This window comes from Novosphingobium sp. BL-S-21 (assembly GCF_055521655.1).
This window is the reverse complement of record NZ_CM145496.1, coordinates 1737435-1790066: the sequence shown is the minus strand read 5'-3', so window position 1 is coordinate 1790066 and position 52632 is coordinate 1737435. Positions and strand designations below refer to the sequence as shown.

Here is a 52632-nt window from a genome sequence, read left to right as displayed (position 1 = left end):
AGCCCCCCGAGATCGCCCTTGCGCAGGAACGCTGCGTCGAGGCGCAGCGAATCGGGGCCTGTCGATATGAGGGAGGCCATCATCGGTCGCGGAAAGTTGACGGTCCAGAAACGCGGGTCGAAGCGCTTGATCCAGTCGCTCGCCTGTCCGTTGCGCTTGCTTGCAAGCCAGAATGCCATGTCGGTTGCTCCGGTGGTGTCAGCGGGCGGTGATCGCGCGGCGGACGGCGCTGGCGACCTGGCGCGAGGAGCGCTGAAGCGATTGGGGTGCGCTGGATCCGCGCGGGGCGTTGAGGTGGATGGCGACTTTCACGTCGCGCGCGGGGGTGCCCGGGGATGCCTCGATCCGTCCCGCCGAGGTGGGGACGAACATTTCCGGCCCCCGCTCGCCGACGACATAGCCCCGCCCGGGCGAGACATTGCCCCCGGTGGCGCGGCCCGGCAGGCCCAGCACGCTGGAGAACAGGCCGGAGAGGTCGAGCATTCCCGCCATAACCCCGGATGCGCCCGTGGAGCGGGCCGTTCCCGCACCGAGCAGGCCCTGCACCGACTGCGCGGCGATCTCTCCCAGCGTGCCGAGGGCGGCGCGCTTGAGGTCGTCGAACCCCAGGCTGCCGCGGCGGATGGCGCTGGTCAGGCCTTTTTCCAGCGCCTGTCCGGCCTGGGTGAAGCCGGAGACGAGATCGTTGTCGATGCTGCCGCGCATCCGGGCGATGTCGCGGGAAAAGCCATCGGTACTGGCCCGGACTTCCACCAGAAGGCTGTCGATTTCATCGCTCATCATCGTGCTCCATCAGCTTTTCGAGCAGGGACCGGTCGCAAGGGGATGCGGTGGGGGCAGTGAGCAGGCCGAGCGCGGCGGCGAGTTCGGCGGGGGTGGCGGCCCAGAATTCTCCGGGCCTCCATCCGAGCTGGCGCGCGGCAAGGCCGCAGAGCGCCAGTGCCGCCGCGGCGAAACGATCCTCGCTCACCCGCCGCCCTTGAGGATCTGGCCAAGCAGGCTGCGCAAGGGCGCCGAGGAAGCGGCAAGCCCCTGCGCCACGACGGCTTCGCCCACCGCCGCGCGGGGCACCGCGCGCAGCGGATCGAGGCAATGCCAGAACAGCGCCGTGATCTCCGCAAGGCGCAGCTGTCCGGCCCCGGCCCTCTCCACCAGGGCGAAGAGCGGGCCGAGTTCCTCCTCGGCAGCGATCAGCGCGGTGAAGCTGGGGCGCAGGACATGCGCTGTTCCGCCGATCTCCAGCAGCGCTTCGCCTCGCAGCGGATTGGCGGGCCGGGGCTCATGTCCACCCGTCATGCCGCGGCCACCGGACCGGAGCTTTCGAGCTGGAGCGTGTAATTGCGCTCTCCGTTGAAATCCCCGGCGTAGTCGAGGCGCTGGACGAGGAAGCGGCCGCGCAGCCGTTCTCCGTCTTCGAAGCTCAGTTCGTAGTCGTCCAGGGTGCCGGCCATGGCATTGGCGCGGATCTTCGCCTCGGCCGCACTGCCGAGGAAGATGCCGGCTGCGCTCACCGAAACCGCGCGAACGCCCGCGCCGGACAGCAGGTCCCGCCAGCCGCCGCTGTCCTTGCTGGTGACGACGACGGCATCGCCCGTCACTGACATCTGCGTAGTGCGCAGGCCGGCCACGGTCTGGTAGGCGGCGGGAATGTTGCCGTCGGAGATCTTGAGAAGGAAGGCGCTGCCTTTCTGGGCGGGCATGGATGGCTCCTTTGTCTTGCAGGGCTGGTTTCAGGGATCAGGCGGCGAGCAGCCGGAAGCGATATTCAAGCAGGATCGCGCGGCGGCTCTCGCCGCGCTGTTCGGCGCGGGCGCGCAGGAACTGGACGGCGACGACCTGGAAGGTCGGCTGGTCGCGGGGAAGGTCTTCGATCCGCGCCTCGATCGCAGTGATGAGGAAGGCCGCGGCGTCGGGCGTTTCGCCCCGGCAGTGAAGTTCGAGGGCGACGCGCACCTCGCGGCCCGGCGCGGTCTTGCAGCTCCAGTCCGTGCTGGCGCTGGAGGCGATGGCGAGCCACGGCAGGCTGGTGCGCGAGGGGGCTTCCTCGACGATGGCGTTGAGCTGGGCCGCAAGCACCGGATCGGCGCCGAGCCAGTCCATGAGAACGGCGCGCAGGGCGATTTCCATTCCTTATCCTTTCGCGAAGAGCGGCCAGACCAGGTCGGCCCGGCGCCAGCGGCTTTCGTCACGCCGGGCCGCAAGGTGGCGGGCCTGGGCGTGGGCGGCGGCAAGCGCGGCGGCGCGGGCGGCCAGACGGCGCGCGAGATCGTCGAAAGCGGTGTCCGCATCGGCGGCGATGGTCCTGCTCATCGCAGGCGTATCCGCCGCCACGGGCGCCAGAGCGCCGCTACCGAGGCGGGGGGAAGAGCCGCGGCGCCCTCGCTCTCGCGTTCGCGGTGCTGGTGCGCGGCAAGGCGGATCATCCCGTGGCGCAGCCCGTCCGGCAGGTGGTCCCAGTCTTCGGCCAGCCCCGCCGTGAAACGTACCGCGATGCGAACGATGGAGCGCGTGGGATCTGGCGGCAGGGACAGCCTCACCCGGCCGCCGCCATCGGCGCCGAGGTCGATCTCGGCAGTGCCTGCCGGAAGCGGGAAGCGCTCGCTGGCGCTGCCGCTGCTGCCAGTGCCAGTGCCAGCGCCGATAGGGTCAGGGCCGAGTCCGTCGATGGCGGTAATCGCCTGTACCGGGCGGGTCGACAGCGCGTGCCAGCCTGCTTCTGCCGGCAGCACTTCCTCGCACTGCGCGGCCAACGGCATGCTTCCGGTGAACGCCTCGCAGGTTTCGAGCGCACTGGCGAGCAGGGCCGAAAGCGGTCCGTCGTCGCGCGTGGTGGTCACGCCGAGCCACTGCTTGAGCTCGGCAAGCGCCGAGGGTGGCAGCACGGCCGGCGTGAGAATGACCCGGTTCATGGGTGTCTCCGATGAGAAGGGAGGGGGCGGGTAGCCCGCGCCGCCCGAAGGTGGCGCGGGCTGCTGCTCAGGATCCGCGCGGAGGAAGCAGAAGGCGTCCTCCCCCGCGCGGGCCGGGGGCGTCAGGCCGAGATCTTGAGCAGCTTGATCGCGTCGGAATCGAGCACCTGGCCGCCGATGCGCTTGGTCGCGTAGAAGTGGACGAAAGGCTTGTTGGTGAACGGATCGCGCAGGATCGAGGTGGCGCTGCGTTCCGCGATCAGATAGCCGGCGCGGAAGTTGCCGAAGGCGATCGGGAAGGCGCCCGCCGCCACGTCGGGCATGTCCTCGGCCTCGATGACGGGGTAGCCGAGCAGACGGTTGGGCTGGCCTTCCATCAGGCCGGGCTGCCAGAGGAAGGAGCCGTCCGACGCCTTGAGCTTGCGCACTACGGCCAGGGTCTTCGCATTCATCACCCAGCTTGCGCCCTGGCGGTGGCCGCCCTTCAGCGCATGGACCAGGTCGATCAGCTTGAGTTCGGGCGCGGTGTCGAAGCCGGTGGCATTGCCCGTGGCAAGGAACTGCAACGAGCCGAAGGGGCGCGCCGCGTCGCCTGTGGCGGCATTGGGCGCGGTGAGGAAGCCCATCGGCTGGTTGATGCCGGTGCCGCTGACGAATGCACGCCCTTCCGCGCGCGCGAATTCAGAGGCGATTTCGTCCGCCAGCCAGGACTGGATATCGAAGGCGGCATCGTCGAGCATGGCCTGGCTGGCGGCCGGGTTGGCATAGAGTTCGCCGGCGGGCGGCGCGATTTCGGCAAAGCTGGGCGTGGCGGTTTCGGTGCGGGCGCCGGTTTCGCTCACCCAGCCCGAGGCGGTGCCGCCGGTGGTGATGAGCTTGCGGTAGCCCGCCGTGCCGGTCTGCACCACTTGCGCGATCGCGCGGATCGGGCTGATGTCCCGCAGTCTGGCGGAAATCAGCGCGTCCACTTCGCGCGGCACGGCATAGCCGCCGTCCGAGGCGGCGATGCCGGAGAGCGATTTCACCTCCGTTTCGCGGCCCAGGCGCAAGTAGCCATCGACGAAGCCCTTCACTTCGAGGCTGGCGGAACTGGCGGCGCCGCCTTCGATCACCGGGCGCGAGGCCGCGCGGCTGACGCGGTCGAGACGGGCCTTCACGTCCTCGACATCGCCGCGCAGGGTTTCGACGGCGGCTTCGGTGGCGTCCTGACGGGCGACGAGGTCGAACGAAGCGTCGAGCGCTTCGACCGGGGCAATGGATTCCATCGGGCACTTACCTTTCGGTTGGAGCCGCCGGATTGGCGGCGGGAAATCAATCGGGGGAAGGGATCAGGCGATCAGGTGGACCCGGGCGCCGTGCTGCATCGGGTGAGTGACGAGGCTCACCTCGAACAAGTCCAGGTCGAGCAGATCGCGGCCCTCGGCGCCGGCGCGGCTGGAGCGGGCGCGATAGCCGAAGGAGAGCCCGGTCACGGCCCCGCGCCGCAGCGCGAGTCCGGCTGCGCCGTCCGGGTTGTCGACCGCGGCGATCACGCGCAGGCCGCGTGCGTCTTCGGTGGCCGTCTGCACCCAGCCGATCCGCAGGTCCGGCCGGTGCTGCCAGAACAGCGGCAGGGGATCGCGCCGCTCGGCCAGGGTCCGGGCGAAGGCGCCGGGCCGGATCGCGTCGCGTCCGGCATCGCGGTGGCCGAACAGGGCGGCGTAGCCGGCGAAGCGCAGCGCGCGTGCATGCGGGGCCTGCGCCATCATCGCAGCAGCTCCCCGGTACCGAAGCGAACCGCGAGGCCGAGCAGGAGCAGGGCGAGCACGCCGCGCACCAGCCAGCCGATTGCCGCGGCCTGGGCGCTGGCCTTGGCGTCGCGCCAGGCCTGGAGCAGTTCGCGCAGTTCCGAGAGATCGCCGGGCGCGGTCGCATCGTCGAGGCCGATCCGTGACAGCATCCGCCGCGCGCCCACTTCGCTGGCTTCCTCGACGATGGCGCGCAGCGTCACGAGTTCGCTGCCTTCGGTGGTCGCCTGGGCGAGCAGGCCGGCCAGCATGTCCTTCTGGTTCATGATTTGTTCTCCACGTCTTCCAGGGTCGACGCCGGTTTGGGCGCGAGTCCCAGCAAGGATCGTTTCTCGTCATCCCCCAGGAAGTCCGCCGCGCTGACTTGCGCCCAGAGGCGTTCGCGGTCTTCGGACAGGGCCGGTACGCGGTCGAGGTCGATGGCCAGGGCGGCCTCCGGGAACCAGGGCGAAACCCCCTCGCAGAGACCGGCGAGAATCTTGGTCGCCAGCGGCAGCAGGGTGAGGCGCCAGAGCGCGCGGTTCGCCTCCCGGTAATTGGCGTAAGTGGCATCGCCGGGCAGGCCCAGCAGCATCGGCGGCACACCGAAGGCCAGCGCCACGTCGCGGGCGGCGGCGGCCTTGAGCGTGGCGAAGTCCATGTCCGCGGGCGTCATGGCCATCGCCTGCCATTTCAGGCCGCCCTCCAGCAGCATCGGCCGCCCGGCATTGCCCGATCCGGCATAGGCCTGGGTCAGCTCGGTCTTGAGCCGGTCGAACTGGTCACCCGTGAGCGTATTGCCCTCGCCCGCCTCGTAGACGAGCGCGCCGGACGGACGGGCCGCATTTTCCAGAAGCTGGCGGTTCCACTGCGAGGCGGCGTTGTGCGTGGCGATCGCTTCGTCGGCGGCGGTCAGGCACCCCGCGCCGTAATGGTCGTCCGCCGGGTGGAAATGGCGGATGTGGATGACGTTGGGCGCGGCGTCCTCGTCAAGCAGCGGGATCGTCAGGCGCCGCCCGGCCACGTCGTAGGCGAAAGCAGCGGGCCAGCCGTCCTCGCCCGCGACGATGGAGACGCGCTCGGGCCGCAAGGCGAAGAGTTCCACCGGACGGCCGCGCGCGTCCTTGAGCACTTGCACATAGGCATTGCCGTGGAGCAGGAGGTGGCAGGCGAGCGTCTCCAGCAGCGACTGTCCCGCGCTCGTTTCGGTCACGAGAGAGACAAGCCGCGGATCGGCAGGGCGCAGCGGCGCGCCGCCGATGCCTTCCGCAACCAGACGCACCGCGCGCTGGGCCACGGGATTCTCAAGATAGGCGCGGCGCACGGCCGAGCCATATTCGAAGGGAGCACGCCCGCCGCCGCTCTCGGCGAAAAACCATGGCGAGGCCGGTCCGCGCGCCAGCGGCACGCGGGCACTCTCACCCTTGAAGGCGGCGACGAGCGTTTCGAGGAAGGACACTGCAGGGTTTCCTTTCAATGGGGTTTTCACGAGCGGATCGCTCCGCAGGCCGCTGAGGCCCGAAATGACGCAGGGAGGGTGCTGCCTGGCGTCCAGGGTGTCCGCGCAAGGGCGCGCAGATCCCCGGTCCGGTGCGGGAAACTCAGGCCAGCCGCACGCGAGGCTCGCCGTTCCGGCCGAGCATCAGTTCGCTCAGGGCCCAGACCAGGGCGTCGGCACGATCCGGCGAGCGTCCCGGGCCCTGGTAGGCACCTCCGGCGATGAGGCCGCACATCTCGTCTTCCAGCGCGGGAAACAGCCCGGCATGACGGACCCGCCCGGCCTCGTATAACGCGGCGACCGGCTCGGCGCGGGCGACTTTGCCGCGGCTGGCGTGGACCAGCCGCAAGGGCAGAGAGAGCTGGGCCGCGCGCAGTACCGAGGCGACCATGGCGCCGCCCTGGTTGGCCTCCGCAATCACCCGGTCGGCATGCCAGGCCTCGGCGGTGCCGGCGACGGCGCGGGCCCAGCGTTCGGGACCCGCCTTCTCCACCGAGGCATCGGCCATGACATGCGCGGTGCCGTCCTGCCCCATGCCCACGACCACGATCCCGCAGGCATCGCCCCCGGCCGAGGCCGGCGGATCGACGCCGACGACCACGCGGTCGCATGCGGGCGCGGCGTCCTCCCGGCAGCCTTCCAGCAGGGCACGGCTCCACAGCGCGCCTTCGACATCGGCGATCACTTCGCCGTCGATCTCCTGCCGCCCCAGCAGGCTTTGCGAAAACGTCCGGCGCATGGCCCTGAGGAAACGGGCGGGCAGGTTGGCCGCATTGTCGAAGGTGCTGCCGCGCGTCACGGCGACTTCGCCGTCCTGGCTTTCGGCCAGCAATCGCGTGACCAGGGGTACGCTTCGGGGCGTCGTCGTGGCCACGACGCGGGGGTCATGGCCCAGCCGGAGACCCATGAGCAGGTTGTCCCAGCTTGCGACGGCCCTGCCCGAGGCATTGTCCCATTTGGCCACTTCGTCGCACCAGGCGTGGCTGTGCTGGGGGCCGCGCAGGGCTTCCGGCTCGGCCGCGGAATAGAGCGTGGCCTGCGCGCCGTTCGGCCATGTCAGACGGCGCAGCGAGGGTTCGAAAAGGGGCCTTCTCCAGGGCGCGCCTGTCGACAGCAATCCGCTTTCGCCTTCGACCATGACCGAGCGCGCCTCGCCGAGATGGGCGGCGACGAGCGCGATGCGGGCATCGGGATGATGCTCCGCAACCTCGTTCACCCATTCGGCGCCGCAGCGCGTCTTGCCGAAGCCGCGCCCGGCCATGACCAGCCATACGCGCCAGTCCCCGGCGGGGGCGATCTGCGAGGGCCGGGCCCAGAGACGCCAGTCCCAGCGCCATTCGCGCTGTCCGGAGGCGCCAAGACCCGTCATGAAGGATTCCAGTTCGCCGTCTTCGGCTTCGGCCAGCCAGTGCAGGGGATCGGCTTCAGCCATGATCGGCCTCCTTGCCGGTTTCGAGCGCGCGGCGCGCCGTGATCTGCTGGCGCAGCTGCGCCAGCTTGGCGTGAATAGAGGCGCGCACGGCGGCCAGATCCTCATTCTCCCGCGCCGCCCGCTCGCGCGCCACGGTTTCGCGGTGGAGGCCGAGGAGGCGAAGGGCGGTGGCGTTGTCGAACTTGACCTCGCCGTCCCGGGGATCGCCGAAGCGCAGCCGATAGAGCACTTCCATCTCGAGGTTCTCGTAGCCTTCGAGCAGGGCGACGTGCCAATCCCGGGCGAATTCCGGGTCTGTCCGGCGCAGTCTATAGGCCTTGCCCGGCGGCACTCCGGCGGCGGTGCTGGCGGCACTGACGTTCGAGGTCTCGGCCAGCGCGGCGAGGAAATCCGCACGCCAACGCCGGTTGTGGATGGGGCGCTCGTCCCCGGGCTCATGCGCCGTGGAGACAGGGCTGATCGTCTTGCCACGCCGGCACCGTGCAGCGCCGGACGTAGCCCGTTTCGGCTCGACCATAGGGGATCATCCCGGAGTTGATGTGGTGCGGATCGAAAGGAGAACCGGACGAATCGGCTGCTCCCTTTGTTCCTGTTTTGTACCAATCCAGCGTCGTAATGTCAAGCAGATATAACCAAATGGGTTATAGCTTGCCGCCTCCGCGCCGGCCTACTAAGCACGGCACGCGTGCCGCCTTCTTGCGGTGCCCGATCTCATGACAGCCGGAGAACTCGATGCTGCGCCGCCTCTACGACTGGACCATGGCCAAGGCGGCGCACCGCCATGCCGAATGGTGGCTGGCCCTGTTCGCCTTCATGGAAGCCAGCTTCTTCCCCGTGCCGCCGCATCCGCTGCTGGGGCTGATGTGCCTGGCCGAGCCGAAGAAGGCGATTCGCTTCGCGATGATCGCCACGCTGGCATCGGTCGTGGGCGGCCTGCTGGGCTATGCCATCGGCCACTTCGCCTATGCCGCTTTCGGTGAGGCGCTGCTTCACGCGCTGGGGCTGGCGGACAGCTTCCCCAAGGCGGCCTGCTACTTGCGGGAATACGGCGCCGAGATCATCGTGGTGAAGGGCGCGACGCCGATCCCGTTCAAGCTGCTGACGATCACGGCCGGCTTCATCGGGATGAACCTGGGCGTGTTCATCGCCGCCTCGGTCGTCTCGCGCTCGATCAGCTTCATGATCGTGGGCGTGCTGTTCCGCTTGTTCGGCGCACCGATCAAGGCCGTGATCGACAAGCATCTCGGCAAAGTCACGGCGGCCTTCGCCATCGCCGTGGTCGCCGGCTTCCTGGCGGTCGCTTTCCTGGGCGGCGGCACCAAGGAAGCCAACCAGAAGTGCGACTTAGCCGCCGCTGCCAAGGCCTGACCCGGCAGCCGCGCGAGGGGGAAATGACGGCGCCGTCCGCGACGGCGCCCTTATCGGCCTAGCCCTCGATCACCCGCGCATGGGGGTGATGCTTGGCGATATGCTTGCGGACGATCTTCAGGTTTCGGCTGTTGGAGCGGAACACGAAATCGAACAGATCGCCGGCCACCGGAACCGCGCCCAGCAGCGTATCGACGCCGACATTGACGGTCATCCGGGCGAGCTGCCACTTCGGCATGCCCAGCCGCCGGGCCTCCCACACGATATACATGCCGAGCGCCGCCGAAACGAGATCGCCGGCCACGGGAACCAGGCCCATCACCGCGTCCAGCCCCACCTTGCGGCGGATGCCGGGAAGCGAGATGGCGCGCTCCAGCACATGCTCGAGCATTTCGATGCGACGGGAGATGGAAACCGGATCGGACCCGAGCGGAAATTCCAGGTCCATGCGCCGTGCGGAAGTCTGTCCAGTCGCCAAAGTCGTACCTCTCCTCGAAAGGGATAGGCGAATTATCTGGGGACCCAGGCCAATGGCATCAAGGGGTGCCAGCCCCAGGTATTGGGCGCGAAGCCCGCGACGCTGCCGCGTACCAGCGACCAGCGGATCGGAGTTCCGAAGGGAATGAACACGTTGGCGGCCGTGAGTTCGGCCTCGGCCTCGGTCAGAAGCGCGGACCTTTCCTCGGGCGTGGTGGCCGTGGTGGCTTCCTTCACCCGCGCATCGGCCTCGGTGGAACAGAGGCCCTGTCCGTCGCTGCAGGCCAGGCGGTTGAGAAACCACGCAGCGCGGGGATAGCGGGCGACATCGTCCACCAGCCGCAGGTCCGCAGCTTCGATGTCGCTGCTGCGCAGGAGATGGACGCCGATGGCCGCGAAGTCTGCGGCGAGCTTGCCGAACAGGGTATCCGATCCGTCGCCGGCTGGGAGCCAGATCGACAGGTGCGGGCCGTTGGCGGCGGGCGGAACCGGCGCGGGGGCTGCGCCGCGCGTTGCCTTGGTCGCTTGCTTCGGCGCGGCACCGGGTGGCTGGGGGGCGGCCGGAGCGGCCGGAGCGGCGGCCCGCTCGCCGGTCGATCCGCTAGCGCCCGATGCCCAGCGGCGCACGCGCGCCGCGGCCACCGCGCGCCGGTCGTCGAGCGACTGTTCGCTCCACCGTTCGCCGATCGTGCCAAGGTCGCCATCGAGGCTGGGCGAAACGAGCCGGGTCGTGGGCGACCATCCACCGAGGCTGAACGGCGCGATCAGGCCCTCCCGGTCGATCGCCATGGCCAGAGCCTCGCGATTGGCGGGGTCGGCCAGGAAACCCTTGTCGCGCATCACCTTGAGGCCGAACAGGCCGACCACGGGATCGAGCTGGATCGTCCCGCGCAGGATGCCGACCGAGCGGGTGAGGGGGAAGTCCTGGATCTCGCCGCCCATCACGATATCGACTTCGCCCGCGTTGAACGCCTCGACCGCGGCTGGACCATCGAGCACTCGCAAGTCGATGCGGCGGCTGCGCTGCGGCCAGTTTTCCACCGCAGGCAGCCCCAGGCTGGCGGGATCGATGGGCACGAGGCGGGCCGCGCTACCGGCGCGTTCCAGGCGCATCGGCCCGGCACCGCGGTTCTTGAAGGCCAGGCCGAGTTCCGGTTGGGCCAGCAGTTGCAGCAGATAGGGCATCGGCCGGCCGAGCCGGATCTCGACGACCCGCCCCGCCATCGTGCGGATTTCGTCGATACCGGCCAGATCGCGCGCGAGCGGCGTGCCGTCCAGCGCATCGAGCGCGGTCTGCAGCGCCTTCTTGGCCGATTCCGCCGTCAGCGGCTCGCCCGATGGCCAATCGCCGTCGCGCAGCCGGAAGATGTAGCTTTGCCCGTCGTCAGTGACGATCCAGCGATCCGCGAGCGCGGGAATGACGCGGCCCTTCTCGTCGAAGGCCACCAGGCCCTCGGTGGTGGAGGCGCGCAGGAGCTGCCCGGCCAGGGTGGTGCTTTCGCCAATGTCGAAGGGCGCGCCCGAAGTGCCGCCGGACCTGCCGAGGACGGCGACGCTCAAGGCCGAATTGTCCGGAGAACCGCAGGCGGCAAGCGCCAGCGCAGTGGCCAGAGGGATCAGGCGGAAGGGAACCGGAGTTCGAAAGGCATGGCGCTTGGCGAACATGGCCTTGGGACTAGTCGATTTGCGGCAGAGCGCAAATGGCTGGCGCGCCGCGGGGTCGATTTTTCGCCGGGCGCGCAGAAATCAGAGCTTGCGCAGGTTTTTCGCGGGCGTCGTGGGGGGCGAATATTGCGCTTCGTACGTGCGCACGAAATTCGGCTTGTCGTCCGGGACCGGGGTCACGGCCGCACGGGCCAGCTTGGGGTCGATTTCCTCGGTGAAGGCCACGCCGAAGCGGTTTTCCTGCACCCAGGCGACCGAGCCGGCGACCCAACCGATGTTACGGATGTTCACCGCGACCAGCGTGCCGCGCATGACCTGGATTCCGCCTTCGCCCATCATGCCGCCGGCGGAGAGGTTGCGGACCTTGATCCGGTATTCGCCGTCCAGCCCGTCGATGCGCAGATCGGCCATGAGGAACAGGCTGTCGCGCGCAATCTGGCGATTTTCGATCTCGGTCATGCGTTCTCGTCCGGCATTCGGTCAGGCAGATGATATCACGAACCTTGGCCCGCGATAGCCATAGCCTCACGCGCGAAGCGTGCTTACCGTCGATACCTAGAGGCGAGTGGCAAAGAAAGCCTTAACGCCCCGTCCGCTGTGGAAGGCCCGGCTTTCCAACAACCGGGCATCCCGTTCGGGCGGGGCGAAAAAGCTGTATTTGCGAGGGGATCACTCCTCGCGGGAGACCTTTTCGCGGCGCTCGTGCGCTTCCTGTGCCTCCACGGTCATGGTGGCGATCGGACGCGCCTCGAGACGGCCGAGGCCGATCGGTTCGCCGGTCACTTCGCAATAGCCGTATTCGCCTTCCTCGATCCGCCGCAGGGCGGAATCGATCTTGGCGATCAGTTTGCGCTGGCGGTCGCGGGTACGCAGTTCGATACCCCAATCGGTCTCGCTGGAAGCGCGATCGTTGAGGTCCGGCTCGCGGATCGGACCGTCCTGAAGCTGTGCCAGGGTGCCGGCAGAGGCGTCGAGAATCGATTTCTTCCAGGCCAGCAGAAGCCGCCGGAAGTAGTCTTGCTGAGCCTCGCACATGTAGGCTTCGTTCTCTACGGGAACATAAGAACCACCAAGCATGCGCTTGGCTTTGGCGAGGACATCAATTTCGTCAGCTAGGGCCGTTGCCATCCAGAGAATCTCCGCACGAATCCCCCCGGTCTGCCTACGCCCTGCGACCCCGGATTTTTCCAGTGGCCTCCCGGCAAACCGCGGTGCGGCGGCCTATAGGGCCGCCCCTCACCCTGCACAAGGCTATAACCATGGCAGTCCACAAAAAACCTGAATGCCGTTTCGGACAGGCACAAGTTTCTCCCGCGAGCTTGTAGCGTAAACTTACAGGGAATGTTTCAGATCTATCCTTAACGCTTTGTTGACCATGTCGGTGCCAGCCTTGCAGCACTGGACCGAAAGGACCGTAAACCGGGGGTTAGCTGACTATGGACCATGTCTGGATATCTGAAGAGCACTTCACCGAAGTAACGGAAGGTCTTTCGGGGGCCGCCGAGGACCTGTTCCTGGCAGAGCGCCTGGCCGCTGCCGCGATCGGTGATTTTTCCGCCTGCTTCGATCTGGGCGTGGCCTTTTCCACCGGCAGCCACGGCGCGGCTTGCGATCTCATCGAAGCGCACAAGTGGTTCAATCTCGCCGCGGCCCGGGGCGACGAGGAAGCGGCGACCTGCCGCACCGAAGTGGCCGAGGACATGACCGCGCGCGAAATCGCCGAAGCCCAGCGCCGCGCGCGCCAGTGGCTTTGCGCGGCAGGACGAAAGGCGGCCTGAGGCCCTTTCCGGCCTAACTCTTGCGGAAGGGCGTCCGTCCGTCCAGCAGCAGCTGGTCTCCCGCGATGCCGGAGCGCTCCTGCGTGAGATAGTCCGCGATGGCGGCGCGCAGCCCCGGATGGACGATGTAATGGGCCGAGATCGTGCGCACCGGCTCATAGCCGCGCGCAAGCTTGTGCCCGCCTTGGGCCCCCGCTTCCACGCGCGAGAGGCCGAGCGCGATGGCCGCGTCGATCGCCTGGTAGTAGCAAAGCTCGAAATGCAGGAAGGGCTTTTCCACCACGGCACCCCAATAGCGGCCGTAGAGCGCCTCGCTGCCGATGAAGTTCAGCGCCCCGGCCACGGGCGTCCCATCCATATAGGCCAGGACCAGCAGGATGCGGTCGGCCATGGTCCGGCCCATGAGCGAGAACGCCTCGCGCGTCAGGTAAGGCTGGCCCCATTTGCGGGCGCCGGTGTCCTGGTAGAATTCCCAGAACGCGTCCCAGTGTTCCTCGCGCAGATCGTCGCCGGTGAGCCTGCGGATATCGACGTCTTCCTGCGCCTTTTCGCGTTCCTTGCGAATGTCCTTGCGCTTGCGCGAGGAGAGGGCGCCGAGAAATTCGTCGAAGCTGGCATAGCCTCGATTTTCCCAGTGGAACTGGATGTCCTCGCGCAGCAGCCAGTCGGCCGCCTCGAACAGCGGCACTTGCGCGGGTTCGATGAACGTCGCGTGGGCAGAGGACAGGCCATTGTCGCGGCAGACGGTTTCGGCGGCGGCGATCAGCGCCGGGGCCAGTTCCGGGTGCGGCGTGAGCAGGCGCGGGCCGGTGGCCGGCGTGAAGGGCGCGGCGATCTGGAGCTTGGGATAGTACGATCCGCCGGCCCGGTGCCAGGCATCGGCCCAGGCATGGTCGAACACATATTCGCCCTGGCTGTGTTCCTTGAGATAGGCCGGAAGCGCCGCGGCGAGTTGTCCGTCGGGCCCGGCGATGGTGATCGGCACGGGTGTCCAGCCGCTATCGCCGCCGACGCTTCCCGATTGCTCCATGGCTGCCAGGAAGGCGTGGGAAACGAAGGGGTTGCCGCCGCCGGTCAGGGCATCCCATTCCGCTGCCGGAAGTCCGTCGACGCCGCCGTGGATCCGGGCGACGAATTCGCCGCCGGGCTTGCGCTTGCCTTCCTCCTCGCCGGGCCCGGCGCTCATGCCGGTTCTTCCGAAGGACGCTCGAAAATCACGGCGTCCGCATGGATGCCGGCGCGCTCGCGGTGGTCCGGCCTGCGCACGGTCCAGGTCGCGACCGGCAGGCCGCGTCGGCGCTGGGCAGCGGCAAAGCGGCTGGGCAGGTCGCGGATGTCGTAGGCCAGGAAGTCCGGCCGGGCCTGCCAGAGCGTGAGTCGGCGGCGGATTTTTCCGGCCAGGGCGCGGTCCTCGCCCTCGGACACGATCAGCCCGCGCACGGTGTGAGGCGAATGGCGCCGGTACCAGCGCGAGACGCGCGGGTCGAAGCTCATCACGGCGTGGGGGCCGGTATAGCCCTCCAGCACCCGCCGCACCGCCAGGCAGAGCGCGGCGACCCGGGTCCCGCGCGAGGATTTCAGCTCGATCAGCACCGGCTTGCGGCCGCCGATCAGGGTGAGCGCCTGGCGCAGGCTGGGAATGCTCTCGGCCGTGCCGCCCAGGGTGAACGCGGCCAGCTGCGCCGCGCTATGCCGGGAAACTGCGCCGGCCTCGTCGGTCAGGCGCTCCAGCGTGGAATCGTGGAACACGACGGGTGTGCCATCCCCCGCGCGCTGCACGTCGAGTTCGATGCCATAGCCTTCCTCGATCGCCAGCCGGAAAGCCGCGAGCGAGTTTTCGGGAATCACCGCGCCGTGCAGCCCGCGATGGGCATAGTCATGCCCGCCGATCCACCCGACCTTGCGCGGATCGGGCGGCGGCGAGCACCAGCGGTCAAGCAGGGCGAACGGCAACGATGGCGTCCACTTCGACAGCGGCGCCCAGCGGCAGGACCGGCACGCCGACCGCGCTGCGGGCATGCTTGCCCGCCTCGCCGAACACCGCGACCATCAGTTCCGAAGCGCCGTTGGCGACTTTCGGCTGGTCGGTGAAGTCGCCGGCCGAATTGACGAAGGCGCCCAGCTTGACCACGCGCTCCACGCGGTCGAGCGAGCCGAGCGCGGCCTTGAGCTGCGCCAGGATCATCACCGCGCAGGCCTGCGCCGCCTCGACACCGGATTCCAGGTCCACGTCTTCACCCAGGCGGCCGGTTACCAGCTTGCCTTCCACGAAAGGCAGCTGGCCCGAGACATGGGCGAGGCCGCCCGCGACCACCACCGGCACATAGGCCGCGACCGGGGCGGCGGGTTCGGGAAGGGTCAGGCCCAGTTCGGCCAGGCGGGATTCGATAGCACTCATCGTCAGCGTCTTCCTTGTGAGAGGAACGGGATCAGGATTCGGTCTTGGTAGCGTCGCTGCGTGTCAGCCAGTCGATCAGCCAGGGCGCGGCGTCCTGCCAGCGGTCGATTCGCGCATGGGCATGGCCGGCGACATGGGCGCAGGCGATATGCGGGGCGAGCAGCGGCTCGGCGCAGAGGTGCAGGCGCCCGATCTCCGGCGCCACGCCTGCCACGGAGCCGTGGTGCTGGGCCAGATCGTCCACGAAGACCGCCCGCGAAGGCGCGTACTCGTCGAGAATCGCCTTGAGAGCAGGGCCTTTCGGTCCCTGGTTGGTGAAGACGCGCACGTCGATCCCGTGCTCCAGCAATTGCTGACGGCGGGCTTCCTGGCGGAAATCCATGAGGTTGGTGAGCACCACCACGTCGGCATGATGCGCGATCTCGCGAATCGCCGCGACGGCGCCGTCCACCGGGGTCTGCCGATGCATCTGGCCGTCGAAGAACTTGTTCAGGAGCGACCACATTTCCGCCTGTTCGAGCAGGTCGCCGCCTTGCGTGCGCCGCATCGCGCCGGAAAATTCGCCGCGCTCCATGGCGAAGGTGACGCCTTCGTCCTCGGCCAGCCAGTCCCGGAAATGCGAGATCATGTAGAGGAGCACTTCGTCGCAATCGGTGATGAGCAGCGGCCTGCCGGTGCGATTCGTCATGTGCCGAGCCTTTCCCTTGCGCGGACCAGCATTTCCGGCGCGACGTCCAGCGCTTCGGCCGCGGCGACGAGGTCCGGTTCGTGCGAGCAGAGAAACTCCAGGACCGCCGCCATCGTGGCCTGCTGTCCCAGCGAGGCGCGCAGGACATCGGGCGTCAGGCCGGTCAGCGCCAGGAAACGCTCGGCGCGGTCCTGGTCTGCCAGCACCCAACCGAGGGCATTGAGCGCAAGGGCCTGCGGGTCCTGCGATGGGGATGGCGACTCTCGAAGAATTGTCAGTCTCGCTTGCCTGTCATAGAGCGGGTTTCCCCGCCCTTAGATGGTGATCACGCGTCGAATGGCAAAGCGTATCCTAGTTGTCGAGGACAACGACCTCAATCGGAAGCTCTTTTGCGATGTGCTCAGGAGCCAGGGCTTCGCCGTGGAGCCGGTGGCCGATGGCCTCGACGCGCTGGAGCGCGCCCGGGAATTCGTGCCCAATCTCGTTATCATGGATATCCAGTTGCCCAATGTATCGGGCCTGGACCTGATCGAGGCGGCCAAGAAGGATCCGGTGCTGCGCACGATCCCGGTGCTGGCCGTCACCGCTTATGCCGGCAAGGGCGACGAGGAGCGCATCCGCGAGGCCGGCGCCGAAGGCTATCTGGCCAAGCCGGTGTCGATCGGCCCGTTCATGCGCGCGGTCCGCGACTTGCTGTGATATGGCGGCGATGTCGCAACCGTCTTCGCGGCGGAAGCGACAAGTGTCGCGCCTGTGCTTGACTTTACCCCCCGTCGCCGCTTTTGCGCCGCAATTATCGGCCAGAGCGCCGCCCGAAATTACCGGAGTTGAAATGACCATGGACCGCGCAGAGACCTCGGCCCGCATCGCCGCGCTGATCGAGCCCTTCAACAAGAAGGGCATCGAAGTCGCCGACGCGACCCGCTTCACTGACGACCTCGAGTTCGACAGCCTGACCGTCATGGACTTCGTGGCCGCGATCGAGGACGAATTCGACATCATCATCTCGATGAACCAGCAGGCCGAGATCGAGAACTACGGCCAGCTCGTCGACGCCGTGGTCAAGCTCCAGGGCTGAGGGATCCATCGCGATGACCGATATGCTCAGCGAAAACGAAACCCAGGGCCACGCGGACCTGTTCAGCAAGTTCGATCCCCTGATCGAGATGCGCCGCGATCTGCTGTCCACCGGCGTCACCGATCCGTTCGGCCTCGTCATGGAAAAGGTGATCTCACCCACCGTCGCCCTGTGCAACGGGCGCGAGACGATCCTGCTCGGCACTTACAACTACATGGGCATGACCTTCGATCCTGACGTGATCGCGGCCGGCAAGCAGGCGCTGGACGATTTCGGCGCCGGCACCACCGGCAGCCGCGTGCTCAACGGAACTTACGCCGGGCACAAGGCGGTCGAGGAAGCGCTATGCGACTTCTACGACATGAAGCACGCCATGGTGTTCTCCACCGGCTACCAGGCCAACCTGGGCATCATCTCGACGATCGCCGGCAAGGGTGACTACATCGTCCTCGACATCGACAGCCACGCTTCCATCTGGGACGGCTGCAAGATGGGCGACGCCGAAGTCGTGCCGTTCAAGCACAATGACATCGAGGCGATGGAAAAGCGCCTGCGCCGCATTCCCGAGGGCGCGGGCAAGCTGGTCGTGCTGGAAGGAGTCTACTCGATGCTGGGCGATATCGCCCCGCTCAAGGAGATGATCGCCGTCGCCAAGAAGTACGGCGCCATGGTGCTGGTGGACGAAGCGCACTCGATGGGCTTCATCGGTCCCAACGGGCGCGGCGTGGCCGAGGACCAGGGCTGCCTCGAAGACGTGGACTTCGTGATCGGCACGTTCTCCAAGTCGGTCGGCACCGTCGGCGGGTTCTGCGTTTCGAACCACCCGAAGTTCGAGATCATGCGCTTGGTCTGCCGCCCTTACGTCTTCACCGCCAGCCTGCCGCCCAGCGTCGTCGCTACCGCCACGACCTCGATCCGCAAGCTGATGACGGCCGCCGAAAAGCGCGCCCACCTCTGGGAAAGCTCGCGCACGCTGCACAAGGGCCTGACCGATGCTGGCTTCCAGCTCGGCACCGACGAACCGCAGAGCGCGATCATCGCCGTCATCATGCCCGATCTCGAACGCGGCGCCATGATGTGGGAAGCGCTGCTGCACGAAGGTCTCTATGTGAACCTCGCAAGGCCGCCGGCAACGCCTGCGAACATGACGCTGCTGCGCTGCTCGCTCTGCGCCGAACATTCGGCCGAACAGGTCCAGCAGATCATCGGCATGTTCACCCGCGCGGGCAAGACGGCCGGCATCCTCTGACAAGAACGTCGTCCCGGATCGAAGTCCGGGACGACGATCTGCCTCAATCCCGGTGGCGGTCCACCAGCGCGAGGAACGCTTCAAGCCAGCCGCCGACGAACCCGGCCGACTGCTCGCCCACGGTGCCGTCCGGGGTGAGCAGGCCGTCCTTCCACTGGATGAAGGCTTCCGGCGCGCCCAGGGTGGGCATGTCGAGGTAGGCCAGCACGTTGCGCAAGTGCTGCTGGGAAAGCGCGGTCCCGATCGCACCGATCGACACGCCGATCACGCCTGCCGGCTTGCCCGCCCAGGCGCTGTCGCCATAGGGACGCGAGGCGTTGTCGATGGCGTTCTTGAGCACGCCGGGGATCGAGCGGTTGTATTCCGGCGTCACGAAGATCACGCCGTCGCTGTTGCGCACCAGCGCCTTCAGATCCTTCACCGGCTGCGCCTGGTTGCCATCGTGGTCCTGGTTGTAGAGCGGCAGGGACCCGATATCCGCGAACACGAAATCGTGGCCTGAGGCCGCCGGCAGCCGGGTCAGGGCTTTCGCGAATTGGTGGTTGTACGATTCGGCGCGAAGGCTTCCGACGACGACGACGATCTTCGACATGACGACTCCTCATGGCTGGTTGCTGCCGACGACAGGTATCGGGGCAAACGGTGTCAGTGGGAAGTCCGGGGAAGCCTCAGGGTTGCGAGGGTCTTGGTGCGATGCTTGATTTCAGGCGTTTGAGATGGCGGCCGCGCTGGGTTAAGCAGCCTTTATGAGAACGCTCTGCTTCCTGATCGCAACCCTGTCCCTGGCGGCTTGCGGACAGTCCGATCCGCCGGGGCCGGACGGCGTCACGGTCGGCGAGGCGCGGGCGCTGGACGAGGCGGCGGAAATGTTCGATGCCCGGCCCGAACCTGCCTCGACCTCGGCGCCCACGGGCGCTGCCGCCACGCAGGCCGAGTGAGCGTCAGTCGAAGCTGACTTTGCCCCGCCCGGCCTTCACCGAGCCGCGCAACTTCTTGCCCTTGAGCCGCTGCTCCTTGCCGACCCGGTTGAGGCGGCTCTTCGCGCGCTTTTCCGGCAGCTTGTGAGCATCGCGCAGCATGTCCGCCAGGCGTTCGCGGGCATCGGCGCGGTTGGCTTCCTGGGTGCGGAAGCGGCGGGCGGTGAACATCAGTTCGCCCGCCGCGGTCATGCGGCTGCCCGCCAGTTCCTTCAGCCGCGCGAAGACCGGCGGCGTCAGGCGCAACGCATAGACGTTGAGCCGCAATTGAACGGCGGTCGCGACTTTGTTGACGTTCTGCCCGCCCGGCCCGGTCGAAGCGATGAAACTCTCGCTCGCCAGGGCCTGGGCGCGGCCGACGGTCTCCTCAACCTCGCTCATTCATCGCTGAAGCCGAAAGCGGCGAAATCGGCCGGGAGCGGCGCGACGGCCACGATCGGCTCCTTGTCGCCGCGCGGCACGGTGAGGCCGGCCGCATGAAGCATGGTGCGCGGCGCGCCCTTGCTGCTGCCGTAGACCGGATCGCCGAGCAGCGGCAGGCCCAGGCCGGAAGCGGCGTGGACGCGGATCTGGTGGGTACGGCCGGTCTCGGGGCGGAATTCCACCAGGGTCAAGCCGTTCTTCTCGTCCAGCTTGCGCCAGTGGGTGACGGCGGGCTTGCCCTTCTTCGCCGGGATCATGCGCCAGCCGTCCTTGACCGTGCTGACCTTGGAGAGGTTGAGCGCGATCGTGCCTTCCTCTTCCGACAGGGTGCCGGCGACGATGCCGAGGTAGCGCTTCTTGACCAGCTTTTCCTCGAAAGCGGCGGAAAAGCGCTTCAGCGCCTTGGGATTGCGCGCCAGCAACAGGCATCCCGACGTGTCGCGGTCAAGCCGGTGCACCGGCATGGGCAGCCGCTGGAAGCCCAGCGTCAATTCCTCGAGCCGGTCTTCGAGGCTGCGACCGCCCGCGCGGGGCGTGTCGAGCGGAAGGCCGCCGGGCTTGTCGATGACCAGCGCTTCGCCGTCCTCGAAGAGGATTTCCAGTTCCATGTTACGTCAATGCTTTCTCTATGCGCCGAAGCGCTTCTTCGAGCCGCGCGTCGTCCGCGGCGAAACTGATGCGGAAGCCGTCACGCCCGCCGAAGGCGGAGGCGGGAACCAGCGCCACGCCGTGTTCCAGCAGGTGCAGTGTGAGCTTCACGTCGTCCCCGAAGCGGCCCATCAGCGGGGCGGCGTCGATCATGCAGTAGAACGCGCCGTCCGGGGTCGGGGTGGAGAGGCCGGGGATCGCGTTGATCGCGGCCACCACCTTGTCGCGCCGCTGGCGGAACCGTTCCCGCCATTCGGCCAGGAAGTCCTGCGGCCCCGCGAAAGCGGCGACGGCGGCGGCCTGGCTGATCGAACAGGGATTGCCCGAGGAATGCGACTGGAGCTTTTCCATCGCCTTGATAAGCCACTGCGGGCCGGCCGCCACGCCGATGCGGAAACCCGTCATCGCGTGGCTCTTGGACACGCCCGAGACCGTCAGGATGCGGTCGGCAAGATCGGGGCAGAGGTTGGCCAGCGTGGCATGCGGGCGGCCGCCATTACTGTCGATGGCGTATTTGATCGGCGCGTAGATATCGTCGGACAGCACCATCACGCGCGGATGACGGCGCAGCACTTCGCCGATCCCGCGCAGCATCTCCTCCGGGTAATAGGCGCCGGTCGGATTTCCGGGGCTGTTGAGCAGCACCCAGAGCGTGCGCGGCCCGATCTGCGCTTCGAGATCGGCGGCGGTGAAGCGGAAGTTGTCCTTGGCCGAAGTCAGCAGCGGAACGACCTTGCCGCCCGCGAAGCGCACGATCTCGGGATAGCTTACCCACCAGGGCGAGGGCACGATTACTTCGTCGCCTTCGCTCACCGTGGCCAGCATGGCATGGAAGATCGCCTGCTTGCCGCCCGCGCTGACCGTCACTTGCGAGGCGGGAACCTCGATCCCCAGGTCGCGCGCGAAGTGCAGGGCGGCGGCCTGCTTGAGCTGCGAGGTGCCACCGACCGCGGTATACTTCGTCTGGCCGGCATCGAGCGCGGCCTTGGCGGCCTCGATCACATGGGGCGGAGTGGGGAAGTCGGGCTCGCCCACCGAGAGCGAGATGATGTCGAGACCGGATTCGCGCAGTTCGATCGCGCGGTCGGTCATCGCGGTGGTGCCGGAAGGGGCGATGCGCGCAAGGGCGGCGGAACCGTGCATGGTGCCGCGCGTCACGCCAGCAGCCGCGCGGGAAGCAGCCCGCGCAGGGAATTGCCGATGAAGAAGCCTTCCGCCAGATCGTCCAAAGTCAGTTCGGCTTCCACCGCGCGGTCTTCCTCGATCAGCGAGCGGCGCAGCACGCCGGCGAGCAGGCCCAGCGCCAGCGGCGGCGTCAGCAGCCGGCCATCGCGTTCGACGAAGAGATTGGTGAAGGTGCCCTCGGTAACCAGCCCGTCGTCCCGCAGGAACAGCGCTTCCTGTGCGCCGGCGGCCTTGGCGGCGGCCAGGCCCGCCTCATAGAAGCCGCGGTCGCTGGTCTTGTGGCGCAGGCGCCAGTCGCCGCTGTCCACCGGCAGGCGCAGCACGCCCACGCTGACCGGCTCGCCCATCGGCTGCGGCAGTTCGGACAGCTCCAGCGCATAGGCGCCGCTGCGCGAGGCGACGAGGCGCAGTTTCGAGGGGCTTTCCGCATCGAAGCAGAGCGCCTGGATGGCATTGCGCACCGCATGGCGATCGAAGCTGAAGCCCAGCGTCTCGGCACTGCCGCGAATCCGCTCGAGATGATGTTCGAGCAGCGGGATGCCCTTTTCGGGCGTGAAGCACATCGTCTCGATCAGGTCGAAACTGGCGGGCGAGGATGCCCCTGCCGACTCTCTCACGAAACCCCCTTTGACCAGGCATTCCCGCCATTCGGGAAGCGCTTTTGAATCGGCGACCACGGCCGAGCCGACGCCGAGGACCGCACGGCCGGCCCCGTTCTCGCCCGGCGCCAGGCGCCCCGTTAGATGCAGAGTGCGAATTGCCACATTGAAGGCGGCATCGCCAGTAGGATCGATCCGGCCGATCGAGCCGCAATAGGGGCCGCGGGCATGGGATTCCCCTTCGGCGATCAGCTCCATGGCGCGGATCTTCGGCGCGCCAGTGATCGAGCCGCAGGGAAACAGCGCCCGCAGGATATCGACGGCGCCCTTGCTCTCCGCCAGATCGGCGCGGACGGTGGAGACCATCTGGTGGACGGTGGGATAGCTCTCGATCGCGAAGGCATCCTCCACGCGGACACTGCCGGCTTCGGCAACGCGCGAGAGGTCGTTGCGCATGAGGTCCAGGATCATGAGGTTCTCTGCCCGGTCCTTTGCGGAACCGGCGAGTTCCGCGCGCAGGGCCTGGTCCTGCGCCGCATCCTGGCCGCGCGGGCGGGTGCCCTTCATCGGGCGCACCGTCACCCGGCCGTCTTCCAGCGCGAAGAACAGTTCGGGCGAGAAGCTCAGCAGGTACTGCGCACCGTCGCAGACCACGCCGCCATAGCCGGCCGCGGCGGAAGGCCGGATCGCGGCATAGAGCGCCAGCGGATCGCCATGCCAGGGACCGGCCAGCGGGAACGTGAGGTTCGCCTGATAGATGTCCCCCGCCTCGATGGCGCCGTGAATCCGGGAAAAGACCCGTTCATAGTCGCCGGTCGTGATCTGCGGTTCCAGCGGTCCGATGCCGACGCGGCCCGGCGGGGCATGGCGGGCGAGCCAGTCCGGCACGTCCAGCGCGGCGATCGTCTCGTATCCGGCAAAGGCGCCGAACCACACGAGCGGGCCGGTCACCCCGGTGCGTCCGGGCAGGCGCCCCGCCAGCCGCGGTTCGAGGGCCAGTCCGGCCTCGTAGGCCAGGTAGCCCGCCAGGTGCAGCCCTTGCGCGGCGAGCTGCTCGATCCGCGCGAGCGCCGGCACCACCTCTTCGGCGCTGCGGGCGATCACGATCTCGCTCGGCGCGCGGTAGAGCCGGGCGTCGCCGGCGCCTTCGCGGCGGGCATCATCGAGGAGGACGAATATTTCGGACATGGTCTTGCCGCGCCTTTAGCGAGGGTTCGGGAACCGCACCAGCCCATGCGGCGCGGACGGCCGGGGCGATGAGCGCGCGCGTTCCCAGAATCCCTCTCGCGCTGGCGCCAAGGCCGCTCTATCACCATGGCGGGTGCAAGGAGCGGTGAATGGACGAGATTTTCCTGGGACTCGGGGCCAATGGTGAACGTCAGGTGTTGCGGCTGGACCGCGCCAACCGTCACGGGCTGATCGCGGGTGCCACCGGCACCGGCAAGACGGTGACCCTGCAGACCATTGCCGAGCAGTTTTCCGCAGCCGGCGTGCCGGTATTCCTGGCGGACGTGAAGGGCGATCTTTCGGGCATCTCGATGCCGGGCAGCCCGCAGTTCAAGAACGCCGCCGTGCTGGAAACCCGCGCGCGCGAAATCGGCATGGCGGACTATGCCTATTCGGACAATCCCGCGATCTTCTGGGACATCTACGGCGAGCAGGGCCATCCCGTCCGCACCACGATCTCGGAAATGGGGCCGCTGCTGCTGTCGCGGCTGATGGACCTCAACGACACGCAGGAAGGCGTGCTCAACGTCGTCTTCCGCTATGCCGACGAGCAGGGGCTGCTGCTGCTCGACTTGCCCGATCTCCAGGCGATGCTGGCCCATGTGGCGGAAAATGCCGCAGCGCTTTCGGCCAGGTACGGCAATGTCACCAAGGCGAGCGTCGGCACGATCCAGCGGCAGGTCCTGGCGCTGGACAGCCAGGGCGCGGCGCAGTTCTTCGGCGAGCCGGCGCTGGAAATCGCCGACTTCATCCGCTGCGACGACAAGGGGCGCGGCTTCATCAACGTGCTCGCCGCCGACAAGCTGATGCGCAGCCCCAAGCTCTACGCCACCTTCCTGCTATGGCTGTTGTCCGAGCTGTTCGAAGTGCTGCCCGAAGTGGGCGATCCCGAAAAGCCCCGGCTGGTGTTCTTCTTCGACGAGGCCCACCTGCTGTTCGACGATGCGCCCAAGGCGCTTCAGGACAAAGTGGAGCAAGTGGTGCGCCTCGTCCGTTCGAAGGGCGTGGGCGTCTACTTCGTGACGCAGAATCCCATCGACATTCCCGAGGACATTGCCGGACAGCTCGGCAACCGCGTGCAGCATGCGCTGCGGGCCTTCACCCCGCGCGACAAGCGGGCGATCAAGGCGGCGGCCGATACGTTCCGCATCAATCCCGCGCTCGACGTCGAAACGGCGATCACCGAGCTGAAAGTGGGCGAGGCACTGGTCTCCACGCTCGACGAGGAAGGCGCCCCCACCGTGGTCCAGCGCACGCTGATCGCGCCGCCACGCTCGCGACTGGGGCCGATCGAGCCCAAGGAGCGGGCGATCATCCAGTCGATCAGTCCTTTCGAGGGCAAGTACGACAGCCCCGTAAACCGCGAAAGCGCCGAGGAAGTGCTTGCCGCCAAGGCCGCCGATGCCGCGGCCACGGCCCAGGAAGTGGCGGAAAAGGGCAAGGAGGAAGTCGGCCGGCAGGAGCGCAAGAACCCCAGCTTGTGGGACGGGCTGGGCGGCAAGGTCGCCAAGGCGGCGGCCGGCGCGGCGGCTGCCAGCGCGGGGTCGATCCTGGCGCAGTCGATGCAGGGCAAGAAGAGCCGCGCGGATCCCAAGGCCTCGGCCGCCAGCGCGGCCGCCGGCACCGTGGGCGACGCCTTCGGCAAGGCGATCGGCTTCCCGGGGCTGGGCCGCTTTGCCCGCAACCTTATCGGGGGCCTGATGCGCTGACCCGATGAGGGTCGGTCTCCGCCCGGTCGTGTTTGCCGCGCTGCTGGCAGCGCCTGGGGCGGCGCGCGCGCAGGATGCGGCATCGGGGCCGGTCGCGGAAGCGTCCGGCATCCTCGTCTCGGCGGAAAGACCGGACCTTCCCTTCGGCCGCCTCGACGATTCCGTCAGGCCCCTGGCCTATCGGCTGGACATGACGCTCGATCCGGCAAAGCCGCGGTTTTCCGGCCATGTCGAGATCGACCTGACATTGGCCGCCGGAACCTCGCGGATCTATCTTCATGGCCGCGATCTCGATGTCACGCGTGCGGAAGCGCGGATCGGCGCGCGCGGTGTCTCGGCGCACTGGCGCCAGCTCGATGCGAACGGGCTGGCCGAAGTGCGTTTCGACGAGCCGCTCCCCCCCGGCCGGCTCACGCTTTCCTTCGACTACTCGGCGGCATTCGGTCAGGGCCCCGCCGGTCTGTTCCGGGTGGAAGTGGAAGGCGCGTGGTATGCCTGGAGCCAGTTCCAGTCGATCGACGCGCGCGCCGTATTTCCCGGTTTCGACCAACCGGGCTTCAAGACGCCTTTCGCCGTCACCTTGCGCACCCCGCCGGGCCTCATGGCGATCAGCAATGGCCCGGAAGTGGGTACCGCGGTGATCGAGAATGGCCTGGCCGTTCACCGCTTCGCCCCCGGCCCGCCGCTGCCGACCTACCTGGTGGCGATCATGGCCGGGCCATTCGCCAGCGTGTCCGGCGAAGTGCCGCCTTCGCCCCAGCGGGCAGAACCCTTGCCGCTGCGGATCGTCTCCACCCGCCAGAACGCGGCGAACCTCGCCTTCGCGCTGGAGGGCAGCAAGCGCATCGTCACCCTGCTGGAGGACTATTTCGGAGAGCGCTTTCCCTTCCCGAAGCTCGACCAGGTGACCAGCCCGATCCTCCCGGGTGCCATGGAGAACCCCGGCGCCGACCTCTACCGCGACGACATCCTTGTCATGGACGAGAACGCGCCGGTGGAGCAGCAGCGGCAGTTCGGCATGATCGTGGCGCACGAACTCGGCCACCAGTGGTTCGGCGATCTCGTCACGCCGGACTGGTGGGACGATCTCTGGCTCAACGAGAGCTTCGCCAACTGGATCGGCTACCGCGTGGGCGAGCAGTGGCGGCCGGACCTTGGCATTGCGGGCGATGCACTGGGCACCGGGTATCAGGCGATGGACATCGACGGCCTGCTCGCCGGCAGGCCGATCCGCCAGCCTATCGAAACCAGCGAGCGGATCGATTCCGCTTTCGATTCGATCACTTACGGGAAGGGCGGTCATGTCGTGGGCATGATTGCGCAGTGGCTGGGAGAGGAGCGCTTCCGCCAGGGTGTGCGCCGCTACATCGACGCCCACCGGCAGGGTAGCGCCACCAGCGCCGATTTCTTTGCCGCCCTGGCCGACGTGGCCGGAGACCCTCGCCTGGTGCCGGCCATGCGCAGTTTCGTGGAGCAGCAGGGCGTGCCGCTGCTCGCCATGCGCCAGGCCGGGGACCGGGTCACGGTGACGCAGCTTCGCTATACCACGGCCGGTGTGGCGCCGCCCGAGGCGCGCTGGACGATCCCGCTCTGCTTTCATCGCGGGTCCCAGCGGCTGTGCACGATCATGGACCAGGGCACGCAGGCCTTCTCGGTGCCCGGAGAAGGGCCGGTGTTCCCCAATGCCGGAGGCAGCGGCTACTATCGCTTCGAACTCACCGCCAACCACTGGAAGGCGCTGATCGCCGAGGCCGACCGCCTGCCCGGCGGCGAGGCCCTGGCGCTTGTCGATTCGCTCGATGCCTCGATCCGGGCCGGGCGCGGCAACGTGGCGGAAATGGCGGGACTGGCTCGCAAGCTGATCCGCCATCCGGACCCTCACGCCGCCGATGCGCCGGACAAGGCACTGGCCCGCTACATGATGGAAGGCTTCGTCGGCACTCCGGCGCGGCGCAGCTTCGGTCTCTTGCGCGAGCGGCTCTATGCGCCGCTGCTCAAGGAACTCGGCTTCGACCCTCGCCTCGGGGTCTATGCCCATGAGGCGCCGGCGCGGACCCAGCGCCGCGTGCAAGTGGTGGCGGCCCTGCTCAACACCGGGCGCGGCGCGCGCCTGCGCGACCAGCTCGCCGATGCCATGGCGGCCTATCTGGCCGGTGACCATGCCGCGCTCGACCCTGCCTGGCTGGACCATGCGCTCGATCTCTACCTCTATCGGCGGCCTGCCGAAGCGGCGCGGGATCTGGTGGACCGGGCGCTCGCCTCGGAGGACCCGGTGTTCCGGCCCGCGGCGCTGGCAGCCGCCTCCCGCACCGGAGATGCCAAGCTCGCGGCCTGGCTGCTCGCCATGGACGACCCGCGTCTGCGCGAAAGCGAAAGACGCGACCTGCTGGACGGCGTGATGGCGCGCAGCGCCACGCGCGAGCTGGGTTACGATTGGGCGCTCGCGCACCTGGACGGGCTGCTGGACGGCAGCGATGGGCCGTTCCTGGTCCGGCGCCTGCCGCAGATGCTCGGGCGGTTCTGCTCGGTGGATAGGGCCACCCGGATCGCGCGCGACTTCAAGGCGCGGCTGGCGGGAACGCCCGGAGCCCTCGAACTCGACCGCGCGATCGAGCGCGTGCGCAATTGCGGTTTGCTCGACGACATGCTGGGTGCTCAGATCGACGCCGAGTTCGCCAAGCTGAAATGACGGCCTGAAGCGCCGTCCGCTGTCTGGAATTGAGCGCCTGCGCCGCGAACGTCAGCCCAGAGGCAGTTCCAGCCGGGCGGTCAGGCCTTCGACGGTGCCGCTTGCCGAGAGCCGGTTGGACAGAACCAAGGCGCCGCCGTGCTGGTCGGCAATGGCGCGGGCGAGGGCGAGGCCGAGCCCGGCGCCGCCCGTGGCGCTGTTGCGCGAGGGGTCGCCGCGGGTGAAGGGGTTCATCATGTCCGCGATCGCATCGTCGGGAATGCCGGCGCCATCGTCCTCGATCAGGATGACGGCGCGGCCCTCTGCGCGGGAGAGCGAGACGCGGGCGCGTTCGCCGTAGCGCAGCGCATTGCCGATGAGGTTGCGCAAGGCGCGGCGGATCCAGGTGGGACGCAGTTCCAGCGCCATCCGCGCGGTGTCTCCCACTTCGACCGGCTCGCCCATGTCCTCGTATTCCTCGATCACCGAGAACATCAGCGCGGAGAGTTCGGTGCGTTCGAGCGGATCGCTGGGTCGGCCGACGCGGGCGAGGGACAGGATGTCGTCCAGGGTGTGGACGATGTCCTCGATGGTGGCTGCCATGCGGCCGCGCTCGACGTCGTCCGTCACCGATTCGATGCGGACGCGCAGCGCCGCCAGCGGGGTCTTGAGATCGTGGCCGATGGCGCCCAGCATGACGTTCTTCTCGTCCAGCAGGGCGGCGATGCGCGATTCCATGGCGTTGTGGGCGATGATGAGGCGCTGCATGTCCTCCGGCCCGGAAGGGGCCAACTGGCCCTCCACGTCCTGCGTGGCGGCGAAGCGTTCGAGGCGGCGCGTCAGGGCGGCGAGCGGCCGGGTGATGCGGCGCAGGATCAGCGCCACGGCGGCCATGACGACGATGTAGATGATGATCGTCTGGACCAGCACCGGCGTCAGCAGGACGTTTTCCGGCCTCGGCGCGCGCACCCGCGAGATGATCCAGCTGCCGTTTTCTTCCGTGCGCACGCCGACCACCAGCAGGTTGGCCCGCATGATGCGGTCGATTTCCTCACGCGCGAGGCCGTAATTGGCGGCGCGATCCAGCGCGTTGCGGCGGGCGACGCGGTCGCGGCCGACGTCGCGGTGGACCACGACGATGTCGCGCACCGGGAACTCCTGGTCGGCCAGGATCTTGGCCAAGCCCACTTCCGCTTCCCGGTCGCGCGTTTCTCCGGGACCGGCGGGGGAGCGCGTGCTGTATTCGAGGTGATAGCCCTTGGGCGGCGGGCCGGAGAGCGGCACGCGCGGCCCGTCATGCCGCCGCGACAGCGCGCGGGGGCCGCGCGTTTCCATGATGAGGCGGAACGCGGAGGCATTGAGCATGCTCGCCTCGTAGCCCTCGCGCTGGGCGCGATAGACCAGGAACGCGCCCAGGCCCTGCACGAGCATCAGCGCGACGGCCACTGCCAGCAGCATCTGGCCCATCAGGCTATGGGGACGCGGCATCTTCAGGCTCGACATCTTGCGGGTTCCGCTCAGTCCGCGTCCAGCGGCACGCGCCGGACGTCCGTGGCCAGCATGTAGCCGCCGCCCCACACGGTCTGGATCAGCTGCGGGTTGCGCGAATCGACCTCGATCTTGCGGCGCAGGCGGCTGACCTGGTTGTCCACCGCGCGGTCGAACAGATGCGCTTCGCGGCCCTGCACCATGTCGAGCAGCCGATCGCGGTTGAGCACCTGGCGCGGGTGTTCGAGGAAGGCCATGAGCAGGCGGAACTCGACCGAGGAAATCGGCACGGTCGCGCCTTCGGCATCGGAAAGGCGGCGTTTGAGCGGATCGAGCAGCCAGCCTTCGAAAGCGAAGGCCTCGTTCTCCGGCGCCTGCGCAGGCATGCGGGCGGCGCGGCGCAGGACGGAGCGGATGCGGGCGACCAGTTCGCGGGGCTCGAAAGGCTTCACGACGTAATCGTCGGCGCCGATCTCCAGCCCGACGATCCGGTCGGTCGCCTCGCCGCGCGCGGTGAGGAAGATCACCGGAATGTCCTGCGCTTCCACGAAGTGGCGGCAGAGCGAGAGGCCGTCCTCGCCCGGCATCATGATGTCGAGCAGGACGAGATCGGGCCTGTCGTCGCGCAGCTTGCTGCGGGCTTCGGCTGCACTCGTGGCCGGGGTGACGGCAAACCCCTGGCGCGACAGGTAGTCGGCCAGGGGCTCGCGGAGTGCAGCTTCGTCGTCGACCAGCAGGATGCGGGCGGGCGAGATGTCGTTCATTCCAATCCTTTTCCGTCCGGTCGCGCGGGCGGGGTCTCGGGTTACTTCGTCGCGGGTGCCGGGGCCGGGGGCGGCGGCGGGGTATCGCCCCGGCCGCGCCGGGCCTCCCCACGCTCGCCCTTGCGGGCCTGCCACTCGGCACGCATCTTGTCATGCGCGGCGCGGCGTTCCTCGGGGGTGACCTTGCCGTCCTTGTTGGTGTCTGCGGCATCGAAGCGCTGAAGGGCGGCTGCGACGAATTCGGCGCGGGTCACGGAGCGATCGCCATCGGCGTCCGCCTTGCCGAAGCCCATCATCGGACCCTTCATGCCGCCGCGCGGACCGTCGTGGCGGCCATGGCGATCCTTTCCAGGGCGCCCCGTGGGGCCGGCCATGTCGGGGCCACCGGGAGGCGGCGGCATCGCGCCTTCCGCGCCGGGCGGGGGTGGGGGCATGTCGGCCGGTCGGTCACCATGGGGCCGGTCGCCATCGGGCCGGTTACCATCGGGCCGGTCGCCGTCACCGCGCGGTCCGCGATCGGCCATGAATTCGGCTTTGGAGATCGATCCGTCCTTGTTCGTGTCGAGACGGTCGAACGCGGCTTCGCGCATCTGCTGGCGGCGGGCCTCGCGGTCTGCGCGGTCGAGCTTGCCGTCCTTGTTCACGTCGAGACGCGCGAACATTTCCTCCGCCCGGCTCTGGGCTTCGGCGCGCGTTTCGGTGCGCGTTTCGGGACGGTCGCGCTGCGGGCCGGCAGGAGATTGGGCCGGAGATTGGGCGCAGGCCACCCCGGCAACGGCCAGCGCAGCGGCGGAGATGCCTACGGCGATCTTGCTGAAGCGGTTCATCCTCTGGGCTCTCTTTCTTCGGGCGAATAGGGCGAAAGCCGGGGGACGGGGAAGGGAGGGGGAAGAACAGCCCCGCGGCTTTCTGAGATCCCGTCTAACGACCGCTTGTCGCGCAGTTGTGCCGCCTTGCGGCTTTATTGTCGCCAATTGTCACAGGCTTGGCACTCTATTCATGCGGAGGCAAGCCTTGCGCCGTTTCATCGCGGCCGGTGCTGCGTTCCCATCCCCGCCGTCACGAACAGCGCCGTCGCCCGGCCGTCGACATCGGCGGTATGCCAGGCGCCGGGCGGGTTGATGGCATATTCGCCGGGCTGGAGCGATACGGTGCGCGCCGTGCCGTCCGCCAGTTCCTGGTGCAGCGTGATCGCCCCGCCCAGGCAGACCACGAGTTCGTCGCCGGCGGGGTGCATTTCCCAGCTGTCCCAGCTTTCGTCGAAATCGTACATCGAGACGAGGCGGCCCTCGGCCCCGTCGGCGGCACTCCGCTCGATATAGTCGGCGTACCATTCCATGCCGGTGAAAGCGGGCTGCGCCCTGGCCACCGCGCCGCGGCCGAGATGGACCGGATGGGTCCTGAGATCGTGCACTGCGTCCGTCATCGGGCGACTCCTCCCGGCCAGCCTGTTTCCGGGAGGAGGTTACGCCTGAGCCCGCAGGCTCACAACATCGGAAGCCGCGCGCTCAGAAGGGGCGGCACTGCGCGTCGAGCCAGTGCTTCACTTCGCCCTCGACTTGCGGGCCGATCACCTGGAGCACTTTGGCATGGTAGGCATTCCACCAGGCCACTTCCTCCGCGGTAAGCAGCGAAAGGTCGACGAGGCGGCGGTCGATCGGCACCAGGGTCAGCGTCTCGAAGCCGAAGTATTCGCCGTCCGCTCCGGCGAACTGGCGCGGTTCGACGAGGATCAGGTTCTCGATGCGAATGCCGTATTCGCCGGCCTTGTAGTAGCCCGGCTCGTCGCTGAGGATCATGCCCGCGAGCAGTTCCTGCGATGTGCCGGCCTGGCCGCCCGCCGGCTTGCCGATGCGCTGCGGTCCTTCGTGAACCGAGAGGAAGCTGCCCACGCCGTGGCCGGTGCCATGGGCGTAGTCGAGCCCGACGGCCCAGAGGAACTGACGTGCCAGCGCGTCGAGCTGGCCGCCGTTGGTGCCCTTGGGGAAGACCGCGCGGTCGATGGCGATATGGCCCTTGAGCACGCGGGTGAAGCGGTCCTTCACTTCGGCCGGCGGGGCGCCGCTCTCATTTTCCGGGCTGCCGATCCACACGGTGCGGGTGATGTCGGTGGTGCCGCAAGGGTACTGCCCGCCCGAATCGACGAGGTAGACGCTTTCCGGCGCCAGGGTCAGGCTCGATTCGTCCGAGACGCGGTAGTGCGGGCTGGCGGCGTTGGGGCCGGCGCCGGAGATCGTGTCGAACGAGAGGTCGCGAAGATCGCCGCATTCCTGGCGGAAGGCGTGGAGACGGTCCGAAGCGCTCATCTCGGTCACTTCGCCCTTGGGGCCTTCGACCGAGAGCCAGTGCAGGAAGCGCGTGACGGCCACCCCGTCGATGGCCTGGGCCTTGCGGTGGCCTTGCTGCTCGACCGGGTTCTTCACCGCCTTGGGCAGGATCGTGGGATCGCGTTCCTCGACGATCGCGGCGCCGGCGGCGCGCAGTGTTTCGAACACGGCGGCCACGGCATTGTCGGGATCGACCGAGACGCGCTTGCCTGCCAGTTTGCCGAGGCCCGCGACGAAGGCATCGCGCGGCTGGATGCGAACGGCATTGCCAAGGTGCTGGCGCAGTTCGGCCGTCACCTTTTCCTCGGCGATGTAGAGATCGGCCGTGCCGTCGGCATGGGCGACGACGTAGGAGAGCGCCACGGGGGTCCGCTCCACGTCCGTGCCGCGCAAGTTGAGCAGCCAGGCAATGGAATCGAGCGCCGAGATCACGGTCGCATCGAGACCGCGCGCGGTCAGCCATTCGGAGACGGCGGCGCGCTTGGCCTTGCTCGATTCGCCGGCGAAGGCATCGTCATGGACGATCGCCGCAGCGGGCGAGGGGGCGGGCTGGTCCTGCCAGACGGCATCGATCGGGTTGCCGTCCACCGCCACGAGCGTGCCGCCCTTGTGCGAAAGCGCGGCCTGGGCGGCTTCCACCCATTTGGAGCCGTGAAGCCAGGCGTCGTAGCCGATCTTCGCACCCTTGGGCGCGTGCTCGCCCAGCCAGCGGGCGGCGCTGGTCTGCGGCACGCTTTCGTAGGCATAGGCCTTGCCGTCCACCTGCTCGCGCACCTGGAGGGTGTAGCGCCCGTCCACGAACATGGCGGCGGCGGGAGAGAGCGTGGGATCGGTAAGCACCACGGCCGTTCCGGCCGAGCCGCCGAAGCCGGTGAGCCAGGCGAGGCGCTGCGCATAGGCGCCGACGTATTCGCTCATATGCTCGTCGGAAATGGGGATCACGAAGCCGTCGAGGCCGCGCGACTTGAGTTCCTGGCGCAAGGCATCGAGCCGCGCTTCGTGGGTATTCATCAACATGAGGTGGGTATCCGGCTTGCGGGGGTCATGTGTGCAACATAGATGGAGGCAATGGCAGATTCCACCCAGGCCCTTGCAGGTCCTCCACAGGCGGCGAAGAAGCCGCATTCCTTCACTCACCACGGCCTGAGCGTGGAAGACGACTACGCCTGGCTGCGTGACGCGGGTTATCCCGAGGTCACCGACAAGGCGGTGCTGGACCATCTCGAAGCGGAAAACCGCTGGTTCGAGTCGCGCATGGAAGGCCGCCAGGGGCAGATCGACGCGCTGTTCAAGGAAATGCGCGCGCGCATCAAGGAAGCCGACAAGTCGGTGCCGCAGAAGGACGGCGATTTCCTCTACTGGATCGAATTCGAGGAAGGCGCCGAATACAAGAAGTGGTGGCGCCGCCCCGTGGGCGCCAGCGAAGACGGCAGCGCCGACGAGCTGATCCTGGACGAAGTGGCCCTGGCCGAGGGCAAGGAATACTTCAACCTCGGCGCGATCTCCACCAGCGCCAACGGCAAGCTGCTGGCCTATGCCTATGACGACAACGGTTCGGAGCGCTTCACCGCGCGGATCAAGAACCTGGAGACCGGCGAACTCCTGCCTGACGAAATCCCCGGCACGCTCTCGGCGCTGGTCTGGGTGGCGCAGGACAAGGGTCTCGTCTACTCGCTGGCCAACGAGCAGTGGCGTACCGACAATGCCCGCCTGCACTGGCTGGGGCAGCCGCTGGAAAGCGATGTCGAACTCTATCACGAGGACGACGAAGGTTTCCGCGTCGGTTCCTCGCTCTCCTCCAACGAGAAGTGGCTGCTGATCGGCGCCAGCGATCACGAGACCAGCGAATGCCGCATGGTCCTTGCCGACGATCCGCTGGGCCCGCAGATCCTGGTCAAGCCGCGCGTCAAGGGCGTGGAATACGACGTGGATGAGCGCGAGGGCGTGCTCTACATCCACACCAACGACAGCCACGAGAACTTCCGCCTCGCCACCGCGCCGCTGGATAATCCCGGCGAGTGGAGGACGCTGATCGAGGGGGCCGATGCCTTCTACCTCACCGGCGTGGACCTGTTCCGCGACTTCTACGTGGTCGAAGGCCGGAAGACGGCCGGGCGCGGGGCCGGGCTCGACCAGATCGAGCTGCGCTACTACGACGATTCCTCCCGCGTCGAGCCGATCGTCTTCCCCGAAGCCAGCTACTCGGCCGGGCTTTCCAACAATCCCGAATGGCACATGGACGTGCTGCGGGTGACGTACGAATCGATGGTCAGCCCCTCGTCGGTCTACGACTACGACGTGAAGGACCGCACGCTGGAGCTGCTGAAGGTCCAGGAAATCCCTTCGGGCTACGACGCCTCGCTCTATGCCACCGAGCGGCTGGAAGTGACCGCGCGCGACGGCACGGCGATCCCGGTTTCGGTCGTCTATCGCCGCGACCGCACGAGTGCCGGGCCGCTGCATCTCTACGGCTACGGCGCCTACGGTATCTCCATCGATCCGGGGTTCTCGACGGCGCGCCTCAGCCTCGTCGACCGTGGCTTCGCTTATGCCATTGCCCATATCCGCGGCGGCGACGATCTGGGCCGCGCCTGGTACAAGGCCGGCAAGCTGGAGAAGCGGGCCAATACGTTCAACGACTTCGTCGATGTGGCCAAGGGCCTGATCGAGCGCGGCTTCACCGAGGCGGGCAAGATCTCGATCTCGGGCGGCTCGGCGGGCGGCGAACTGATGGGCGCGGTCATCAATTCCGATCCCGACCTGTTCGGCGCGGTGGTGGCGCATGTGCCTTTCGTGGACGTGCTGAGCACCATGCTCGACGACACATTGCCGCTGACTCCGGGCGAATGGCCGGAATGGGGCAATCCCATCGAGGACCGCGCGGCCTTCGAGCTTATCCGCAGCTACTCGCCCTACGATCAGGTCAAGGCCCAGGCCTATCCGCCGCTGATGGTGACGGCCGGGCTCAACGATCCCCGCGTGACGTATTGGGAGCCCGCCAAGTGGGTCGCCCGTCTCCGCGAATTGAAGACGGACGGCAACGAACTGATCCTCAAGACCAACATGGGTGCGGGCCACGGCGGCAAGTCCGGCCGGTTCGAAAGCCTGAAGGAAACCGCGGAGGAGTTCGCGTTCATTCTCTGGCAGCTCGGCGTTTCCGAGTGAAGCCGCCCTTCACCCGGACATTCACGGCGCAGGCCCATGACATCGACGTCATGGGCCACGTCAACAATGCAGTCTGGGTGCAATGGATGGAGGCCATGGCCACCGCGCACTGGGAAGCGGTGGCCCCGCCCGAGCACCAGGCGCTCTACGCCTGGGTCGTGACCCGGCACGAGATCGATTATCGCGGCAATATCCGCGAGGGCGAAAGCGTGACGGGAGAGACCTTCATTCCCGAAGGTCCCAGCGGCGCGCGCTTCGTGCGCCGCGTGGATTTCCGCAACGAAACGGGCAAAGTGCTCGTTTCCGCCCGGACGACCTGGGCCATGATCGACATCGCCTCCGAACGCCTCATGCGCGTGCCACCCGAGGTCGCGGCGCCCTTCTGGGACGGGTCTGACTGACCCCGCGCAACTTTCCGCGCAACCCTTGGTATGTTTCCGGAAGCTCGGGCCGCCCTCGTCCCGGGGCAAGGCCGGGACGAGAGCCGCCAGATCATCAGCCCAGAACGTCGCTCACCGGCACGTAGTCGTACCCCAGCTCGGTCGCCACGGCCTCGAAGGTCACTTTGCCGGCGTGGACGTTGAGGCCCTCGGCCAGGTAAGGATCGGCCTGTAGCGCGGCCTTCCAGCCGAGGTTGGCGATCGCCAGGGCGTGGGGCAGGGTGACGTTGTTCAGCGCGTAAGTGCTGGTGCGGGCCACGGCGCCCGGCATGTTGGCCACGCAGTAGTGGACGATGCCGTCGACCACGAAAGTCGGCTCGGCATGAGTGGTGGCATGGCTGGTTTCGAAGCAGCCGCCCTGATCGATGGCGACGTCCACCAGCACCGCGCCCGGCTTCATCGTGCCGAGCATGTCGCGGGTCACCAGCTTGGGAGCGGCCGCGCCAGGGATCAGCACCGCGCCGATCACGAGGTCGGCATCGGCCACGCTTTCCGCCAGGTTGGCGGTGCTGGCGAAGCGGGTCTTGGCGCGGGCCTCGAAATAGATGCCCAGCCGTTCGAGCACGTCGGGGCTGCGGTCGAGGATGGTGACGTCGGCGCCGAGGCCCACGGCCATCTGCGCGGCGTTGAAGCCGACCACGCCGCCGCCGATCACTGCGACTTTGCCCGGCATCACGCCCGGTACGCCGCCCAGCAGCACGCCGCGCCCGCCATGGGCCTTCTCCAGCGCGGTGGCGCCGGCCTGGATCGACATGCGCCCGGCCACCTGGCTCATCGGCTTGAGCAGCGGAAGCTGCCCGCCGGGGCCGGTCACGGTTTCATAGGCGATGGCGGTGACGCCGGACTTCACCAGGTCGGCCGTCTGCTCGGGGTCGGGGGCGAGGTGCAGGTACGTGTAGAGGATCTGGCCTTCCCGCAGCATGGCGCGTTCGCCCGCCTGCGGTTCCTTGACCTTCACGACCATCTCGCAGCCTTCGAAGATCTCCCGCGCGGTCGCCACGATCTTGGCGCCCTGGCGGGTATAGTCGGCGTCGCTGGCGCCGATGCCCTGGCCGGCACCGCTTTCCACCCAGACTTCGTGCCCGTGAGTCACGAGTTCGCGGGCACTCTCCGGCGTCAGGCCGACGCGATATTCGTGGTTCTTGATTTCCCTGACCGTACCGACACGCATATTATCGACTCCGCGAAAAACTCTCCTGCCGATGAGATACACCCGGGCCCCTGCAATGTTTCACCGAATTGGGGCTTGTCAGAAAGCGAGGCAGGAATATTTCCCAGTCCTGAAACAAACGACAAGAGAATTTTCCATGGACCGGGCAGACCGCGCACTCCTCGAAGCGTTGCAGGCCGATTCCTCGCGCTCGATCGCCGAACTGGCGGCTCTGGTGAACCTGTCGTCCTCCGCGTGCCACCGGCGCATCCGCGCCCTGGAGGAGCAGGGCCTGATCCTGGGTTATGCCGCGCGGGTGGATGCCCGGCGGCTTGGCCTGTCGATGGAAGTCTTCGTCGAGATTACGCTGACCAGCCAGAGCCGCGAGGCCATGGAGCGTTTCGAGCGGGCGGTGGGAGACTTCGACGATATCCTCGAATGCCACCTGATGTCGGGCGCGGCGGATTATCAGCTGCGTGTCGCCGCCTCGGACCTCGATCACTACGACCGCATCCACCGCGACTGCCTGGCGCGGCTGCCGGGGGTATCGTCGATGCGGACAAGCTTCGCGCTGCGCCGGATCAAGCGGTTCGAGGGCTATTCGGTGCCGTGAGCGCCCGCGGGCAAGGCGTCACCCGAAGGGGCGCTTCCCGGAGGGATGCCGCCCGCCAGCGTCAATGGGCGTCGCGCAGGTCCTGGGTCAGGATGCGATCGCGCGCGGCGCGCAAGTCACCGGTCTCGTGCTGGATCGACAAGCGCTCCCGGTCGCTGGCGCGATAAGTTTCCTCGGCATTGTCGATCTGCTCGATGGAGAGGCCAAGGTCGTCCAGCGCCTCGCGGGCCAGGGCGACGGCCGATTCCATCACTTCGCGGACCATGAAGGTGACGGGGGCATCCATCAGCCGGATCATCGCGCGCCGGTCATAGACACGGGCGAGGATGCGGGCATCGGGGAAAGCCTCGTGGACGTTCTGGAGGAAGCTGTCCGAGAGCTGGTCGCCGTCGATGCAGAACACGATCATCTGCGCGCCGCCGGCGCCGGCCTGCCGCAACAGGTCGATGCGGGTGCCGTCCCCGAACCAGACTTTCGCGCCGAAACCGCTGGCGACGTCGATCATCTCGATGTCGGTATCGATCAGCGTCACCTGGATTTCGGCAGCGATCAGCACTTGCGCCACGGTCTGGCCGAAGCGGCCGTAGCCCACCAGCAGGGCCTTGGCGCCGTCCTTGCGCGGCCCTTCGCGGGTTTCCTTGCTGGTCGGCATTTCGCGGATGCGCGCGGTGGCCATCATCAGGAACGGGGTGGTGACCATCGACAGGGTGACGATGGCGCTGAACAGGCTGGCGGCGCGGGGCTCGATCAGCCAGGCGCTCTGCGCCTGCGCGAAAAGCACGAAGCCGAACTCGCCGCCCTGGCTCAGCAGCAGGCCGAGTGCCAGCGCACTGCGCCAGTTCATGCGGAACAGCAGGCCCAGCCCGAAGATCACCGAAGCCTTCACCGCGATCAGGGCCAGCGCCATGGTGGCGACGAACAGCGGGCGCTCGGCAATGGCGGAAAGGTCCAGCATCATGCCGACCGACATGAAGAACAGGCCGAGCAGGATCGAGCGGAACGGCTCGACGTCGGCCTCCAGCTCGTGGCGGTAAGGCGTATCGGCGAGCATGACGCCGGCAATAAAGGCACCCAGCGCGGTCGAAAGGCCGAGCGACTGCATCAGCGCGGCAGAGGCGATCACGGTGAACAGCGCGGCGAAGACGAACATCTCGCGCTCGCCGAGATTGCCGATCAGGCGGAACAGCGGGCGGATCACGAAGCGCCCGGCCAGGATCAGGCCGGCGATGGCGGCCAGGGTCTCCAGCACCAGGATCCAGCCCGGAGGGCCTTCGGGCAAATGCGGGTTGCGGTTCATCGCCGCGATGATCGTGATCAGCGGGATGATCGAGAGGTCCTGGAACAGCAGGATTGCGAAGGAGCGTTCGCCGAAGGGCGTGTTCAGGCGCCCGGCGCTCTGGAGCATCGGCAGGACCTGCGCGGTCGAGGAGAGCCCCAGCGGCAGGCCCAGCGCCAGCGAGGCGGCCAGGCTGAACCCGGCCGAATAATAGATCACCGCAGAGACGGCGAGGCCGCAGAGCGTCACTTGCAGGAAGCCGAGGCCGAAGATCTCGTTGCGCATCCGCCAGAGCCGCCGCGGCGCCAGTTCCAGGCCCACGATGAACAGCAGCAGGGTGATGCCCAGCTCGGCAATGCCCAGCTTGTTCTCCGGATCGCCTACCAGGCCCAGCGCGTAAGGTCCGAGGATGGCGCCTGCGAGCAGGTAGCCCAAGGTCGCACCCAGGCCGAGGCGGCGGAACAGCAGGACGAAGGCAAGCGCCGTGCCGAGCAGCAGGAAGCCGTCGCGCAGGAGGAATGCCTGGGTATGATCTTCCATCGGGGCCTTTCGGGCGGGAAGCGAAAATTGCGTGCGGACGGTCTTCTTAGGGCGTCACGCTGCGGTGCGGAACCCTAGACGAAGGGAGGGGCCAGAAAAGGCCAACCGATCCGGGTGGCGCCACCCGGGCCGCGCCGGACCGGGGCACGCCTATCGAGGGCCGGGCCGATCGGGGGCCGGGCCTGCGATGGCTCAGCGCGGGAGCACGCCGGTGCAGACATATTTCAGCACCAGCCCGTCCTCGCCCGCCCATTGCACGCCGGAGGCGCTTGGGCTGGCATCGCTCCAGTCCCGCAGCACCGTGCCGTTCGGACGGACGATGCGCCAGTGATAGGACAGGGCGCGGCTGCCGGTACAGTCCACCGCGCGCTCGGTGTAGAGCACGGTGCCTTGCGGATAGCCGGCATTGGCGCGCAGCAGGACCTGCATCTGCCGGAACTGCCGCCCGATCATGCCGGCCTTCACGCTGGCCTTGTCGACATAGACGCTGCGGCCGAGCGTGTTTTCCACGCTGGGCACGAACAGACGCTGCCATTGCGCCGCCACGCCCGTCGCCGCCACGCCCGTCGCCGCCACGCCCGTCGCGGCCCCGCCCGTCGTGGCCAGGGCGGGCGCGGCCAGCAGGCCGAGCAGGGTCAGGCCGCGCTTTCCCGCTCGCATCAGAGCGGGCTGCCGTTCTCGTCGCGGTAGATGTCGCGGCGGCCGACGTGGTTGGCGGGGCCGACGTAGCCGTCGTTCTCCATGCGCTCCACCCACTTGGCGGCGGTGTTGTAGCCGACGCCCATCTGCCGCTGGAGCCACGAGACCGAGACTTTCTGGTTCTCGAACACCAGCTGGCAGACCTGCCGGTACTTGCGCTCTTCCGGCTGGTCCGACGCGGTGGCGTCGAGGTCGTCGAAGCCGAAGGAGCCTTCCTCTGGCTCCTCGGTGACGGCATCGACGTAGTCCGGCTTGCCCTGGCCGCGCCAGTGATCGGCAACGTGCTCGACTTCCTCGTCCGAGACGAAGGGCGCGTGGACGCGTTTGATCGGGTCGGTGCTGGGCTTGTAGAGCATGTCGCCCTTGCCGAGCAGCTGCTCGGCGCCCTGTTCGCCCAGGATGGTGCGGCTGTCGATGCGGCTGGTGACGGCGAAGGAGATACGGGTCGGCAGGTTGGCCTTGATGACGCCGGTGATGACGTCGACCGAGGGGCGCTGCGTGGCCATGATGAGGTGAATGCCCGCCGCGCGGCTCTTTTGCGAGAGGCGCTGGATCAGCACTTCGATTTCCTTGCCCACCGTGACCATGAGGTCGGCCAGTTCGTCGACGATGAGGACGATCTGCGGCAGCGTCTCGTAATCGAGCTGGCGGTCCTCGTAGAGTTCCTCGCCCGTCTCCGGGTCGAAACCGATCTGGATGCGGCGGCCGAGCGGCTTGCCCTTGGCGGCGGCGGCGCGGACCTTTTCGTTGAAGCTGGCAAGGTTGCGCACCGAAATCTCGCTCATCTGGCGATAGCGGCGCTCCATTTCCTCTACCGCCCACTTCAGCGCGCGCACGGCTTTCGGCGGCTCGGTCACCACCGGCGAGAGCAAGTGCGGAATATCGTCGTAGCTCTTGAGTTCGAGAACCTTGGGATCGACGAGGATCAGGCGGCACTGCGCGGGGGTGAGGCGGTAGAGCAGCGAAAGCAGGATGACGTTGAGGCCGACCGACTTGCCCGACCCGGTGGTACCCGCGACCAGCAGGTGCGGCATGGTTGCAAGGTCCGCCACCACGGGCTCGCCGGCGATGTCCTTGCCCAGGATGATCGGCAGCATGCCCTTGTGGTTGGCGAAAGCCTCCGAGGCGACCATTTCCTTGAACGAGACCATCTGGCGGTCGGCGTTCGGAAGCTCGATGCCCATGACCGTGCGGCCGGGGATCGAGGCGACGCGCGCGGAAATCGCGCTCATGTTGCGGGCGATGTCGTCGGCCAGGCCGATCACGCGGCTGGCCTTGATGCCGGGAGCGGGCTCCAGCTCGTACATGGTGACGACCGGGCCGGTGCGCACGGCCGTGATCTCGCCCTTGACGTTGAAGTCGTCAAGCACGGTTTCCAGCAGCCGCGCATTGCGCTCCAGGCTGAGCTTGTCGACCTTGGGCTGCGAATTGGGCGGCGGATCGGCCAGGATGTCGAGCCCGGGCAGTTCGTACTTGTCGAACATGTCCTTCTGGCGGTTGCCCAGGTTGAGCTGCGCAGGGGCGGCGCTGGCCTTGGGATCGCTGATTTCGGGCGCCTTGCGCGGCTTGTCGGCCGCAGCGTCGAGAGCGGCGGCGGGCGCATCGATGCGGGGCGCGGGCTTGGCCATTTCCTCGCCCGTGTCGCGCGCGCTTGTATCGCGTGCCCCCTTGTCGCGTGATTTGGTCTTTTCGGACATGGCGGGCGCTGCCTCGCCTTCGCCGCGCAGGCGGCCGATCCGGCCCGGCAATGTCAGCAGGCGCACCCAGTCGACCGCGAAGACCTGTCCGGCCAGGGCCACGCCGGCCAGCGCGCAGAGCAGCGCCAGCACGAGCTTGATCCAGCCCTGGACGACTTCGGGCGCGAAGGCCGCGATGCCGGTGATGCCCTTGGCGCCCAGCAGGCCGGTGATGCCGCCCATCGAGGCGGGCAGCACGCCGCCCGGCGCCGTGAAGACCAGCGACATGACGGTGGCGATCAGCGTCATGGCGATCGCCAGCACTGCCACCGGGCGCCACCAGCGCTGGTTGGAATGTTCGATCTCGTTGTCGTCCTCCTCCACCAGCAGCCAGAGCTTGCGGGCGAAGACGTAGAGCAGCGGCACGAACAAGGCCGAAACCGGGCCGAACAGCACCAGCGCGCGCTCGGCCACCCAGGCGCCGACGGAGCCCATCCAGTTCTGCGCCGGCCCCCCTGCAGCGGTGGAGGCGGAAGGGTCGGTCTGGTGATAGCTGACGAGTGCCAGGGCCAGGAATGCCATGGCCGCAAACAGCGTCAGCGCGCCGCTCAGTTCGGAGGCGCGGCGCAGGGAGCGCTTGAGAACGGCGCGCCAGTTCGGCTTGGCGATCCGCCGTCCTGGTGCGATGGGCCGGGTGGCCATTAAGAATTCCCCCTGGAAATCGGGCCTCTGATCAGGCCCGGATAATGCGCTCTGGCGGGACTCGCCGTCAAGAATGGATCGGGAACAGCCCTGTGGGCTAGCGGGCAAGGCCCTGAATCGCAGCCCATTTCCTCGACGGCAAAGTGCGCGCCCGATGCACTGTCATGCCGCCCAGCGCAATCACTGGAACGGCGGAACGGGCGGCGAGCAAGTGAAAATGCACGCGGCCGAGCGTCGCCCCGCCGGGATGAGAGCGGGTCGCGAAGACCGGCGAGAGCAGGATGGCGTCGGCGCGGGCGCGGTGAGCCCGGCCCAGTTCGCGCAGGGAATGGACGGTGACGAGGCGCGGGCAAGCGGGCCCCCGCGCCAGCCTTGCGGGCGCGCCATAAGCGCCGTCTGCACCCCAGCCCCGCGCCTCCCGTGCGGGGCCCGACAGGAACACGCTGTGCCCGAAGCGGCGGGCCGCGCGCGCAAGCGCTGCAAACCGTGCGCGGCGCGCGGCAGGGGCCAGGTGATAATGCCGATAGACCAGCCCCGATCCCCGCGGCAGGCGGGCGAGGGTGCGCTCCAGGGCTTCGTCGTTGCGGGCGTCGGTAATGAGCCAGATGTCGGGAAGAGGCGGGTGGCGGTTCGGCACGAAGCCGCTATAGCAGCGCGCCATGGATCAGCCAGTATCTCCTCTCGACGACATCCGTGCCCGCATCGCCCAGGCTGCCCGCATTGCCGGGCGCGAGGCCGAATCGGTGGAACTCGTCGCCATCTCCAAGACTCACCCCGCCGAGGCCATTGTGCCCCTGATCGCCCAGGGCCAGCGCGTCTTCGGCGAAAACCGCGTTCAGGAAGCCGAGGCCAAGTGGCCGGCCCTGCGCGGCGAGCACGAGGGCATTTCGCTTCATCTCGTGGGGCAGCTCCAGTCCAACAAGGCCGAGGATGCCCTGAGCCTGTTCGACTGCATCCATTCGGTCGACCGGCCCTCGCTGGTGTCCGCGCTCGGCAAGGCAATGGACAGGACCGGCCGCCGGGTGCCCTGCTTCGTGCAGGTCAATATCGGCGCCGAGGAGCAGAAGGGCGGCTGCGCCATTGCCGAAGTGCCCGCATTGCTGGCTGCCGCGCGCGAGGCCGCGCTTCCGGTCGCGGGCCTGATGTGCGTGCCGCCGCAGGGCATCGAGGCAGCGCCGTTCTTCGCGCTCCTGGCGAAGATTGCGGCGGACAACGGCCTGTCGCAGCTTTCGATGGGCATGAGCGAGGACTTCGAGACCGCCATCATGCTCGGCGCCACGCATGTCCGCGTCGGCAGCGCCCTGTTCGGCGCGCGGGGCTGATCTGAACTTTAAAGCGGGCGCGTCCCGGACTTGATCCGGGACCGCTGGCCGCTTGTGAAGCGCGAACTCTCCGTCGCGCGGGATCGGTCTAAAGCCGCGGCGACTTGCGCGTTTTGAGCGAGGGAAGGCGGCTGGCGACTTGTTGTTCCAGCAGCCCGTCCAGCAAGGCCGCGATGGCATTGTTCGGATTGTCGCCGCAGAAACCGCTGAGCCAGTGAGCCCGGCCTTTCGTAAGGCGTTCGGTCACGAAGCCGGGCCCGTCCATGCAGATCCAGCGAACCTGCCCTCGGCTTTCCGGAGTGCCTTGGGCGAGCAGTTCGTCGATCGTCCCTGCAAGATCATCGTAGGCATCTTCGGAAAGAGCGAAACGCATTTCGCCGTCCGGGTCCCATCGGTCGATCCCATGGCGGAAGAAGCGTGCAAGGACTTGAGGGCCCTGATCCCGCGTCTTGCCGTGCAGTTCGATGATGTATCCGGGCGCGCCCAGGGCGGGCGTGGAGCTGAAACGGATGACGTCGTCCGCGATTTTGCGCAGCGGTCTGCTTCCGGTTCCGTTCAGGACATCGCGATGTGCGGCGTAAATTCCTTCGCCCAGGTTGAGCGCGCTGGGCGTTTCCGACGCCGACGAAGGGCTTGCTCCGGCTGCAAGCGGCGAACCCAGAAATGCGAAGAACGCCAGCAACGCGGCGGTGCGGTGCGGCTTTCTTCGCATCTCCGGATCGAACCTCAGTTCGGCGTTTCCAGCTCGTTGCCGGTCAGCGTCACCACATGCAGCAGGTTCGTCGAACCCGGCGTGCCGAAGGGGACGCCGGCCAGTGCCACCAGGCGCGTGCCGGCGGCGCCGAAGCCGTGGCGCAGGGCCATGCGCTTGCCCTTGGCGATCATCTCCTCGAAGCTGCCGATGTCCTTGGTGGTCACGGCATGCGCGCCCCAGAGCAGGGCCAGGCGGCGGGCGGTCTTCTGCGAGGGCGTGAGCACCAGCATCGGCGCGGCGGGACGCTCGCGGGCGACGCGGCGGGCCGAGCCGCCCGATCCGGTGAAGACGATGATGCCTTCGATCGGCAGGGTGTCGGCAATGGTGGCGCAGGAGGCGGAGAGCGCGTCGGCCGTGGTGGCGTCGGGCGGGGTCTGGGCAAGGTGGATGCGCTCGCGATAGGTCGAGTCGGTCTCCACCTTGATGGCGATGCGGTCCATGATCGTCACCGCTTCGACCGGCCACTGGCCCGCTGCCGTTTCGGCCGAGAGCATGACCGCGTCGGCGCCGTCATAGACGGCATTGGCCACGTCGGACACTTCGGCGCGGGTCGGGGAGGGGCTGGTGATCATCGATTCCAGCATCTGCGTGGCGACCACCACCGGCTTGCCGATGGCGCGGGTCTTGGCGATGATGTGCTTCTGGATCGGCGGCACTTCTTCAGGCAGCAGTTCCACGCCCAGATCGCCGCGGGCGACCATGATGCCGTCCGAAAGCTCGATGATCCCGTCGATGGAATCGACCGCCGCCGGCTTTTCGATCTTCGACATGAGCGCGCAGGCACCGCCGATCAGGCGGCGCGCTTCGGCCACGTCTTCGGGGCGCTGGACGAACGACAGGCCGATCCAGTCGGCGCCTTGCTCCACCGAGAAGGCGAGGTCGCGGCGATCCTTGTCGGTCAGCGCGGGCACCGGCACGATCGCGTCGGGCACGTTCACGCCCTTGCGGTCGGAAATGAAACCGCCGACTTCGGCGGTGCAGAGGATCGAATCGGGTTCCGGCTTGATAACCACCAGGCGCAGCTTGCCGTCGTCGATCAGCAGGCGCTGGCCCTTCTGGAGAATGCCGAAGAGCTCGGGATGCGGCAGGCAGACGCGGTTCTCGTCACCCGGCGTGGGATCGCGATCGAGCGTGAAGTGAGCGCCGTGGCGCAGGAACACCTTGCCCTCGGCGAAAGTGCCGACGCGCAGTTTCGGGCCCTGGAGGTCGCAAAGGATCGCCACGGGGCGCATCAGGTCCTTTTCGACCGCGCGGATATTGGCGATGGTTTCGCGATGGGTCTCGTGATCGCCATGGCTCATGTTGACGCGGAACGCATCGGCGCCGGCCTTGAGCAGCTTGGCGATGGTCTCCTTGTCGCGGCTGGCCGGCCCCAGGGTGGCAAGAATCTTCACCTTGCGCTGGCGCTTGATGCCGCGATGGTGCGGCGAACGACGAAACGGAGGGGTGGTGGCCAAAATCTGTCTGCCTCTCTTTCGATATTTCGGCGACATATGGCAAAGGCGGCATGACAAACCAAGGACGATTGCCAGAAATATGAACGGAAACGACCAGATCGACCAACTCGACGACGCTGTGGCGGCCGCGGCGTTCCGTCGCCTCGTGCGGCACCTCCAGACTCGCCACGATGCGCAGAACATCGATTTGATGGGGCTGGCCGGCTTCTGCCGCAACTGCCTGGCGGACTGGATCCGCGATGCGGGCTACGATGGCGACAAGGCCGCGGCGCGCGAAGTGATCCACGGCATGCCCTTTGGCGCCTGGAAGGATGCCTATCAGAGCGAGGCCACGCCCGAGCAGATCGCGCGGATGGAGGAAAGCCTGAAGAAAAACGGCGGATCGCACTGACGCCCCAGGGCGATGTCCCGGGGCCGGTTTCGGGGGCGTGCCAGCGCCCTCAGGAACTCGCGAGCTTCATCATGACCAGCCCGGCCAGGATCAGCCCGGCCGCGGCGAGGCGCATCGCGCTGGCCGATTCCCCGAGCAGGACGATGCCGACGATGAAGGCGCCCAGCGCGCCGATGCCGGTCCAGACCATGTAGGCGGTGCCCAGCGGCAGCACGCGCATCGCCCAGGACAGCAGGCCGAAGCTCGCCAGCATGGCCGCGATCGTGACGATGCTGGGCCAGAGGCGGGTGAAGCCGTTGGACTGCTTCATCGCCGAGGCCCAGACCACTTCGAACAGGCCGGCAATGACGAGAACGATCCAGGGCATGGCAGTGGGCATTGGGGGGCAACCTCCTGAAATGGTTGCCGGGCCGTCCCGGTCTTGATGCTCCCGGGCGCGAGGTCGGTTCGGCCGGGGAGGCGGGAACGTGGTCGCCGCTCGCGGGGCGAATAACGCGGGCCCGTCGGGGATGCAACGGGGAAGGGCCGGGCGCCCTTGCTGCGGATTACACACAGGATTTCCACAGGTCGGCGCTTTGCCCGAATCCGGCGCAGTCGCTATCAGCCGCCGCCAAACCGATTCACGATTCCTATTGGAGCACTACACCGATGGCCGAAACCACCGACGATCGCCTGCGCCTGCTGATCGAGCGCGTCGAGCGCCTCGAAGAGGAAAAGAAGGGCATCTCGGACGATATCCGCGACGTCTACAACGAAGCCAAGGCAGTCGGCTACGACGTCAAGATCATGCGCCAGATCGTGCGCATCCGTAAGATGAAGCCGGATGACCGCCGCGAAATGGACATGCTGCTCGACACCTACAAGACGGCGCTCGGCATCGACTGATGCCGCGAGCCTTCGACATCCGTCGAAGGCGAACCGAACAAGGACTTGGGCCGGTGCAGCAAGCTCGTCACTTTCGTGGCGAGCGCAGCCGGCGAAGACTCCGGCGTCTCGCCCCGCCCTTGCGGCCGGGCAGAAACGCGCGTCACGTCCCGAAATGCACCAGCAGCATGGTCGCCGCATTGGCGCCGGCGTGCTGGAGCATGGCGGCGTGCAGGCCCACGCGCTGGCGGGTGAAGCCCAGCAGCAGCGCCGCCCACAATTGCGGCAGCACCAGCGGCAGCGTCAGCACCGAGACGGCAGGATAGTTCGTCAGGTGCACGCCTGCGAAGACGAGCGCCACGATCCAGAACACCGCCGGATAGGCCGCAAGGAATCCGGCCATCGGCGCGCGCCGCTTGCGCAAGGCGATCCAGCCGCCCAGCGCCGCAAGGGCCAGCGCCGCCAGCGCGCCTGCCAGCACCATCGGCGCCATGCCTTTCGCGCAGACCACCAGGATCGCCAGCACCACGGTGCAGGCCAATAGCCAGAGCGCGCGGGGGCGCCCTGTCTGCCAGCCGCGGAAAAGCGCCTCTTCAGCAATCGGGGCAATCAGGATCGTGAAGGGGAGCAGCCAGCCTCCCGGCAGCTTGTCGAAAGCATCGGGCGGGGAAAGGTGCATGGCCTGCTGCCAGATCCCGATGAGCGGCAGCACCACCAGGAAAAGCCCGGCGATGTGAACCGTTTCCAACACGCCGAGCGCCGCCCAGCCTTCGCGCCTGCGCAGGCCGATCGGCGTGAGCACGGCGGGCCGCCGCAGGAAAGACGGCAGTTCGCGCAGCATGCCCAAGGGTGCGAAGGGCGGCGCGGAACGGGCGGGCGGGTGGGTTCGGGTAGCCATGTCCGTTCCTGATAGCCCCGTCATCCTTGCCAATTCGTTGTGCGATGCGGCGCATGATCGGCGTGCGGAGCGGGCGGTTGCCCTCGGGTGCCGGCCTGTTGTAAGGCGCGCCCTGCGTCAATTGGCACACAACATTCACCGGACCTCATTCTCCGGGCCTCGCGGATCAGTCCGCAGGCAGGCAGACGAGCGAAGCAAGAGCGGACCCATGGCAGGCCATTCCAAATTCAAGAACATCATGCACCGCAAGGGCGCGCAGGACAAAAAGCGCTCGGCGCAGTTCAGCAAGCTCTCCCGCGAAATCACCGTCGCGGCCAAGATGGGCATGCCTGATCCGGACATGAACCCGCGCCTGCGCGCCGCCGTCAACGCGGCCAAGGCGCAGTCGATGCCCAAGGACAACATCCAGCGCGCGATCGACAAGGCGAGCAAGGGCGATGCCGAGAACTACGAGGAAGTGCGCTACGAAGGCTACGGCCCCGGCGGCGTGGCCCTCATCGTCGAGGCGCTGACCGACAACCGCAACCGCACCGCCACCAACGTGCGCACCGCCTTCTCCAAGAACGGCGGCAACCTTGGTGCTTCGGGCGCGGTTTCGCACGGTTTCGAACGCCTTGGCCTGATCGAATACCCCGGCAGCGTGGGTGACGAGGACAAGGTCCTCGAAGCCGCGATCGAAGCCGGCGCCGACGATGTCGAAAGCGATATGGGCGATGGCGACGAGAACCCCGGCAGCCACCAGATCTGGGTCTCGGTCGATTCGCTTCACGAAGTCGCCCGCGAGCTGGAAAAGGTCCTTGGCGAGGCCGAGGGCGTGAAGCTGGCGTGGAAGCCCAACCTCACCGTCGACGTCGATGCCGACACTGCCGGCACGCTGATGAAGCTGGTCGACACGCTCGAAGAAGACGACGACGTCCAGACCGTCTGGGGCAATTACGACATCTCCGACGAAGTCATGGAAAAGCTGGGCTAAGCCCAGCCGTGATCATCATCGGCCTCGATCCGGGGCTCACCTGCACGGGCTGGGGCGTGGTCGCCAAGAGCGGCAGCCGCCTCAGCCACGTTGCCAACGGGCAGATCCGCACCGACGCGAAGGCCGGCATGGCCGAGCGGCTGGTCGAGCTCGATGCCGCGCTCACCGACGTGATTCTCCTCCACCGGCCCGATGCGGGCGCAGTGGAGGAGGTCTTCGTCAACGTGAACCCGCAGTCGACGCTGAAGCTGGGGCAGGCGCGCGGTGTCGCCATGCTGTCGATCGCGCGGGCCGGTTTGCCGGTGGCCGAATACTCCACCAAGGTCATCAAGAAGGCGCTCGTCGGCACCGGCGGCGCCGACAAGAAGCAGATCCAGCACATGCTGAAAGTGCTGCTGCCCGGCGTGAAGCTGGCGGGCGAGGACGCCTCCGACGCCCTGGCCGTGGCCATCACGCATGCCAACATGCTCGGGAGCCACCGTTAGGTCAGCGCGTTGTGCGCGTCATGGAACCGCACGGCGAAGAACGAGGCAGCGATGAAGACCGGGCCGATGCCCGCTGGATGGCCGAGGCGATCCGCATCGCCGTGGCCGAAAAGGGCACCGATCCTGCCAACACCCCGATTGCCGCGCTCGTCGTGCTCGATGGAAAGCTGATCGCGGCCGGCGTCAACCGCACGGCCGAGCGCTGCGACGCCACCGCCCATGCCGAGATCGAAGCCTTTCGCCTTGCCGGCCGGGCCGTGGGCGCGATGCGCGTGGAGGGGGCGACGCTCTATTCCACGCTGCAACCTTGCGGAATGTGCACGATGGCGGCGATCTGGGCGGGGGTCAGCCGGATCGTCTACGGTGCCGGCCGGGCGGACGTGCATGCCATGTATTTCGAGGATCGCCACCTTTCGACACTCGATTTCGTGACCGACGCCTGGAAGGACGACCTGTCGGTGACCGGCGGCGTGATGGCGCAGGCCTGCGCAGCGCTCTATTACCGACCGTGGGACCAGGTTTCCGAAGATCAACAGGCAAACACCTGAAGGCGCCCGGCGGGGCTGGCGTCGCGCGATCGTTCCTGTCATAGGAACAAACCATGATCGCCAAGCTTACAGGTCTGCTAGACGACACCGGCCCCGACTGGGCGATCATCGACGTGAACGGCGTCGGTTATCTTGTCCATTGTTCGGCGCGTACGCTCGACCATCTCGGCATCCGGGGGGACAAGGTCGTCGTCCATACCGAGATGCAGGTTTCCGAGACCGACCAGCGCCTCATCGGCTTCACCAGCGGTGCGGAGCGCAACTGGTTCCGCCTGTTGACGGCCGTGCAGGGCGTCGGTTCGAAAGTGGCGCTGGCGATCCTCTCCGCCCTGACGACCGAGGAACTGCAGCGCGCCTGCGCCGGCGGCGATTCCGCCATGGTCGCGCGCGCCAACGGCGTCGGGCCGAAGCTGGCCAGCCGCATCGTCAACGAACTCAAGGACAAGGCCGGCGGCATGCCCACCGCACCGGGCACGCCCGGTCTGGCCTCGGCCGCCGCGCCTGCCGGTTTTTCCAGCGCGGATGCCGTTTCCGCGCTCCAGAACCTCGGCTTCAAGCCCGCGGTGGCCAGCATGGCGGTCGGCAAGGCCGTGGAGGAACTGGGCGAGGATGCGGGGCTCAACGACCTCGTTCGCGTGGCGCTGAAGAAGGCGGCGGGATGATGGCTGCAATCCGCCGGGCGCGGCTCCGTAGAGAACTTCGTCACCCTGCACCCGTTTCGGGTTCCATTCCTCGTCAGATGCCCAACCCATGACCGATAACCCCATCCTTACCCCAACCCGCCAGCCTGAGGACGCCGATGCGGCCCTGCGGCCCAAGACTCTGGCGGAATTCGTCGGGCAGGCGGCGGCGAAGGACAACCTTCGCGTCTTCATCGAGAGCGCCAAGTCGCGGCGCGAGGCGATGGATCATACCTTGTTCTTCGGGCCTCCCGGCCTCGGCAAGACGACCTTGGCGCAGATTATCGCGCGGGAACTGGGCGTGGGGTTCCGCGCCACCAGCGGCCCGGTGATCGCCAAGGCGGGCGACCTGGCGGCGCTGCTGACCAATCTCGAGCATGGCGACGTGCTGTTCATCGACGAGATCCACCGCCTCAATCCCGTGGTCGAGGAAGTGCTCTACCCGGCGATGGAAGATCGCGCGCTGGACCTCATCATCGGCGAGGGGCCTTCGGCGCGCTCGGTGCGGATCGACTTGCCGCCCTTCACGCTGGTGGGTGCCACGACGCGGCAGGGCCTGCTCCAGACCCCGCTGCGCGATCGCTTCGGCATTCCGGTGCGCCTGCAGTTCTACTCCGTGGAAGAGCTGGAGAAAGTCGTCACGCGCGGCGCCAACCTGCTGGGCATCGGCATGGACAAGGGCGGGGCGACCGAGATCGCGCGCCGCTCGCGCGGCACGCCGCGTGTCGCGGGGCGCCTGATGCGCCGTGTGCGCGACTTTGCCCATGTCGCCGGCTCCGACGTCATCACGCACGAAATCGCCGACGATGCCCTGACCCGCCTGGAAGTGGATTCCATCGGTCTCGACGCGCAGGATCGCCGCTACCTGCAGATGATCGCCGGCATCTACAAGGGCGGCCCGGTGGGCGTCGAAACGCTGGCGGCGGGCCTGTCCGAACCGCGCGACACGATCGAGGAAGTGATCGAGCCCTACCTCATCCAGCTGGGCCTCATCGCCCGCACGGCAAGGGGCCGATGCCTCAACGACCGGGGCTGGACGCACCTGGGCATGACGCCGCCGAATGGCGGCAGCGGACAGGGGCCGCAGGGGGCACTGTTCGATTCGGACGGGGACTGAACGCGCACGCGTTCCGCGCAACAAACTGTCGGGGGCGTTTACAGATGGGCCTTCGGATAGTCCCGGTTCGGTACAGCTTGCGCGTTACCTCCGAAAACTAACGCATTTTCTGCCTCGGCGCTGTCGAATCTCGGTAAATGCCATTGTTCCGTTAACCGCTCTCTGCGTTTGTTCAGGGCAAGTCGGCTCCCGTGTTCCCCTTCGGGCATATTCCCGAACGGGCAGGGCCGAACAGAACGAAGAGAGAGACGATCATGTCGGTTCGTATGGCCCTCGCTAAACTGTCTGCCTGTGCGGCAGGCTGCGCTATCATCGGCGGTGGCGCGGTCCATGTGGCCGAGACGCAGCGCAAGTCGGTCGAGTACCGCAAGGTCAAGATGGCCAAGACGGCGAAGCCGCGCCATCCGGCCAAGCGGATCGTCCGCAAGGATCCGCCGCGCGAAGTGAAGCGCGCGCGCCGCATCATCCCGCGGCCCGACGTGCCGCAGATGGTCTCCGTCCCGCTTCCCCCGCCCTATATCCCGCCCGCCCCGGCGCCGTCCTATGCGGGCGGCAGCGGCG

The 52632-nt window shown here is 67.7% G+C and carries 62 protein-coding genes (2 of these 62 running past the window's edge); 20 read left to right on the top strand and 42 right to left on the bottom strand.

The window, feature by feature from the left end:
- The 14 genes from ACZ1J6_RS16950 to ACZ1J6_RS16885 all read right to left on the bottom strand — a co-directional run.
- Positions 1-179, bottom strand: the start of a protein-coding gene (locus ACZ1J6_RS16950; protein ID WP_465127581.1) for a phage distal tail protein, Rcc01695 family. The gene continues 2173 nt to the left of window position 1, outside the view; the window shows 179 of its 2352 coding nt (coding positions 1-179); its start codon is at positions 177-179; the stop codon falls past the left edge of the window.
- A 19-nt stretch (positions 180-198) separates the two neighbouring features.
- Positions 199-780, bottom strand: a complete 582-nt coding sequence (locus ACZ1J6_RS16945) for a tail tape measure protein (protein ID WP_465127580.1) — start codon at positions 778-780, stop codon at positions 199-201.
- Positions 770-970 carry a phage tail assembly chaperone gene (locus ACZ1J6_RS16940; protein ID WP_134094710.1) on the bottom strand — a complete coding sequence of 67 codons (201 nt, stop codon included), beginning with the start codon at positions 968-970 and terminating at the stop codon, positions 770-772. The genes ACZ1J6_RS16945 and ACZ1J6_RS16940 overlap by 11 nt, the downstream gene beginning before the upstream one ends.
- A complete protein-coding gene (locus tag ACZ1J6_RS16935) occupies positions 967-1296 on the bottom strand; it encodes a gene transfer agent family protein (protein WP_465127579.1) in 330 nt (109 codons plus the stop codon). Before ACZ1J6_RS16935 ends, ACZ1J6_RS16940 begins: the two co-directional genes overlap by 4 nt.
- Positions 1293-1700, bottom strand: coding sequence for a phage major tail protein, TP901-1 family (locus ACZ1J6_RS16930; protein WP_442045046.1), 408 nt, complete (start codon positions 1698-1700; stop codon positions 1293-1295). Before ACZ1J6_RS16930 ends, ACZ1J6_RS16935 begins: the two co-directional genes overlap by 4 nt.
- A 37-nt stretch (positions 1701-1737) precedes the next feature.
- Complete coding sequence (locus tag ACZ1J6_RS16925) at positions 1738-2127, bottom strand: DUF3168 domain-containing protein (RefSeq protein WP_314465077.1); 390 nt, start codon at positions 2125-2127, stop codon at positions 1738-1740.
- A 3-nt stretch (positions 2128-2130) separates the two neighbouring features.
- On the bottom strand, positions 2131-2310 hold the full coding sequence (locus tag ACZ1J6_RS16920; RefSeq protein ID WP_465127578.1) for a hypothetical protein: 180 nt from the start codon (positions 2308-2310) through the stop codon (positions 2131-2133).
- Complete coding sequence (locus ACZ1J6_RS16915; RefSeq protein ID WP_465127577.1) at positions 2307-2909, bottom strand: head-tail connector protein; 603 nt, start codon at positions 2907-2909, stop codon at positions 2307-2309. Before ACZ1J6_RS16915 ends, ACZ1J6_RS16920 begins: the two co-directional genes overlap by 4 nt.
- Before the next feature lie 122 nt (positions 2910-3031).
- Positions 3032-4174 carry a phage major capsid protein gene (locus ACZ1J6_RS16910; protein ID WP_465127576.1) on the bottom strand — a complete coding sequence of 381 codons (1143 nt, stop codon included), beginning with the start codon at positions 4172-4174 and terminating at the stop codon, positions 3032-3034.
- A 63-nt stretch (positions 4175-4237) separates the two neighbouring features.
- Positions 4238-4657, bottom strand: a complete 420-nt coding sequence (locus tag ACZ1J6_RS16905) for an HK97 family phage prohead protease (RefSeq protein ID WP_465127575.1) — start codon at positions 4655-4657, stop codon at positions 4238-4240.
- The gene (locus tag ACZ1J6_RS16900; RefSeq protein ID WP_134094702.1) at positions 4654-4962 is read right to left on the bottom strand and encodes a DUF6127 family protein; all 309 of its coding nucleotides are present in this window, start codon (positions 4960-4962) and stop codon (positions 4654-4656) included. The genes ACZ1J6_RS16905 and ACZ1J6_RS16900 overlap by 4 nt, the downstream gene beginning before the upstream one ends.
- Positions 4959-6134 (bottom strand): phage portal protein, encoded by a 1176-nt coding sequence (locus tag ACZ1J6_RS16895; protein ID WP_465127574.1) that lies wholly within the window; start codon positions 6132-6134, stop codon positions 4959-4961. The genes ACZ1J6_RS16900 and ACZ1J6_RS16895 overlap by 4 nt, the downstream gene beginning before the upstream one ends.
- A 142-nt stretch (positions 6135-6276) precedes the next feature.
- Complete coding sequence (locus ACZ1J6_RS16890) at positions 6277-7605, bottom strand: DNA-packaging protein (RefSeq protein WP_465127573.1); 1329 nt, start codon at positions 7603-7605, stop codon at positions 6277-6279.
- Complete coding sequence (locus ACZ1J6_RS16885; RefSeq protein ID WP_465127572.1) at positions 7598-8122, bottom strand: hypothetical protein; 525 nt, start codon at positions 8120-8122, stop codon at positions 7598-7600. Before ACZ1J6_RS16885 ends, ACZ1J6_RS16890 begins: the two co-directional genes overlap by 8 nt.
- Positions 8123-8337: 215 nt before the next feature.
- Between ACZ1J6_RS16885 and ACZ1J6_RS16880 the strand changes: the two genes are divergently transcribed.
- Positions 8338-8973, top strand: coding sequence for a YqaA family protein (locus ACZ1J6_RS16880; protein WP_465127571.1), 636 nt, complete (start codon positions 8338-8340; stop codon positions 8971-8973).
- 58 nt (positions 8974-9031) lie between these two features.
- On the opposite strand, the gene ACZ1J6_RS16875 is transcribed toward ACZ1J6_RS16880, so the two are convergent.
- The 4 genes from ACZ1J6_RS16875 to dksA all read right to left on the bottom strand — a co-directional run bounded on the left by ACZ1J6_RS16875 (position 9032) and on the right by dksA (position 12243).
- On the bottom strand, positions 9032-9421 hold the full coding sequence (locus tag ACZ1J6_RS16875; protein WP_314465142.1) for a DUF4112 domain-containing protein: 390 nt from the start codon (positions 9419-9421) through the stop codon (positions 9032-9034).
- A 62-nt stretch (positions 9422-9483) separates the two neighbouring features.
- Positions 9484-11115, bottom strand: coding sequence for an ABC transporter substrate-binding protein (locus ACZ1J6_RS16870; protein WP_465127570.1), 1632 nt, complete (start codon positions 11113-11115; stop codon positions 9484-9486).
- 81 nt (positions 11116-11196) lie between these two features.
- Positions 11197-11574 (bottom strand): PilZ domain-containing protein, encoded by a 378-nt coding sequence (locus ACZ1J6_RS16865; protein WP_132264659.1) that lies wholly within the window; start codon positions 11572-11574, stop codon positions 11197-11199.
- Positions 11575-11784: 210 nt separating this feature from the next.
- Entirely contained in the window at positions 11785-12243 is a 459-nt protein-coding gene (gene dksA / locus ACZ1J6_RS16860) for an RNA polymerase-binding protein DksA (RefSeq protein ID WP_132264661.1), read from the bottom strand.
- Between the two features lie 308 nt (positions 12244-12551).
- On the opposite strand from dksA, the gene ACZ1J6_RS16855 reads away from it, so the two are divergent.
- Positions 12552-12893 carry an SEL1-like repeat protein gene (locus ACZ1J6_RS16855; protein WP_442045039.1) on the top strand — a complete coding sequence of 114 codons (342 nt, stop codon included), beginning with the start codon at positions 12552-12554 and terminating at the stop codon, positions 12891-12893.
- Positions 12894-12906: 13 nt separating this feature from the next.
- Here the strand turns inward: ACZ1J6_RS16855 and ACZ1J6_RS16850 are convergent, their stop codons facing one another.
- The 5 genes from ACZ1J6_RS16850 to ACZ1J6_RS16830 are packed head-to-tail and all read right to left on the bottom strand — an operon-like array spanning position 12907 to position 16185.
- Positions 12907-14079: a GNAT family N-acetyltransferase gene (locus tag ACZ1J6_RS16850; RefSeq protein WP_465127569.1), complete on the bottom strand. Its 1173-nt coding sequence runs from the start codon at positions 14077-14079 to the stop codon at positions 12907-12909.
- A complete protein-coding gene (locus tag ACZ1J6_RS16845) occupies positions 14076-14846 on the bottom strand; it encodes a glycerophosphodiester phosphodiesterase family protein (RefSeq protein ID WP_465127568.1) in 771 nt (256 codons plus the stop codon). Before ACZ1J6_RS16845 ends, ACZ1J6_RS16850 begins: the two co-directional genes overlap by 4 nt.
- Entirely contained in the window at positions 14827-15291 is a 465-nt protein-coding gene (locus ACZ1J6_RS16840; protein ID WP_132264667.1) for a RidA family protein, read from the bottom strand. The genes ACZ1J6_RS16845 and ACZ1J6_RS16840 overlap by 20 nt, the downstream gene beginning before the upstream one ends.
- A 31-nt stretch (positions 15292-15322) precedes the next feature.
- On the bottom strand, positions 15323-15979 hold the full coding sequence (locus ACZ1J6_RS16835) for an HAD family hydrolase (RefSeq protein ID WP_132264669.1): 657 nt from the start codon (positions 15977-15979) through the stop codon (positions 15323-15325).
- A complete protein-coding gene (locus ACZ1J6_RS16830; protein ID WP_465127567.1) occupies positions 15976-16185 on the bottom strand; it encodes a DUF3572 family protein in 210 nt (69 codons plus the stop codon). Before ACZ1J6_RS16830 ends, ACZ1J6_RS16835 begins: the two co-directional genes overlap by 4 nt.
- 130 nt (positions 16186-16315) lie before the next feature.
- Here ACZ1J6_RS16830 and ACZ1J6_RS16825 point away from each other — a divergent pair, with 130 nt between their 5' ends.
- The 3 genes from ACZ1J6_RS16825 (at position 16316) to spt (ending at position 18306) form a co-directional block, all read left to right on the top strand.
- On the top strand, positions 16316-16678 hold the full coding sequence (locus ACZ1J6_RS16825; protein ID WP_132264672.1) for a response regulator: 363 nt from the start codon (positions 16316-16318) through the stop codon (positions 16676-16678).
- A gap of 139 nt (positions 16679-16817) precedes the next feature.
- Positions 16818-17057 carry an acyl carrier protein gene (locus ACZ1J6_RS16820; RefSeq protein ID WP_132265304.1) on the top strand — a complete coding sequence of 80 codons (240 nt, stop codon included), beginning with the start codon at positions 16818-16820 and terminating at the stop codon, positions 17055-17057.
- A gap of 13 nt (positions 17058-17070) precedes the next feature.
- Positions 17071-18306 (top strand): serine palmitoyltransferase, encoded by a 1236-nt coding sequence (gene spt / locus ACZ1J6_RS16815; protein WP_314465050.1) that lies wholly within the window; start codon positions 17071-17073, stop codon positions 18304-18306.
- A gap of 43 nt (positions 18307-18349) precedes the next feature.
- Here the strand turns inward: spt and ACZ1J6_RS16810 are convergent, their stop codons facing one another.
- Entirely contained in the window at positions 18350-18898 is a 549-nt protein-coding gene (locus tag ACZ1J6_RS16810; protein WP_465127566.1) for an NADPH-dependent FMN reductase, read from the bottom strand.
- 154 nt (positions 18899-19052) lie between these two features.
- Between ACZ1J6_RS16810 and ACZ1J6_RS16805 the strand changes: the two genes are divergently transcribed.
- Entirely contained in the window at positions 19053-19244 is a 192-nt protein-coding gene (locus ACZ1J6_RS16805; RefSeq protein ID WP_132264678.1) for a hypothetical protein, read from the top strand.
- Between the two features lie 3 nt (positions 19245-19247).
- On the opposite strand, the gene arfB is transcribed toward ACZ1J6_RS16805, so the two are convergent.
- From arfB to pabB, 4 genes are read right to left on the bottom strand one after another with little or no spacing between them, the layout of a single operon-like run.
- A complete protein-coding gene (gene arfB / locus ACZ1J6_RS16800; RefSeq protein ID WP_465127565.1) occupies positions 19248-19664 on the bottom strand; it encodes an alternative ribosome rescue aminoacyl-tRNA hydrolase ArfB in 417 nt (138 codons plus the stop codon).
- Positions 19661-20314 carry an RluA family pseudouridine synthase gene (locus ACZ1J6_RS16795; RefSeq protein ID WP_132264682.1) on the bottom strand — a complete coding sequence of 218 codons (654 nt, stop codon included), beginning with the start codon at positions 20312-20314 and terminating at the stop codon, positions 19661-19663. Before ACZ1J6_RS16795 ends, arfB begins: the two co-directional genes overlap by 4 nt.
- 1 nt (position 20315) lies before the next feature.
- Complete coding sequence (locus tag ACZ1J6_RS16790; RefSeq protein ID WP_465128258.1) at positions 20316-21497, bottom strand: pyridoxal phosphate-dependent aminotransferase; 1182 nt, start codon at positions 21495-21497, stop codon at positions 20316-20318.
- Positions 21498-21508: 11 nt separating this feature from the next.
- Positions 21509-23326, bottom strand: a complete 1818-nt coding sequence (gene pabB / locus ACZ1J6_RS16785) for an aminodeoxychorismate synthase component I (RefSeq protein WP_465127564.1) — start codon at positions 23324-23326, stop codon at positions 21509-21511.
- Positions 23327-23475: 149 nt separating this feature from the next.
- Between pabB and ACZ1J6_RS16780 the strand changes: the two genes are divergently transcribed.
- Complete coding sequence (locus tag ACZ1J6_RS16780) at positions 23476-25074, top strand: helicase HerA-like domain-containing protein (protein WP_134094692.1); 1599 nt, start codon at positions 23476-23478, stop codon at positions 25072-25074.
- Positions 25075-25078: 4 nt separating this feature from the next.
- Positions 25079-27763, top strand: a complete 2685-nt coding sequence (locus tag ACZ1J6_RS16775) for a M1 family metallopeptidase (protein ID WP_465127563.1) — start codon at positions 25079-25081, stop codon at positions 27761-27763.
- A gap of 51 nt (positions 27764-27814) precedes the next feature.
- On the opposite strand, the gene ACZ1J6_RS16770 is transcribed toward ACZ1J6_RS16775, so the two are convergent.
- The 5 genes from ACZ1J6_RS16770 to ACZ1J6_RS16750 form a co-directional block, all read right to left on the bottom strand.
- On the bottom strand, positions 27815-29245 hold the full coding sequence (locus tag ACZ1J6_RS16770; RefSeq protein WP_465127562.1) for an ATP-binding protein: 1431 nt from the start codon (positions 29243-29245) through the stop codon (positions 27815-27817).
- A 14-nt stretch (positions 29246-29259) separates the two neighbouring features.
- Positions 29260-29994, bottom strand: a complete 735-nt coding sequence (locus ACZ1J6_RS16765; protein ID WP_132264690.1) for a response regulator — start codon at positions 29992-29994, stop codon at positions 29260-29262.
- Positions 29995-30035: 41 nt separating this feature from the next.
- Positions 30036-30821 carry an EF-hand domain-containing protein gene (locus tag ACZ1J6_RS16760; RefSeq protein ID WP_465127561.1) on the bottom strand — a complete coding sequence of 262 codons (786 nt, stop codon included), beginning with the start codon at positions 30819-30821 and terminating at the stop codon, positions 30036-30038.
- Positions 30822-31018: 197 nt separating this feature from the next.
- Entirely contained in the window at positions 31019-31420 is a 402-nt protein-coding gene (locus ACZ1J6_RS16755; protein WP_465127560.1) for a cupin, read from the bottom strand.
- Positions 31421-31502: 82 nt separating this feature from the next.
- Positions 31503-33338 (bottom strand): aminopeptidase P family protein, encoded by a 1836-nt coding sequence (locus ACZ1J6_RS16750; protein ID WP_465127559.1) that lies wholly within the window; start codon positions 33336-33338, stop codon positions 31503-31505.
- Between the two features lie 42 nt (positions 33339-33380).
- Here ACZ1J6_RS16750 and ACZ1J6_RS16745 point away from each other — a divergent pair, with 42 nt between their 5' ends.
- The gene (locus tag ACZ1J6_RS16745) at positions 33381-35486 is read left to right on the top strand and encodes a S9 family peptidase (protein ID WP_132264697.1); all 2106 of its coding nucleotides are present in this window, start codon (positions 33381-33383) and stop codon (positions 35484-35486) included.
- A gap of 50 nt (positions 35487-35536) precedes the next feature.
- Entirely contained in the window at positions 35537-35887 is a 351-nt protein-coding gene (locus ACZ1J6_RS16740; RefSeq protein ID WP_207912891.1) for an acyl-CoA thioesterase, read from the top strand.
- Positions 35888-35981: 94 nt separating this feature from the next.
- Here the strand turns inward: ACZ1J6_RS16740 and ald are convergent, their stop codons facing one another.
- The gene (gene ald / locus ACZ1J6_RS16735) at positions 35982-37097 is read right to left on the bottom strand and encodes an alanine dehydrogenase (RefSeq protein ID WP_134094687.1); all 1116 of its coding nucleotides are present in this window, start codon (positions 37095-37097) and stop codon (positions 35982-35984) included.
- A gap of 136 nt (positions 37098-37233) precedes the next feature.
- Here ald and ACZ1J6_RS16730 point away from each other — a divergent pair, with 136 nt between their 5' ends.
- Positions 37234-37689, top strand: a complete 456-nt coding sequence (locus ACZ1J6_RS16730; RefSeq protein WP_132264703.1) for an Lrp/AsnC family transcriptional regulator — start codon at positions 37234-37236, stop codon at positions 37687-37689.
- Positions 37690-37750: 61 nt separating this feature from the next.
- Here the strand turns inward: ACZ1J6_RS16730 and ACZ1J6_RS16725 are convergent, their stop codons facing one another.
- The 4 genes from ACZ1J6_RS16725 to ACZ1J6_RS16710 all read right to left on the bottom strand — a co-directional run bounded on the left by ACZ1J6_RS16725 (position 37751) and on the right by ACZ1J6_RS16710 (position 43243).
- Complete coding sequence (locus tag ACZ1J6_RS16725; protein WP_132264705.1) at positions 37751-39505, bottom strand: cation:proton antiporter domain-containing protein; 1755 nt, start codon at positions 39503-39505, stop codon at positions 37751-37753.
- Between the two features lie 192 nt (positions 39506-39697).
- Positions 39698-40165 carry a hypothetical protein gene (locus ACZ1J6_RS16720; RefSeq protein WP_465127558.1) on the bottom strand — a complete coding sequence of 156 codons (468 nt, stop codon included), beginning with the start codon at positions 40163-40165 and terminating at the stop codon, positions 39698-39700.
- Complete coding sequence (locus ACZ1J6_RS16715) at positions 40165-42582, bottom strand: FtsK/SpoIIIE family DNA translocase (protein WP_465127557.1); 2418 nt, start codon at positions 42580-42582, stop codon at positions 40165-40167. The genes ACZ1J6_RS16720 and ACZ1J6_RS16715 overlap by 1 nt, the downstream gene beginning before the upstream one ends.
- A gap of 97 nt (positions 42583-42679) precedes the next feature.
- Positions 42680-43243: a thiamine phosphate synthase gene (locus tag ACZ1J6_RS16710; RefSeq protein ID WP_465127556.1), complete on the bottom strand. Its 564-nt coding sequence runs from the start codon at positions 43241-43243 to the stop codon at positions 42680-42682.
- Between ACZ1J6_RS16710 and ACZ1J6_RS16705 the strand changes: the two genes are divergently transcribed.
- Positions 43242-43904 (top strand): YggS family pyridoxal phosphate-dependent enzyme, encoded by a 663-nt coding sequence (locus tag ACZ1J6_RS16705; protein ID WP_465127555.1) that lies wholly within the window; start codon positions 43242-43244, stop codon positions 43902-43904. The genes ACZ1J6_RS16710 and ACZ1J6_RS16705 overlap by 2 nt on opposite strands.
- Positions 43905-43992: 88 nt before the next feature.
- Here ACZ1J6_RS16705 and ACZ1J6_RS16700 read toward each other — a convergent pair whose 3' ends face one another.
- Together ACZ1J6_RS16700 and pyk are read right to left on the bottom strand one after the other, a co-directional pair.
- Positions 43993-44616 (bottom strand): hypothetical protein, encoded by a 624-nt coding sequence (locus tag ACZ1J6_RS16700; protein WP_132264714.1) that lies wholly within the window; start codon positions 44614-44616, stop codon positions 43993-43995.
- Between the two features lie 14 nt (positions 44617-44630).
- On the bottom strand, positions 44631-46115 hold the full coding sequence (gene pyk / locus ACZ1J6_RS16695; protein ID WP_465127554.1) for a pyruvate kinase: 1485 nt from the start codon (positions 46113-46115) through the stop codon (positions 44631-44633).
- A 79-nt stretch (positions 46116-46194) separates the two neighbouring features.
- On the opposite strand from pyk, the gene ACZ1J6_RS16690 reads away from it, so the two are divergent.
- A complete protein-coding gene (locus ACZ1J6_RS16690; protein ID WP_132264717.1) occupies positions 46195-46506 on the top strand; it encodes a DUF1244 domain-containing protein in 312 nt (103 codons plus the stop codon).
- Positions 46507-46555: 49 nt separating this feature from the next.
- Here the strand turns inward: ACZ1J6_RS16690 and sugE are convergent, their stop codons facing one another.
- Positions 46556-46873: a quaternary ammonium compound efflux SMR transporter SugE gene (gene sugE, locus ACZ1J6_RS16685; RefSeq protein ID WP_132265308.1), complete on the bottom strand. Its 318-nt coding sequence runs from the start codon at positions 46871-46873 to the stop codon at positions 46556-46558.
- Positions 46874-47154: 281 nt separating this feature from the next.
- Between sugE and ACZ1J6_RS16680 the strand changes: the two genes are divergently transcribed.
- Positions 47155-47391, top strand: a complete 237-nt coding sequence (locus tag ACZ1J6_RS16680) for a DUF2312 domain-containing protein (protein ID WP_086492369.1) — start codon at positions 47155-47157, stop codon at positions 47389-47391.
- Positions 47392-47533: 142 nt separating this feature from the next.
- Here the strand turns inward: ACZ1J6_RS16680 and ACZ1J6_RS16675 are convergent, their stop codons facing one another.
- Positions 47534-48268: a CPBP family glutamic-type intramembrane protease gene (locus tag ACZ1J6_RS16675; protein ID WP_132264719.1), complete on the bottom strand. Its 735-nt coding sequence runs from the start codon at positions 48266-48268 to the stop codon at positions 47534-47536.
- Between the two features lie 208 nt (positions 48269-48476).
- Here ACZ1J6_RS16675 and ACZ1J6_RS16670 point away from each other — a divergent pair, with 208 nt between their 5' ends.
- The 6 genes from ACZ1J6_RS16670 to ACZ1J6_RS16645 all read left to right on the top strand — a co-directional run.
- A complete protein-coding gene (locus tag ACZ1J6_RS16670; protein WP_132264720.1) occupies positions 48477-49241 on the top strand; it encodes a YebC/PmpR family DNA-binding transcriptional regulator in 765 nt (254 codons plus the stop codon).
- An 8-nt stretch (positions 49242-49249) separates the two neighbouring features.
- Complete coding sequence (gene ruvC, locus ACZ1J6_RS16665; RefSeq protein WP_132264722.1) at positions 49250-49726, top strand: crossover junction endodeoxyribonuclease RuvC; 477 nt, start codon at positions 49250-49252, stop codon at positions 49724-49726.
- A gap of 20 nt (positions 49727-49746) precedes the next feature.
- A complete protein-coding gene (locus tag ACZ1J6_RS16660; RefSeq protein ID WP_465127553.1) occupies positions 49747-50274 on the top strand; it encodes a nucleoside deaminase in 528 nt (175 codons plus the stop codon).
- Between the two features lie 53 nt (positions 50275-50327).
- Positions 50328-50936, top strand: coding sequence for a Holliday junction branch migration protein RuvA (gene ruvA, locus ACZ1J6_RS16655; RefSeq protein WP_132264723.1), 609 nt, complete (start codon positions 50328-50330; stop codon positions 50934-50936).
- Positions 50937-51024: 88 nt separating this feature from the next.
- The gene (gene ruvB, locus ACZ1J6_RS16650; protein WP_132264725.1) at positions 51025-52071 is read left to right on the top strand and encodes a Holliday junction branch migration DNA helicase RuvB; all 1047 of its coding nucleotides are present in this window, start codon (positions 51025-51027) and stop codon (positions 52069-52071) included.
- A 254-nt stretch (positions 52072-52325) separates the two neighbouring features.
- A protein-coding gene (locus tag ACZ1J6_RS16645; RefSeq protein WP_314465003.1) for a PEP-CTERM sorting domain-containing protein crosses the window boundary here: on the top strand, positions 52326-52632 show its 5' end (the start). Its footprint extends 599 nt past the window's final position; the window shows 307 of its 906 coding nt (coding positions 1-307); it begins with the start codon at positions 52326-52328; its stop codon lies off the right edge, out of view.

Excerpts from the sequence above, each read along its gene's own strand:
- ACZ1J6_RS16755 (WP_465127560.1), bottom strand. The coding sequence starts at position 31,420 with ATGACGGACGCAGTGCACGATCTCAGGACCCATCCGGTCCATCTCGGC.
- ACZ1J6_RS16840 (WP_132264667.1), bottom strand. The coding sequence starts at position 15,291 with ATGAGTGCTATCGAATCCCGCCTGGCCGAACTGGGCCTGACCCTTCCC.
- ACZ1J6_RS16855 (WP_442045039.1), top strand. The coding sequence starts at position 12,552 with ATGGACCATGTCTGGATATCTGAAGAGCACTTCACCGAAGTAACGGAA.
- ACZ1J6_RS16750 (WP_465127559.1), bottom strand. The coding sequence starts at position 33,338 with ATGTTGATGAATACCCACGAAGCGCGGCTCGATGCCTTGCGCCAGGAA.
- ACZ1J6_RS16670 (WP_132264720.1), top strand. The coding sequence starts at position 48,477 with ATGGCAGGCCATTCCAAATTCAAGAACATCATGCACCGCAAGGGCGCG.
- ACZ1J6_RS16810 (WP_465127566.1), bottom strand. The coding sequence starts at position 18,898 with ATGTCGAAGATCGTCGTCGTCGTCGGAAGCCTTCGCGCCGAATCGTAC.
- ACZ1J6_RS16805 (WP_132264678.1), top strand. The coding sequence starts at position 19,053 with ATGAGAACGCTCTGCTTCCTGATCGCAACCCTGTCCCTGGCGGCTTGC.
- ACZ1J6_RS16915 (WP_465127577.1), bottom strand. The coding sequence starts at position 2,909 with ATGAACCGGGTCATTCTCACGCCGGCCGTGCTGCCACCCTCGGCGCTT.
- ACZ1J6_RS16770 (WP_465127562.1), bottom strand. The coding sequence starts at position 29,245 with ATGTCGAGCCTGAAGATGCCGCGTCCCCATAGCCTGATGGGCCAGATG.
- ACZ1J6_RS16835 (WP_132264669.1), bottom strand. The coding sequence starts at position 15,979 with ATGACGAATCGCACCGGCAGGCCGCTGCTCATCACCGATTGCGACGAA.
- ACZ1J6_RS16900 (WP_134094702.1), bottom strand. The coding sequence starts at position 4,962 with ATGAACCAGAAGGACATGCTGGCCGGCCTGCTCGCCCAGGCGACCACC.
- ACZ1J6_RS16885 (WP_465127572.1), bottom strand. The coding sequence starts at position 8,122 with ATGGTCGAGCCGAAACGGGCTACGTCCGGCGCTGCACGGTGCCGGCGT.
- dksA (WP_132264661.1), bottom strand. The coding sequence starts at position 12,243 with ATGGCAACGGCCCTAGCTGACGAAATTGATGTCCTCGCCAAAGCCAAG.
- ACZ1J6_RS16705 (WP_465127555.1), top strand. The coding sequence starts at position 43,242 with ATGGATCAGCCAGTATCTCCTCTCGACGACATCCGTGCCCGCATCGCC.
- ACZ1J6_RS16680 (WP_086492369.1), top strand. The coding sequence starts at position 47,155 with ATGGCCGAAACCACCGACGATCGCCTGCGCCTGCTGATCGAGCGCGTC.
- ruvB (WP_132264725.1), top strand. The coding sequence starts at position 51,025 with ATGACCGATAACCCCATCCTTACCCCAACCCGCCAGCCTGAGGACGCC.
- ACZ1J6_RS16760 (WP_465127561.1), bottom strand. The coding sequence starts at position 30,821 with ATGAACCGCTTCAGCAAGATCGCCGTAGGCATCTCCGCCGCTGCGCTG.
- ACZ1J6_RS16880 (WP_465127571.1), top strand. The coding sequence starts at position 8,338 with ATGCTGCGCCGCCTCTACGACTGGACCATGGCCAAGGCGGCGCACCGC.
- pabB (WP_465127564.1), bottom strand. The coding sequence starts at position 23,326 with ATGTCCGAAATATTCGTCCTCCTCGATGATGCCCGCCGCGAAGGCGCC.
- ACZ1J6_RS16870 (WP_465127570.1), bottom strand. The coding sequence starts at position 11,115 with ATGTTCGCCAAGCGCCATGCCTTTCGAACTCCGGTTCCCTTCCGCCTG.
- ald (WP_134094687.1), bottom strand. The coding sequence starts at position 37,097 with ATGCGTGTCGGTACGGTCAGGGAAATCAAGAACCACGAATATCGCGTC.
- ACZ1J6_RS16875 (WP_314465142.1), bottom strand. The coding sequence starts at position 9,421 with ATGGACCTGGAATTTCCGCTCGGGTCCGATCCGGTTTCCATCTCCCGT.
- ACZ1J6_RS16820 (WP_132265304.1), top strand. The coding sequence starts at position 16,818 with ATGGACCGCGCAGAGACCTCGGCCCGCATCGCCGCGCTGATCGAGCCC.
- ACZ1J6_RS16865 (WP_132264659.1), bottom strand. The coding sequence starts at position 11,574 with ATGACCGAGATCGAAAATCGCCAGATTGCGCGCGACAGCCTGTTCCTC.
- ACZ1J6_RS16730 (WP_132264703.1), top strand. The coding sequence starts at position 37,234 with ATGGACCGGGCAGACCGCGCACTCCTCGAAGCGTTGCAGGCCGATTCC.
- ACZ1J6_RS16925 (WP_314465077.1), bottom strand. The coding sequence starts at position 2,127 with ATGGAAATCGCCCTGCGCGCCGTTCTCATGGACTGGCTCGGCGCCGAT.
- sugE (WP_132265308.1), bottom strand. The coding sequence starts at position 46,873 with ATGCCCTGGATCGTTCTCGTCATTGCCGGCCTGTTCGAAGTGGTCTGG.
- ACZ1J6_RS16765 (WP_132264690.1), bottom strand. The coding sequence starts at position 29,994 with ATGAACGACATCTCGCCCGCCCGCATCCTGCTGGTCGACGACGAAGCT.
- ACZ1J6_RS16745 (WP_132264697.1), top strand. The coding sequence starts at position 33,381 with ATGGAGGCAATGGCAGATTCCACCCAGGCCCTTGCAGGTCCTCCACAG.
- ACZ1J6_RS16700 (WP_132264714.1), bottom strand. The coding sequence starts at position 44,616 with ATGCGAAGAAAGCCGCACCGCACCGCCGCGTTGCTGGCGTTCTTCGCA.
- ACZ1J6_RS16660 (WP_465127553.1), top strand. The coding sequence starts at position 49,747 with ATGGAACCGCACGGCGAAGAACGAGGCAGCGATGAAGACCGGGCCGAT.
- ACZ1J6_RS16780 (WP_134094692.1), top strand. The coding sequence starts at position 23,476 with ATGGACGAGATTTTCCTGGGACTCGGGGCCAATGGTGAACGTCAGGTG.
- ruvA (WP_132264723.1), top strand. The coding sequence starts at position 50,328 with ATGATCGCCAAGCTTACAGGTCTGCTAGACGACACCGGCCCCGACTGG.
- ACZ1J6_RS16945 (WP_465127580.1), bottom strand. The coding sequence starts at position 780 with ATGAGCGATGAAATCGACAGCCTTCTGGTGGAAGTCCGGGCCAGTACC.
- ACZ1J6_RS16710 (WP_465127556.1), bottom strand. The coding sequence starts at position 43,243 with ATGGCGCGCTGCTATAGCGGCTTCGTGCCGAACCGCCACCCGCCTCTT.
- ACZ1J6_RS16720 (WP_465127558.1), bottom strand. The coding sequence starts at position 40,165 with ATGCGAGCGGGAAAGCGCGGCCTGACCCTGCTCGGCCTGCTGGCCGCG.
- ACZ1J6_RS16795 (WP_132264682.1), bottom strand. The coding sequence starts at position 20,314 with ATGGAACTGGAAATCCTCTTCGAGGACGGCGAAGCGCTGGTCATCGAC.
- ACZ1J6_RS16715 (WP_465127557.1), bottom strand. The coding sequence starts at position 42,582 with ATGGCCACCCGGCCCATCGCACCAGGACGGCGGATCGCCAAGCCGAAC.
- ACZ1J6_RS16825 (WP_132264672.1), top strand. The coding sequence starts at position 16,316 with ATGGCAAAGCGTATCCTAGTTGTCGAGGACAACGACCTCAATCGGAAG.
- ACZ1J6_RS16935 (WP_465127579.1), bottom strand. The coding sequence starts at position 1,296 with ATGACGGGTGGACATGAGCCCCGGCCCGCCAATCCGCTGCGAGGCGAA.
- ACZ1J6_RS16930 (WP_442045046.1), bottom strand. The coding sequence starts at position 1,700 with ATGCCCGCCCAGAAAGGCAGCGCCTTCCTTCTCAAGATCTCCGACGGC.
- ACZ1J6_RS16910 (WP_465127576.1), bottom strand. The coding sequence starts at position 4,174 with ATGGAATCCATTGCCCCGGTCGAAGCGCTCGACGCTTCGTTCGACCTC.
- ACZ1J6_RS16775 (WP_465127563.1), top strand. The coding sequence starts at position 25,079 with ATGAGGGTCGGTCTCCGCCCGGTCGTGTTTGCCGCGCTGCTGGCAGCG.
- ACZ1J6_RS16890 (WP_465127573.1), bottom strand. The coding sequence starts at position 7,605 with ATGGCTGAAGCCGATCCCCTGCACTGGCTGGCCGAAGCCGAAGACGGC.
- ACZ1J6_RS16905 (WP_465127575.1), bottom strand. The coding sequence starts at position 4,657 with ATGATGGCGCAGGCCCCGCATGCACGCGCGCTGCGCTTCGCCGGCTAC.
- arfB (WP_465127565.1), bottom strand. The coding sequence starts at position 19,664 with ATGAGCGAGGTTGAGGAGACCGTCGGCCGCGCCCAGGCCCTGGCGAGC.
- ACZ1J6_RS16790 (WP_465128258.1), bottom strand. The coding sequence starts at position 21,497 with ATGCACGGTTCCGCCGCCCTTGCGCGCATCGCCCCTTCCGGCACCACC.
- ACZ1J6_RS16690 (WP_132264717.1), top strand. The coding sequence starts at position 46,195 with ATGAACGGAAACGACCAGATCGACCAACTCGACGACGCTGTGGCGGCC.
- ACZ1J6_RS16850 (WP_465127569.1), bottom strand. The coding sequence starts at position 14,079 with ATGAGCGCCGGGCCCGGCGAGGAGGAAGGCAAGCGCAAGCCCGGCGGC.
- ACZ1J6_RS16740 (WP_207912891.1), top strand. The coding sequence starts at position 35,537 with ATGGGCCACGTCAACAATGCAGTCTGGGTGCAATGGATGGAGGCCATG.
- ACZ1J6_RS16725 (WP_132264705.1), bottom strand. The coding sequence starts at position 39,505 with ATGGAAGATCATACCCAGGCATTCCTCCTGCGCGACGGCTTCCTGCTG.
- spt (WP_314465050.1), top strand. The coding sequence starts at position 17,071 with ATGACCGATATGCTCAGCGAAAACGAAACCCAGGGCCACGCGGACCTG.
- ACZ1J6_RS16675 (WP_132264719.1), bottom strand. The coding sequence starts at position 48,268 with ATGGCTACCCGAACCCACCCGCCCGCCCGTTCCGCGCCGCCCTTCGCA.
- ACZ1J6_RS16920 (WP_465127578.1), bottom strand. The coding sequence starts at position 2,310 with ATGAGCAGGACCATCGCCGCCGATGCGGACACCGCTTTCGACGATCTC.